Source organism: Flavobacterium pasteuri (assembly GCF_048286615.1).
In the GTDB taxonomy this organism is placed as follows: Bacteria; Bacteroidota; Bacteroidia; order Flavobacteriales; family Flavobacteriaceae; genus Flavobacterium.
Genome location: NZ_JBLVPN010000008.1, coordinates 57672 through 115342, shown reverse-complemented (window position 1 = coordinate 115342; position 57671 = coordinate 57672). Strand labels below are relative to the sequence as shown.

Annotated in this window: 57 protein-coding genes (2 of these 57 cut by a window edge); 21 read left to right on the top strand and 36 right to left on the bottom strand. The window is 33.0% G+C overall.

Annotated features, from left to right (window positions below):
• On the top strand, positions 1-507 hold the final stretch of the coding sequence (locus tag ACNQF6_RS12875; protein WP_417966306.1) for a lactonase family protein. It extends 603 nt beyond the left edge of the window; 507 of the gene's 1110 nt are visible here — the last part of the coding sequence; its start codon lies off the left edge, out of view; it ends in the stop codon at positions 505-507.
• Positions 508-928: 421 nt separating this feature from the next.
• Here the strand turns inward: ACNQF6_RS12875 and ACNQF6_RS12870 are convergent, their stop codons facing one another.
• The 9 genes from ACNQF6_RS12870 to ACNQF6_RS12830 form a co-directional block, all read right to left on the bottom strand.
• Positions 929-2281, bottom strand: coding sequence for a DEAD/DEAH box helicase (locus ACNQF6_RS12870; RefSeq protein WP_417966305.1), 1353 nt, complete (start codon positions 2279-2281; stop codon positions 929-931).
• Between the two features lie 93 nt (positions 2282-2374).
• Positions 2375-2737, bottom strand: coding sequence for a response regulator transcription factor (locus ACNQF6_RS12865; protein WP_417966304.1), 363 nt, complete (start codon positions 2735-2737; stop codon positions 2375-2377).
• Positions 2738-2748: 11 nt separating this feature from the next.
• Positions 2749-4968 (bottom strand): DUF4838 domain-containing protein, encoded by a 2220-nt coding sequence (locus ACNQF6_RS12860; protein ID WP_417966302.1) that lies wholly within the window; start codon positions 4966-4968, stop codon positions 2749-2751.
• A gap of 15 nt (positions 4969-4983) precedes the next feature.
• Entirely contained in the window at positions 4984-6252 is a 1269-nt protein-coding gene (locus tag ACNQF6_RS12855; RefSeq protein WP_417966301.1) for a YaiO family outer membrane beta-barrel protein, read from the bottom strand.
• Positions 6249-7685, bottom strand: a complete 1437-nt coding sequence (locus ACNQF6_RS12850) for a glycosyltransferase family 2 protein (RefSeq protein ID WP_417966300.1) — start codon at positions 7683-7685, stop codon at positions 6249-6251. The genes ACNQF6_RS12855 and ACNQF6_RS12850 overlap by 4 nt, the downstream gene beginning before the upstream one ends.
• Positions 7682-8896: a hypothetical protein gene (locus ACNQF6_RS12845; protein ID WP_417966299.1), complete on the bottom strand. Its 1215-nt coding sequence runs from the start codon at positions 8894-8896 to the stop codon at positions 7682-7684. Before ACNQF6_RS12845 ends, ACNQF6_RS12850 begins: the two co-directional genes overlap by 4 nt.
• Before the next feature lie 125 nt (positions 8897-9021).
• A complete protein-coding gene (locus tag ACNQF6_RS12840; RefSeq protein WP_417966298.1) occupies positions 9022-9786 on the bottom strand; it encodes a TIGR02757 family protein in 765 nt (254 codons plus the stop codon).
• The gene (locus ACNQF6_RS12835) at positions 9779-11461 is read right to left on the bottom strand and encodes an LIC_10190 family membrane protein (RefSeq protein ID WP_417966296.1); all 1683 of its coding nucleotides are present in this window, start codon (positions 11459-11461) and stop codon (positions 9779-9781) included. The genes ACNQF6_RS12840 and ACNQF6_RS12835 overlap by 8 nt, the downstream gene beginning before the upstream one ends.
• A gap of 5 nt (positions 11462-11466) precedes the next feature.
• Complete coding sequence (locus ACNQF6_RS12830; RefSeq protein ID WP_417966295.1) at positions 11467-12129, bottom strand: ABC transporter ATP-binding protein; 663 nt, start codon at positions 12127-12129, stop codon at positions 11467-11469.
• 245 nt (positions 12130-12374) lie between these two features.
• Here ACNQF6_RS12830 and msrA point away from each other — a divergent pair, with 245 nt between their 5' ends.
• Together msrA and ACNQF6_RS12820 are read left to right on the top strand one after the other, a co-directional pair.
• Complete coding sequence (msrA, locus tag ACNQF6_RS12825; protein WP_417966382.1) at positions 12375-12923, top strand: peptide-methionine (S)-S-oxide reductase MsrA; 549 nt, start codon at positions 12375-12377, stop codon at positions 12921-12923.
• A gap of 41 nt (positions 12924-12964) precedes the next feature.
• Positions 12965-13264, top strand: coding sequence for a hypothetical protein (locus tag ACNQF6_RS12820; protein WP_315207837.1), 300 nt, complete (start codon positions 12965-12967; stop codon positions 13262-13264).
• 14 nt (positions 13265-13278) lie between these two features.
• On the opposite strand, the gene ACNQF6_RS12815 is transcribed toward ACNQF6_RS12820, so the two are convergent.
• The 6 genes from ACNQF6_RS12815 to ACNQF6_RS12790 all read right to left on the bottom strand — a co-directional run bounded on the left by ACNQF6_RS12815 (position 13279) and on the right by ACNQF6_RS12790 (position 18181).
• Complete coding sequence (locus ACNQF6_RS12815; RefSeq protein WP_417966294.1) at positions 13279-13581, bottom strand: DUF6787 family protein; 303 nt, start codon at positions 13579-13581, stop codon at positions 13279-13281.
• A 32-nt stretch (positions 13582-13613) separates the two neighbouring features.
• On the bottom strand, positions 13614-14048 hold the full coding sequence (locus ACNQF6_RS12810; RefSeq protein ID WP_417966293.1) for a DUF6146 family protein: 435 nt from the start codon (positions 14046-14048) through the stop codon (positions 13614-13616).
• A 112-nt stretch (positions 14049-14160) separates the two neighbouring features.
• Complete coding sequence (locus ACNQF6_RS12805; protein WP_417966292.1) at positions 14161-14724, bottom strand: hypothetical protein; 564 nt, start codon at positions 14722-14724, stop codon at positions 14161-14163.
• Between the two features lie 97 nt (positions 14725-14821).
• On the bottom strand, positions 14822-15772 hold the full coding sequence (locus ACNQF6_RS12800; RefSeq protein WP_417966291.1) for a D-2-hydroxyacid dehydrogenase: 951 nt from the start codon (positions 15770-15772) through the stop codon (positions 14822-14824).
• Positions 15773-15958: 186 nt separating this feature from the next.
• Complete coding sequence (gene serC, locus ACNQF6_RS12795; RefSeq protein ID WP_417966290.1) at positions 15959-17029, bottom strand: 3-phosphoserine/phosphohydroxythreonine transaminase; 1071 nt, start codon at positions 17027-17029, stop codon at positions 15959-15961.
• Positions 17030-17122: 93 nt separating this feature from the next.
• The gene (locus ACNQF6_RS12790; protein ID WP_417966289.1) at positions 17123-18181 is read right to left on the bottom strand and encodes an acyl-CoA reductase; all 1059 of its coding nucleotides are present in this window, start codon (positions 18179-18181) and stop codon (positions 17123-17125) included.
• A gap of 135 nt (positions 18182-18316) precedes the next feature.
• Between ACNQF6_RS12790 and ACNQF6_RS12785 the strand changes: the two genes are divergently transcribed.
• On the top strand, positions 18317-18667 hold the full coding sequence (locus ACNQF6_RS12785; protein WP_091171992.1) for a 4Fe-4S dicluster domain-containing protein: 351 nt from the start codon (positions 18317-18319) through the stop codon (positions 18665-18667).
• A gap of 81 nt (positions 18668-18748) precedes the next feature.
• Here ACNQF6_RS12785 and ACNQF6_RS12780 read toward each other — a convergent pair whose 3' ends face one another.
• Positions 18749-19285, bottom strand: coding sequence for a hypothetical protein (locus ACNQF6_RS12780; RefSeq protein ID WP_417966288.1), 537 nt, complete (start codon positions 19283-19285; stop codon positions 18749-18751).
• Positions 19286-19556: 271 nt separating this feature from the next.
• Entirely contained in the window at positions 19557-22208 is a 2652-nt protein-coding gene (locus tag ACNQF6_RS12775) for a TonB-dependent receptor (protein WP_417966287.1), read from the bottom strand.
• Between the two features lie 306 nt (positions 22209-22514).
• Here ACNQF6_RS12775 and ychF point away from each other — a divergent pair, with 306 nt between their 5' ends.
• The 6 genes from ychF to ACNQF6_RS12745 all read left to right on the top strand — a co-directional run bounded on the left by ychF (position 22515) and on the right by ACNQF6_RS12745 (position 30475).
• Positions 22515-23609: a redox-regulated ATPase YchF gene (ychF, locus tag ACNQF6_RS12770; RefSeq protein WP_417966286.1), complete on the top strand. Its 1095-nt coding sequence runs from the start codon at positions 22515-22517 to the stop codon at positions 23607-23609.
• A 250-nt stretch (positions 23610-23859) separates the two neighbouring features.
• Positions 23860-24381: an NADPH-dependent FMN reductase gene (locus ACNQF6_RS12765; protein WP_417966285.1), complete on the top strand. Its 522-nt coding sequence runs from the start codon at positions 23860-23862 to the stop codon at positions 24379-24381.
• A 163-nt stretch (positions 24382-24544) separates the two neighbouring features.
• Positions 24545-26407 carry a DNA topoisomerase IV subunit B gene (locus tag ACNQF6_RS12760; protein ID WP_417966284.1) on the top strand — a complete coding sequence of 621 codons (1863 nt, stop codon included), beginning with the start codon at positions 24545-24547 and terminating at the stop codon, positions 26405-26407.
• Between the two features lie 11 nt (positions 26408-26418).
• A complete protein-coding gene (locus tag ACNQF6_RS12755) occupies positions 26419-26604 on the top strand; it encodes a hypothetical protein (RefSeq protein WP_417966283.1) in 186 nt (61 codons plus the stop codon).
• 50 nt (positions 26605-26654) lie between these two features.
• Positions 26655-27782: a PDDEXK nuclease domain-containing protein gene (locus tag ACNQF6_RS12750; protein WP_417966282.1), complete on the top strand. Its 1128-nt coding sequence runs from the start codon at positions 26655-26657 to the stop codon at positions 27780-27782.
• Complete coding sequence (locus ACNQF6_RS12745; protein WP_417966281.1) at positions 27782-30475, top strand: DNA gyrase/topoisomerase IV subunit A; 2694 nt, start codon at positions 27782-27784, stop codon at positions 30473-30475. The genes ACNQF6_RS12750 and ACNQF6_RS12745 overlap by 1 nt, the downstream gene beginning before the upstream one ends.
• Positions 30476-30528: 53 nt before the next feature.
• Here the strand turns inward: ACNQF6_RS12745 and ACNQF6_RS12740 are convergent, their stop codons facing one another.
• The 8 genes from ACNQF6_RS12740 to murQ all read right to left on the bottom strand — a co-directional run bounded on the left by ACNQF6_RS12740 (position 30529) and on the right by murQ (position 36400).
• Positions 30529-31188 (bottom strand): 3'-5' exonuclease, encoded by a 660-nt coding sequence (locus tag ACNQF6_RS12740; RefSeq protein ID WP_417966280.1) that lies wholly within the window; start codon positions 31186-31188, stop codon positions 30529-30531.
• Entirely contained in the window at positions 31188-33107 is a 1920-nt protein-coding gene (locus ACNQF6_RS12735; protein ID WP_417966279.1) for a DUF294 nucleotidyltransferase-like domain-containing protein, read from the bottom strand. The genes ACNQF6_RS12740 and ACNQF6_RS12735 overlap by 1 nt, the downstream gene beginning before the upstream one ends.
• 159 nt (positions 33108-33266) lie before the next feature.
• Positions 33267-34037 (bottom strand): TerC family protein, encoded by a 771-nt coding sequence (locus tag ACNQF6_RS12730; protein WP_315207872.1) that lies wholly within the window; start codon positions 34035-34037, stop codon positions 33267-33269.
• Between the two features lie 39 nt (positions 34038-34076).
• Positions 34077-34451: a DNA topoisomerase IV gene (locus tag ACNQF6_RS12725; RefSeq protein ID WP_417966278.1), complete on the bottom strand. Its 375-nt coding sequence runs from the start codon at positions 34449-34451 to the stop codon at positions 34077-34079.
• A gap of 23 nt (positions 34452-34474) precedes the next feature.
• On the bottom strand, positions 34475-35047 hold the full coding sequence (locus tag ACNQF6_RS12720; protein ID WP_417966277.1) for a pentapeptide repeat-containing protein: 573 nt from the start codon (positions 35045-35047) through the stop codon (positions 34475-34477).
• Positions 35047-35268 carry a DUF6095 family protein gene (locus ACNQF6_RS12715; protein WP_099714792.1) on the bottom strand — a complete coding sequence of 74 codons (222 nt, stop codon included), beginning with the start codon at positions 35266-35268 and terminating at the stop codon, positions 35047-35049. Before ACNQF6_RS12715 ends, ACNQF6_RS12720 begins: the two co-directional genes overlap by 1 nt.
• Before the next feature lie 10 nt (positions 35269-35278).
• Positions 35279-35581 carry a Dabb family protein gene (locus ACNQF6_RS12710; RefSeq protein ID WP_099714793.1) on the bottom strand — a complete coding sequence of 101 codons (303 nt, stop codon included), beginning with the start codon at positions 35579-35581 and terminating at the stop codon, positions 35279-35281.
• 6 nt (positions 35582-35587) lie between these two features.
• Positions 35588-36400: an N-acetylmuramic acid 6-phosphate etherase gene (murQ, locus tag ACNQF6_RS12705; protein ID WP_282712423.1), complete on the bottom strand. Its 813-nt coding sequence runs from the start codon at positions 36398-36400 to the stop codon at positions 35588-35590.
• Between the two features lie 213 nt (positions 36401-36613).
• On the opposite strand from murQ, the gene ACNQF6_RS12700 reads away from it, so the two are divergent.
• Positions 36614-37756, top strand: coding sequence for a helix-turn-helix domain-containing protein (locus tag ACNQF6_RS12700; RefSeq protein WP_417966276.1), 1143 nt, complete (start codon positions 36614-36616; stop codon positions 37754-37756).
• A gap of 156 nt (positions 37757-37912) precedes the next feature.
• The gene (locus ACNQF6_RS12695) at positions 37913-40303 is read left to right on the top strand and encodes a TonB-dependent receptor (protein ID WP_417966275.1); all 2391 of its coding nucleotides are present in this window, start codon (positions 37913-37915) and stop codon (positions 40301-40303) included.
• A 57-nt stretch (positions 40304-40360) separates the two neighbouring features.
• Here the strand turns inward: ACNQF6_RS12695 and ACNQF6_RS12690 are convergent, their stop codons facing one another.
• Both ACNQF6_RS12690 and ACNQF6_RS12685 read right to left on the bottom strand, forming a co-directional pair.
• A complete protein-coding gene (locus tag ACNQF6_RS12690) occupies positions 40361-41029 on the bottom strand; it encodes a ZIP family metal transporter (protein ID WP_315164392.1) in 669 nt (222 codons plus the stop codon).
• Complete coding sequence (locus ACNQF6_RS12685; RefSeq protein WP_417966274.1) at positions 41030-41794, bottom strand: class I SAM-dependent methyltransferase; 765 nt, start codon at positions 41792-41794, stop codon at positions 41030-41032. It abuts the gene before it with no gap.
• A gap of 69 nt (positions 41795-41863) precedes the next feature.
• Between ACNQF6_RS12685 and ACNQF6_RS12680 the strand changes: the two genes are divergently transcribed.
• Together ACNQF6_RS12680 and ACNQF6_RS12675 are read left to right on the top strand one after the other, a co-directional pair.
• Positions 41864-43039 (top strand): THUMP domain-containing class I SAM-dependent RNA methyltransferase, encoded by a 1176-nt coding sequence (locus ACNQF6_RS12680; protein ID WP_099714799.1) that lies wholly within the window; start codon positions 41864-41866, stop codon positions 43037-43039.
• A gap of 58 nt (positions 43040-43097) precedes the next feature.
• The gene (locus ACNQF6_RS12675; RefSeq protein WP_282712429.1) at positions 43098-43334 is read left to right on the top strand and encodes a hypothetical protein; all 237 of its coding nucleotides are present in this window, start codon (positions 43098-43100) and stop codon (positions 43332-43334) included.
• A gap of 81 nt (positions 43335-43415) precedes the next feature.
• Here ACNQF6_RS12675 and ACNQF6_RS12670 read toward each other — a convergent pair whose 3' ends face one another.
• From ACNQF6_RS12670 to rlmD, 3 genes are read right to left on the bottom strand one after another with little or no spacing between them, the layout of a single operon-like run.
• Entirely contained in the window at positions 43416-44279 is an 864-nt protein-coding gene (locus ACNQF6_RS12670) for a DUF6048 family protein (protein WP_417966273.1), read from the bottom strand.
• Positions 44251-44787: a DUF6452 family protein gene (locus ACNQF6_RS12665; RefSeq protein ID WP_417966272.1), complete on the bottom strand. Its 537-nt coding sequence runs from the start codon at positions 44785-44787 to the stop codon at positions 44251-44253. Before ACNQF6_RS12665 ends, ACNQF6_RS12670 begins: the two co-directional genes overlap by 29 nt.
• A 37-nt stretch (positions 44788-44824) precedes the next feature.
• The gene (gene rlmD, locus ACNQF6_RS12660; RefSeq protein WP_417966271.1) at positions 44825-46237 is read right to left on the bottom strand and encodes a 23S rRNA (uracil(1939)-C(5))-methyltransferase RlmD; all 1413 of its coding nucleotides are present in this window, start codon (positions 46235-46237) and stop codon (positions 44825-44827) included.
• A 491-nt stretch (positions 46238-46728) separates the two neighbouring features.
• Here rlmD and ACNQF6_RS12655 point away from each other — a divergent pair, with 491 nt between their 5' ends.
• Together ACNQF6_RS12655 and ACNQF6_RS12650 are read left to right on the top strand one after the other, a co-directional pair.
• Positions 46729-47772 (top strand): sensor histidine kinase, encoded by a 1044-nt coding sequence (locus ACNQF6_RS12655; RefSeq protein WP_417966270.1) that lies wholly within the window; start codon positions 46729-46731, stop codon positions 47770-47772.
• 108 nt (positions 47773-47880) lie between these two features.
• Positions 47881-48291: an OsmC family peroxiredoxin gene (locus ACNQF6_RS12650; RefSeq protein ID WP_417966269.1), complete on the top strand. Its 411-nt coding sequence runs from the start codon at positions 47881-47883 to the stop codon at positions 48289-48291.
• Between the two features lie 67 nt (positions 48292-48358).
• Here ACNQF6_RS12650 and ACNQF6_RS12645 read toward each other — a convergent pair whose 3' ends face one another.
• The 3 genes from ACNQF6_RS12645 to cysM all read right to left on the bottom strand — a co-directional run bounded on the left by ACNQF6_RS12645 (position 48359) and on the right by cysM (position 51095).
• Positions 48359-49345, bottom strand: a complete 987-nt coding sequence (locus ACNQF6_RS12645; RefSeq protein ID WP_417966268.1) for an aldo/keto reductase — start codon at positions 49343-49345, stop codon at positions 48359-48361.
• 26 nt (positions 49346-49371) lie between these two features.
• The gene (locus tag ACNQF6_RS12640) at positions 49372-50064 is read right to left on the bottom strand and encodes an SGNH/GDSL hydrolase family protein (protein ID WP_417966266.1); all 693 of its coding nucleotides are present in this window, start codon (positions 50062-50064) and stop codon (positions 49372-49374) included.
• Between the two features lie 143 nt (positions 50065-50207).
• Positions 50208-51095, bottom strand: coding sequence for a cysteine synthase CysM (gene cysM, locus ACNQF6_RS12635; protein ID WP_417966265.1), 888 nt, complete (start codon positions 51093-51095; stop codon positions 50208-50210).
• Positions 51096-51487: 392 nt separating this feature from the next.
• Here cysM and ACNQF6_RS12630 point away from each other — a divergent pair, with 392 nt between their 5' ends.
• Positions 51488-52186, top strand: coding sequence for a DUF1003 domain-containing protein (locus ACNQF6_RS12630; protein ID WP_417966264.1), 699 nt, complete (start codon positions 51488-51490; stop codon positions 52184-52186).
• 32 nt (positions 52187-52218) lie between these two features.
• Here the strand turns inward: ACNQF6_RS12630 and ACNQF6_RS12625 are convergent, their stop codons facing one another.
• Positions 52219-52497: a DUF2752 domain-containing protein gene (locus tag ACNQF6_RS12625; RefSeq protein WP_121342508.1), complete on the bottom strand. Its 279-nt coding sequence runs from the start codon at positions 52495-52497 to the stop codon at positions 52219-52221.
• A 101-nt stretch (positions 52498-52598) separates the two neighbouring features.
• Here ACNQF6_RS12625 and ACNQF6_RS12620 point away from each other — a divergent pair, with 101 nt between their 5' ends.
• Together ACNQF6_RS12620 and ACNQF6_RS12615 are read left to right on the top strand one after the other, a co-directional pair.
• On the top strand, positions 52599-52781 hold the full coding sequence (locus ACNQF6_RS12620; RefSeq protein ID WP_099714810.1) for a hypothetical protein: 183 nt from the start codon (positions 52599-52601) through the stop codon (positions 52779-52781).
• The gene (locus tag ACNQF6_RS12615) at positions 52774-53325 is read left to right on the top strand and encodes a Smr/MutS family protein (protein ID WP_099714811.1); all 552 of its coding nucleotides are present in this window, start codon (positions 52774-52776) and stop codon (positions 53323-53325) included. The genes ACNQF6_RS12620 and ACNQF6_RS12615 overlap by 8 nt, the downstream gene beginning before the upstream one ends.
• 139 nt (positions 53326-53464) lie before the next feature.
• Here the strand turns inward: ACNQF6_RS12615 and ACNQF6_RS12610 are convergent, their stop codons facing one another.
• On the bottom strand, positions 53465-54409 hold the full coding sequence (locus tag ACNQF6_RS12610; RefSeq protein WP_417966263.1) for a hypothetical protein: 945 nt from the start codon (positions 54407-54409) through the stop codon (positions 53465-53467).
• 204 nt (positions 54410-54613) lie between these two features.
• Between ACNQF6_RS12610 and ACNQF6_RS12605 the strand changes: the two genes are divergently transcribed.
• Together ACNQF6_RS12605 and ACNQF6_RS12600 are read left to right on the top strand one after the other, a co-directional pair.
• The gene (locus tag ACNQF6_RS12605) at positions 54614-55534 is read left to right on the top strand and encodes an EamA family transporter (RefSeq protein ID WP_417966262.1); all 921 of its coding nucleotides are present in this window, start codon (positions 54614-54616) and stop codon (positions 55532-55534) included.
• 18 nt (positions 55535-55552) lie between these two features.
• Complete coding sequence (locus ACNQF6_RS12600) at positions 55553-56761, top strand: cysteine desulfurase family protein (RefSeq protein WP_417966261.1); 1209 nt, start codon at positions 55553-55555, stop codon at positions 56759-56761.
• A gap of 262 nt (positions 56762-57023) precedes the next feature.
• Here ACNQF6_RS12600 and ACNQF6_RS12595 read toward each other — a convergent pair whose 3' ends face one another.
• Positions 57024-57671 carry the end of an SPFH domain-containing protein gene (locus tag ACNQF6_RS12595; RefSeq protein ID WP_417966260.1) on the bottom strand. The gene runs 1248 nt beyond the window's last position, so only the last 648 of its 1896 coding nucleotides appear in the window; the start codon falls outside the window, past its right edge — the gene reads right to left on this strand; its stop codon occupies positions 57024-57026.

Here is a 57671-nt window from a genome sequence, read left to right as displayed (position 1 = left end):
ACTGTTTTAGAATTGAAAGATAGTATTTCTGTAAAATCTGGAAGTGGGCCAAGACATTTAACCTTTAGCAAGGACGGAAAATTTGTTTATCTATTACAGGAACTTGACGGAGCGTTAACGGTATTTAGTTACTCCAACGAAATATTGAAAAAGATTGATGAAACGACTATTTTAGCCAAAGACTTCAAAGGAAATTTTAGTTCTGCGGATATTCATATTTCGCCTGACGGGAAGTTTTTATATGCGTCTAATCGTGGTGAAGCCAATAATATTACAATTTTTAAAATTTTAAAAAACGGAAAATTAATATTGAAAGGACAAAAAAGTACTTTAGGGAAAGGACCTAGGAATTTTGTGATTGATCCTACTGGAAATTTTCTTTTGGTAGCTCATCAATATACAAATGATATAGTGATTTTTAAAAGGAATAAAACTACGGGAGCACTTACAGATACTGGAAAAAAGATAGCTTTGTGTTCGCCGGTTTGTTTGGTTTTTACAAAATAGTTTGCAGTGATCAGATTTCAGATTAATACCATTGATTAGTTCATTATAGTCGAATTGTTTTTTGTCACATCGAGCGCAATGTCATTAAGTTAAGGAATAATTCCCATGATTTTGTCATTCCGACGAAGGAGGAATCTCAACAAACGTGAGCAACAAACAGAGATTCCTCCTTCGTCGGAATGACAAATAAATTCTTAACTTATTGACATTGACATCGAGCGCAGTCGAGATGTCATAACGGTTCTCGACTGCGCTCGAACTGACAATTGGACTATTTTATAATAACGAATGGTATGAGAATGTTAAACATCTCCTTAAAGATATAAACTAAAAACGTCTTGATTTCTCAGGACGTTTTTGTTTTTTTGCTAATTGCTAATTGCTAATTGCTAATTGCTAATTGCTAATTGCTAATTGATTACTATTTATTCTTGTCTTTTCTCTTTTTGTCTCTGGTTTTTAGCATATTTCTATTTACAGAACCGTGCGTTTTTTTCTTGGTTACACCAGGTCCACCTAGGTTGACTTTCTTGTTCTTTTTACTTTTTTCTTGAAAAGCCCCATCTCCGGCCAGTTTTTGTTTTTTCATCATAAACTTAATCGGTTGTCTGTCTTTTTCAGGTTCGATTAATTTTGAAGAAACTTCAACGGTGTCAGGGAAAGCTTCGATTGCTAATTCCATATTCATTAGCACTTCAATCTCAACTTTATATTCTTCTTCACGAGGCGCGATAAGACTTATTGCAGTTCCTGTAGCATCTGCACGCCCAGTTCTACCAATTCGGTGCATGTATAGTTCTGGCATTTCTGGCATTTCGAAATTGATGACATGGGTGATATTAGAAATATCTAAACCTCTTGCCATAATATCTGTGGTAATCAATCCACGCAGATTTCCTTCTTGAAAAGAAGCCATAGTACTCAAACGATAATTTTGTGATTTATTAGAGTGAATTACTCCAAACTGACCTTCAAAATCCTCTTCGATACGTTCGTGAACCATATCTGAAATCTTCTTATTATTAACAAATACCAGCACACGACTCATATCTTCGTTGTTTTGTAATAAGTATTTTAGAAGATTTATTTTGGTATTGAAATTGGGAACATTATAGGTGATTTGTTGGATGTTTTCCAATGGAGTTCCTGATGCCGAAAGCGTAACTTCTTCCGGATAGTCAAAATAATCATTCAAAATAGCATCTACTTCATCCGTCATAGTTGCTGAAAACAGTATGTTTTGACGTTTTTTTGGCATCATAGCCAAAATAGCGGTTAATTGGGTGCGGAAACCTAAATTAAGCATTTCGTCAAACTCATCAATGACAAGCTTTTGCATTTCTTCAAAACGAATCACATTATCCAGCGTTAAATCCATGATTCTTCCTGGAGTTCCCACTAGTATATCGCAACCTTGATAAACAGTTGTTTTTTGGGTATTGATGTTGACACCACCAAAAATACCTACAGTACGAACTGACATATATTTTGTCAATTTTTCTACTTCTTCCACCACTTGAACTACAAGTTCACGCGTAGGAACAAGAATTACTATTTTAGGAGTATGTCCTGGAGTAAATTTGTATAATTTTAATAAAGGCAATAAATAGGCAAATGTTTTACCTGTACCAGTTTGTGCAATTCCCATCATATCTCTTCCAGACATAATCACAGAAAAAGTTTTTTCCTGGATGGGAGTTGGAAAAGTAAATCCTAAATCATCTATTGCTTTTTGCACAGATTTAGGGAGATTGAATTGTTCGAAAGTACTCATTTGCTTAAATTTTGTGCAAAGATAGTCTTTTTATGAGGATACTGGCATTAGGTAATAGTATTGTTATTTTTAGATTAGTTTAAGCAGAACCTTTTAGACAAAACGTTTAACTCTTAAAACTAATTCGATTGGATTAAATGGTTTGGCTATGAAATCATCCACACCTAATTTAAAACCTTCTATAACTGTTAAATCTTCCTTACCTAATGCCGAAACTATAATCACTGGAATGCTTGGATAGTTTTTTTTTGAATAGGCAGTAATTTCCAGTCCTGATTTATAAGGCATCATAATATCGGTTATAATTAAATCTGGCTGAAGGATTCCTATTTGATTAATTCCATCATTCCCATCTCTGGATATGTAGGTTTCATAACCTTCTTTCTTTAAAATAAAATCTAGGATTTTAATGATTAAGTTGTCGTCTTCTATTATCAATATTTTTTTTTGGCTCATTGTAAGTTTTCTTATTTATTGTAGAGTTCAATCTCATCAATCATTATCATTGATTTTTTTTGTTTTCGCTTTCGCCAAATTGGTAAATCATCTTGATTATCAATTAACAGCTTTATTTTATCAAATTTACTAAAGTTTTTACTGTTCATCTCTATCTGTTCAGTTTTAATAACAAAATTTTCTATTAAATTCCCCATAATTTTTTCTGTAATTAGGAACCACTCTTGATTGTTAAAACCATAAATAGAAATTTTCTTTGGTTTAAAAATCCAATGTCTTTGATTGTCAAGAAAATTTATTTTTATTTGGTTAAAATTCAATTTGTTGGTGATTAATTCTATTTCTGGATTAGTTCCGTACCACCCAATCCAGTTGATATTATAATCTTTATAACCTTTAATTCCATCAATTAACCCGTAGCTTCCTTTTCCTGTAAATTCTTCTGCTGGTACAGTTAGGAAATTAATTTTCAATTTTTCTCCAAGATGATTTGTAGAGTCTTTGGCTATTTCAAGCCATTCCTCGTAATACTGTTCCGGAGATAAACCACCTTCACTTAATTCATAGATTCCTAATTCAGTGCAGTTTTTTGTGAAATTCAGAACTCTTTCTGTTATTCCTTTTCTTATTTCTTTTTGGCCTTTTTCATTAACCATAAACATACCATGTTGATCCTTGCCATAAAATTTTGATTGTTCAAAATACACATATTCTAAAGCCAACCGTAATTTTTTGACTCTTGACTCTAATATTGGTTCTTGATTAACAGCATGTGTAGCTTCATTAATTAAATGGTCATATTGATCCATTGCTTCCGGTGAAAGAAATGTATTTCTGCTTTGAACCGGACCTGAATAGATGTCTAGATAGGAATTATATTTTTGTTGATTTTCGGATAAAAGATTTAAATACTTTCTAATATGAGGTGCTGCTTTACCATAAAAACCTCTTAGAAAATCATCTGTAGTGGCTTCAATATCAATATCAGAATTCCATAATAATTTTGCCAAAAGATATTGTCTTAATTCTGTGAAATCTCCGGGAACATCGGCATATCCTTGTACAAATAACCCTTTTACATCATTTTTTTTAAAAAATTTATAATTGTTTGAAAAAGTATGAATGTTAGGAAATGGAGACAAATAGTTTGAAAATTGCACTGTATAATCCCATAGGTATAGATGCGATGTAGTTTTGTTCCAATCATGCAGTGTATTTATAAAAGATTTACTGTATTTGTCGTCCACAATAGCTTTTCCTCGATTCAATTCAATTGGGCAAAACAAGGTATATATATTTGTCAGTAATTTTAAATGTGTTGGTGGCTTAAATGTATGGAGATATGCTAACGTAACTATTTTTGTTTTTGGGAAATGTACTGCAATTTTGTTTAAAAAATGATAGAGAGAGCCTTGAGGACCTCCATATTTATTGTTTATAGATTTACATTCTTTACATTCACAATAGATTAAATCGTCATTTTGGCTTACAGAATAGAATGAAGCATTCGGGTTTTGCGCAATCACTTTTTGCATGTTTTGTATTACTAAATTCACTACAGTGTCATTTGTCATACAAAGGGATTCGCCATTTCGGTTTCCTTCATACAATGCAAAAAAATTTGGATTCTTTTTAAAATATTCTTTTGGCGGTAAAAGTTTACTAAACGAATGTCCCCAAACGCTAAAGTCCTCTAAATGCCAATCCAGTTTATGCCAATCTCTGAAATGTTCATCATAAGCATCTGGATATAATAACGCCCGATACTCAAAAGAAGGTTTGTGATATTGCTCCGTGTTTTTTGGAAATGCAACTGCATCTAATTTTGGAATGTAGGTTTCTTTAGCAGTGAATTTTCTAAATCCCCAAGCTTCTAATAAAGTATAAACGGCGTAATGTAACAATTTTGCACTTGGAGCAATCAAAAAAATATCAGTTGTATTACTTTTAATTATAAAACTATTCTTGGTATTTGATGTATTTAAGTTTGATATGCTGAGATGAATTTTTGAGTTTTTTTCAATTGAATTATTTTCTTTTTGAATCAAAAATGAATTAGAAAAAGATTTGTCTAAATACGATTTTAACACTATTGCAGCAGGTCTAGCTTCCTCTGATGCAATGCTAATCGAGCTTTCGTTAGCTGTTTGATTCTTAATAACAATATCAGATTGAGCCATCATTTTGAAGCTTAAAAGAGAAAGGATAATTAGTATTGTATTTAAATTCAATTTTTATAAAACATTTTAGAATTTATATTGGAACATTAAAGATATTTCTAATTCGTTTTGTTTTAAGTTTGGAGCATATTCCTGATTATTAAATGTTGTTTGAATTCCTGTTAGATAGTGGTTGTTAAATAATTTGTAATATCCAGCGCCAATTCTATAGGAATTAAGGCTTACTCTTTGTTCGAATTGACCTATTGTAGTTCTCTCATCTGGTGACGTTCCATACCCTGCAACAAATGAAACATAATCGTATTTTGTATCAAAATAATATCTCGTTGTAAGTGAGAATGAAGGATGGTAGTCCTTGTCATTATGTTGTAGGTAAGATCTAAAATTTATCCAATAAGAACCTATATATTTACCAACTCCCAAAACAATTATTTTAGTTTCTGTATTTTCTGATTCAATGTATCGAAACCCTAAATCAGCTTCCCAACCCTTTTTAAAATTTTGATAAAAAGAATATCCTACTCTTAATTTTGGAAAAACTACATCTTGACTGTATGCTATACTTACGTATGAATAATTATTTTTCCCTGTAAAAAAATAAGATTCTGCCTCAAATTGTTTGCCTTCAGCAATACTTTCTCCTGAAGTTAATCGATTTGCATAATTGATTCGTCCTATTAAAGAACCCCAACCACGTTCTCTAATAAATTGAATACTTCCCAAATGCCAGGGGCCATAACCTTTTCTGTTGAATGTTGTATAACTGTAATTAATACCAAGCCTGTCAGAGTTTATTTTTGATTCGATAAGAAAAAGACTTTGCTTAATTTCAGGGTCGTTTGGGTATTTTACTTGTAACGATTGTATATAGTTATATTCTTTTTTAGGATCTTTTTGTAATTGATAAAGTACTATTTTCTTTTTCTGAAAATCTCTGTTTTCAGGGTGCATTTGAATGGCTTGATTGATAGTTTCTTCGACTTCAAAATAGTTTTCTTTTTCTAATTTGATGTTGATTAAATAGTTGAAAGCATCCTCGTTCGATTTGGTTTTTTTGATGAAATAGTTGTAGTAGTAGGTTGCACTATCTTTATTTTTCAATAAATCGTGGTTACGTCCTAATAATAAATAATAATCAAGATAATTTGGCGCTATTTTTTTAGCCATCAATGCTCTTTGAATATTTTTCGCATAATTTTTTTCATTTTGCATGTCTTTTATGATTACTGTCAAAAGACTGTCGGTATCAATTTTTTGCGCACTTATTTTTTGACTTGAAAAAATAAATATTAAAATGAAAAAACTTACTATATTTAAAATTTTGTTATTCCTCATGATATTTGTTTTTGTTCCATAGTGAATCCTTTACGTACCATCACTCCCCATTTTTGTTCTTTTTGCCTTAGAAAGTGCCAATAGCCCTTCAAGGAAGCGTAAACATTGAGAGGATGGAAGACAAAAGGCTCAATAAAAATCATTACTATTAAAATTAACACCTCTTTAATACCAGTATAATGTTTATAGATTAATTGATCCAAAAATACAGAAATCAGAGTTATACTGATATAAAATAAATATACAAAAGCACTACCAATTAATAAAAATTCAAAGTTCATATTAAAGAATAGCAGATCAATTATTAATACAATTAAGCCTAAAATTTCTAAAATTGGGACAGCAAATTCGTAAAGTAAATAATAGGGAAAAATGAGCAGGCCTGTTTTACCGTATTTTGGATTTAAAAAAACATCTTTATGTAAATATAATGTTTGAACTAACCCCCTGGCCCAGCGTACTCTTTGTCTTAAGAAAATAGTCATGCTGGAAGGTACTTCAGTCCAACAAAGCGATTCTGGTATATATATTATTAAGAATTTTTCTTTTTTCTTGTGCATCAATTTTCTCATTCGAGTAATGAGTTCCATATCTTCACCAAGTGATTTGTGCCAATACCCGCCAGCTTCAATAACCGTTTCTTTATCGAACATTCCCAAGCCCCCCGAAACTAATAGTAAACCATTAATTTTACTCCAGGCCATCCTTCCAAATAGAAACGAACGGATATATTCTAGTTCCTGAAAACGAGCAAAAAAATTATCAGGGAAATGCGATTTAAAAAGCATTCCATCTTTAAATTCACATGAATTTGAAATTCGTATAGCAGCCCCAGTCGCAATTACTTTCTCAGTATTTTCGATAAAAGGTTTGGCAAGCATTGAAATCGTATCTTTTCTTAAAATACAATCTACATCGGTGCAAATGAATAAGGAATATTTAGCAGAATTGATACCTGCATTTGAACCGTCGGCTTTACTTTTTCCATTTTCTTTGTCTACAACTAAAAGTTTAGAATAAATAGGATTAGTGGACTTATAATGCCCTTTTACAGGTTGTGTGGGTATTTTATCTTGATAGAAAAAATCTACTTTAACTAAATTAAATTCTCTAATTAATATTTCTAGAGTAGCATCGGTACTTCCGTCGTTAACAATGACCACTTCAAATTTTGGGTACTCTTGGAAAAGTAATGATTTTACGTTGTATACAATTGTAGTCGCTTCGTTAAATGCTGGAGCAACTATAGAAACGCCAACAGTGTGATTCGATTTTACCAGTATTTCTTTAAGTAAGAAATACTTAGATTTATAATACTTCTTTATTGCTGTCCAAGATAATATAGCTAGTATTAAATAAAATAAAATATAACTAACGGAATAATAAGCAATGTAAGTTTCGTAGGTTTTGATAATGTTTTCTAGGATACTCAATTTAGATATGGGTTATTTACATGTAAAACTATTCTTTTTATAATTTCATTTTCTGATGCATCTGCTGTTTTATAGGTATTAAAAAAAGTGGCATCAATTTTATTAATACAATTAACAATTTCGAATTTTATTTCTAAATCTGTTTCTGCTGTAAGAATACTTAGAGCAAAATCTTTGGTTTCATTATCACCAATGGCCCCCATTGTTTTTAAAGCAGAAATTTTATTTTGTGTATCTATTTCTTTTGGATAATGGTTTATTAAAAGCACATTTGCTTCGATAATGTATAAATTTTGAATGACTAAGAAAGTTTCTCTTCGTACCTTAGTGTTAGTATTACTTAAGAGATGGCTTATTTGATCAATTGTCAACGTTTCTCTGTATCGAATCATTAATTTAATCGCAAGAATTACTACAGAACTATTTTTATTATAAAGCCATTCATTAATTTTTGTAGGTAAAGCTGACTTTTTTTGATGAATTATATCAAGAATTTTTAACTCGTCTGCATGTGATATTTGTTTTTCGTAATTGCTTAAAAAATCAAATTTTTGATCAGAAAGAGAAATTACGGCAATCAATGCATTCGATTTTAGGAATTTATTTTTAACATATATATTAGGTCTTATGTATCCTGTTTTGATTTTGTACTCTAATATTTGATAATGGTATATTCCTAACAATTTATTTTCCCAGCTCCTGCTTCTAATTAATTTTTTACTGTAATCGTGAAATCCAAAATATTTGTAAATTAATAACATCTGATGTGGATTAACGCCATTAATATTTCTTTTGATGGTAATGATTTTATTTAGTATTATACTTTTACACCATTTTTTTTTAAAAGGAACTTCTTGTTTAAACAGTTTTATATGTTCTTGAATATAAGTAGAATCATAATTAGAAAATATAATCTCAGTTAGGAAATCGTTTATTTTAGTATCCACTTCATTTTTTATAATTATTTTTTTTTCAAAATCATAGCGATTTACAATCAATATAATAACTAAAGTAATGATTAGAATCAAGAGAAATGGTATAATGATGTATTTAAACAGATCAAAAGAAAACTCAGCTTTAAGAGACGAATAATTAAAAGTGAATAATTCATTTTCAATGATTTTGTAGCTTATTTCAGCACTTAATTTTTTAAATAAAAATGCTAAAATACTGAATATTTCTTTAAATGAATTATGTAAGTAATTAATCATTATTAGATTAGGTCCCAAATGAAACTATTTGATTAAGGTAGATTAATATTAAACACTATAATATATCGAATATATTTCATTTTAGTATAAATATATAAAATATATATATTATCTAGATGTTAAATTTAAAATTTTTCGAAAATACCCAATCCAAATAAAGCAAAATCATATTTAACGGGATCAATTGGGTCAAATTCGCGAAGTTGTAAATCTAATTCAGCTAATGCTTTGCCATCATTTTGTTTTCTGGTCAGCAATCCTAATTTTCGTGCCACATTACCGGAATGTACATCTAAAGGGCAGGATAATGAAGCTGGAGAAATGCTTTTCCATATCCCTAAATCGACACCTTTACTATCTTGTCGTACCATCCACCGTAAATACATGTTTATTCGCTTGGCTGCAGAATTGTTCTGAGGGTCTGAAATGTGTTTTTGTGTTCTAAATTGGTGTGAAATTTCGAAGAATATCTTTTTGAATTCGGAGATGCTGTTTTGCATGGTTTTTAACTCTTGGTTTTTAGCATATACGGATTCTAATCCATCATGGTTTTTATAGATGTTTTTTAGACTTCTTATAAAACTTGCAAAATCCTGACCATTAAAAGTTCTATGAACAAAAGTTTCTAGTCGTTCCAAATCATTTTCCGAATGTGACATGACAAAATCATAAGGTGCATTTCCCATTAAATCCATCATTTTATGGGAATTTTTGATAATCATTTTGCGATTTCCCCAAGCAATGGTAGCACTTAGAAAACCGGCAATTTCGATATCTTCTTTTTGTGAAAATAAATGCGGAATTTGCACAGGATCACTTTCGATGAAGTCGAGAGTGTTATATTGTTCCACTTTCTCATCGAGGAAAGATTTGAGTTCTTTCTTATTCATTATGTGCAATGCGTTTGGAATAAAATCCATCGCCTAAATTAGAAGTCCGTAGCTGTGGTTTTATGTAATAATACTGCTTGAAATAATCAATTTGAACTTTGTTCACACAAGGCAAATCGCCATTGGCAGTACCATAAAAAAAGAAGTTTTCTTGAGGAGAATTATAGTTCAAGTTACCTTCATTTATTTTTTCGAAAGCTATTTCGGCATATTTAGAGTTTTTTTCTGGTAATAAAATTTGATGCCAACTATAGGGTTCTATTTGCTGGTGGTGTTTGTTTGCTGTTAGGTTTTCATAATTGATAAATTCAATTAAAATAAGAGGAAAAATAATATTTGCAAGTAATGATAATCGAATAATATTAGTTTTCATTTTAAAATATGTTAAAACAGAACTCACTGCTAAAACAGATAAAAACACAAATTCTGGTAGGAAAAACCGAAATTGTGGCGAAGTTAAAAGCAGTATTACAAAATGGATGACAAGTATTAGTAACAAAATTTTATATTTAGTTTGCTTCTTAAATTTGATTATAAATAATCCAAAAACAAATAAAATAAGTATCCCAAAATTAAAAAAACGATTAATACCCTCAAGGTTTAACCACGATTTTAAGTTGATTGATAATGAAGGATTATAGAAAGAATCGTTTTGGCTATAACCTTCTCTTTTGGTGTAATCAGAAATGAATTTTAATACTTCTTCCGGAATTTTCCAATCAGTATGTAAAGGTAAAAAATGAAATGGATATAACGGGTAACCTGTGATTATAGCGTTTTTTAGTAATAAAATAATAGCTATTAATGTTCCGAAAATGAATAAAAACGAAATTCTTTTTTTGTTAAAATGATGTAAATAAATAAAAAGTAATCCAAAAGGAGCAATGGTAATTTTTATAAACAGAAGATATAAATATAAAAGTGTTACAATTTTGAAATTATCTAGAGAATCTTCTTTGTCTAAAAAATAATAGAAAAGAATTTGGGACACCAGAATTATTGATAAATCAGGGGAGGGTGCATTGATAAATTGAAAAAAAAGAATATTGAATATCAGAATAAATCCGATCCAATGAATTTCTCCGTTCCTTGATTGTTTTTTTTCGAATTCAGTTATAAAATAAACGGAGGATAATAATAGTAAAAATCCATTTATATCATTGATCCTATCGGTAAAGAAACTAAAATTAAAACCCGCTTGCAAAACGTGAAACGGTGATGTTTGTCCTAAATAGATATGAAGATTAGCTAATCCTTTTACGAACCCATATTCGTTAATCCATTTTATGGTTTGTAGATAATAGCTTTCATTATCAATGAGAAAAGGTGATTGTGCACATTTAAATAATGCAAAGATAAATAGTGTTGAAAGGATAAGTTTTGAAATTGTTGAGATCCAAAGTATGTCCGTTTTTATTTCTTTCAAACTATTTTTTATATCTCGTGATTTCCAGAAAGAAAATCCAATGACAATAAGAAAATTAATAAGAAAAACAATCCAGCCAATTTTAAAGAAAAAGCTGCATATACTTAATCCAAAACATTGCATAAACATGCCTAAAAATATAGTGATATAATTATCAGTAGTGTTTATTTTGAATATTGATTTTGCTATGATTCCTGTAGGAATGCAAAATAATAACAGTACAACCCAACTTAATGCTATTATAATCATTAATACTAATTTGAAATTAAGCCGTCAACCATTACTAATTTTCTGTCGGCCATATTGGCTAAATCTTCATTATGTGTTACAATCACGAAAGTTTGTCCCAACTCATCACGCAATTTAAAGAATAATTGATGTAGGTTTTCAGCCGAAGCAGTATCGAGATTTCCCGAAGGTTCATCTGCAAAAATGATTGCAGGCTTGTTGATTAAGGCTCTTGCAACAGCCACACGTTGCTGTTCCCCTCCAGAAAGTTCATTGGGTTTATGATTCATTCTATGAGAAAGTCCAAGATAAGTCAGCAGTTTTTTTGCTTCAATCTCAGTTTCCAGTTTTGATTTATTAGCAATGAAAGCGGGAATGCAAACATTCTCTAATGCTGTAAATTCAGGTAATAATTGATGAAATTGAAAAATAAAACCTAAATTTAGATTTCTGAATTTAGATAAGGTTTTGTCATTCATAGTCAGAATGTCTTCATTATTGATGCGCAATTCAATTCCGTTTTCAACTGTTGGCTTGTCTAAAGTTCCAAGGATTTGCAAAAGAGTTGTTTTTCCTGCTCCAGAAGCCCCAACGATAGAGACAATTTCTCCTTTTTGAATATGTAAATCGACTCCTTTTAACACATGCAGTTGATCGTAATATTTATGTAAATTTTTGGCTTGTATCATTTTGAAACTGTTTTGACAAAGAAACAAAGATTTTAATGATTATTAAATGCATCCCAATATATTTTGCTTTGACAAAAGATAAACTTTAGTTAATATCTTATAATTGGTTGGTTTTAATGAATAAATTTGATTTTAAATCTAGAATGATGAAAAAAATAATTGGTATTTTTCTGGCACTATTGCCTTTTTCATTTTGTGCAAAAGAAAAGAGTAGTGCTGTGCCAAAAAGTAAAGAAACAAAAAATATGGAAATACAAAACGGATTAGAAGTTGCAACCTTAGCAGGAGGTTGTTTTTGGTGTACAGAAGCAGTTTTCTTAGAACTGGATGGAGTAAAAAAAGTTGTTTCAGGATACATTGGTGGTGCTACTGTAAACCCAACATACAAAGATATTTGCAATGGAGATACGGGTCATGCGGAAGCTATTGAAATTACTTTTGATCCAAGCCAAATAAGTTTTGGAGAACTATTGGAAATATTTTTTGCTACACACGACCCAACAACGTTAAATCGTCAAGGAAATGATGTTGGTACACAATATAGAAGTGAAATTTTTTACCATAATCCTATTCAAAAACAGCTTTCGGAAGATTATATAGCTTTGATGACCAGCGAGAATACATTTGGGAAACCAATTGTAACTAAGATTTCTGCAGCGTCTAAATTTTATGAAGCCGAAGATTATCATCAAAATTATTACAATCAAAACAAAACACAAGGCTATTGCAGTTATGTTATTACTCCAAAAATTGAGAAGCTGAAAAAAGTGTATCAAGACAAGTTGAAAAAATAATTGGCATTAGATTTGTACATTTCCTGATAAATTGAAATAGTATGACAGAGCAAGTGCCCGTTAGTGTAGAAAATAATAAAACAAGGAATCTTATATTAGGAATTCTGTTTGATGCGATAGGATTAGTATCGTTTACAGTTCCATTAGTTGGCGAATTTTCAGATGTGATTTGGGCGCCATTAGCTGGGTTTTTAATGACTTGGATGTATAAAGGAACCATAGGACGAGTAGGAGGTGTGGTTACTTTTCTGGAAGAAATTTTACCTTTTTCGGATTTTATACCAACGTTTACATTGACATGGATTTATAAGTATTGGATTAAAAACAAAAACGCCTCGTAATTGAGGCGTTTTTGTTATTTTGTAAAAAGAAATCCTAATCCCATGCGTTTTAGCATCTTTTTTTCGAATGCCCAAAAGAATTTGAACTGCCCAAAAACAAAACCGATTAGTACTAAAAGTACTTGGTATATAGGGAAAATTAAAAGTAATCGAACAGGTGTAAACCAATAGCCTAGGTCTTCTTTTGTAATTCCCAACCAAAAACAAAATGGTTTTGACAACCATGCCGAAGCCGAGCCTGTAATTGCAAAAACGATAAATATGATTATGAGTTGGAAATTAGTTGCAATTCCCCAACGTTGCTTTAGTTTATTCATTTTTATTTATAATGATTACAAATATAGTAACATTATCTGATGGGGACTAAACCAAAAAGTTTTTGTTTATAGGTATTTTGAAAATAAATCATATAGTTGTAAATCAAATAATTTACTTCGTAGCCATAATCAATATTTGGATCATAATTGATGGACATTTCATATAAATTTGGATTGTATAGCACAGGCTGTAAAACGCGGTTATTCCACTCGCTGACATACAATTGATTTTTATTCTCTAAAAAGCTTTGAGAATGATATCCTCTAGGGGATGCTCTGGAGTTAAGCCATGTGCTAAAACCGGGATCAATAATGATAACTTCATATTCGAGCTCGTCGTTGGCAATTCGAATGGTATCGCCTTGATTTATAACAGGTTTTTTAGTACTTGGGAAATTAGACTTTGAAGTGTTACAACTAAAAATAGAAACTAGAATAATTGCTAATAAATAAACACTATTTTTCATAAAAAAAATTGAATAATAAATTTACAAAATTAAATGACTTGTTAGTAGTGTTTTAACATAAAAAATCACCTACGAGTAGTAGATGATTTTTGTAAATATTTTTTGGTTTTAATTATTTTCCAAAAATTTTTCCTAGAATACCACCTATTCCTCCACTGTTTCCAGAAACGGCTGACATGGCATCACTTATATCTACTTTTCCATCGGCATTTTGGTCTAAGCCAAATTGACCTCCATATTTAGATATAGCATCCATTATACCGGAATTTTGGGCACTATTACCAGAAATAGCTGCTATCACATCTGAAATTTGAAAGCTGCTATCACTAGGGTCTTTCGCTTTATTGACTAATGACCCTAAAATTTGAGGAATTAAACTTCCTGCAACACCAGAAGCAGTTTCACTATTGATGCCAAATTTTTCTCCTAAGCTCCCTGTAAGTTGTTCGGTGAGTTGTTGTACTACAGGATTTGAGCTGTTTTGTGCATTGTTTCCTTGAAACAAACCTGCAAGTTGATCTACTCCGCCTTCTGCAACAATTTTTTGTAATCCTGAGAAAATAGAACTACTAGCCTCGGTCATAATGGCTTCATTATGTTCGTTAGGAATTGCGTTATTTTTTACTACGGATTCGACTCCAAATTGTTGTGCTAATTGTGTTAATTGTTCAAACATGGAAAGTATTTTTAGATTAGAAATCAAATTTAATAAAAAAAGGGATTTATTAAACATAAGTTAATAAATCCCTTTTTATTTATTTAGTCAAAAAATACTAGCCTAATATGCTAATAATTTGTGAAGCTAATTCAGTACCAATTCTGTCTTGAGCTTCTCCTGTAGCGGCTCCAATATGTGGAGTCAACGATATTTTATGATTCATCAAAATAGTCATTTCAGGAGTTGGTTCGTTTTCAAAAACATCTAATCCTGCAAATAATACTTTTCCGCTGTCTAATGCTTTTACTAATGCCACTTCGTCAATAACACCACCACGAGCACAGTTTACAATACCTACACCGTTTTTCATGATTGCCAATTCTTTCTCTCCAATGATGTATCCATCTTGTGCAGGAACGTGTAATGTGATGAAATCCGCTTCTTTGAATAAAGATTCCAATGATTGAGAAACAATAGTTGTTGTGATAGATTGTCCGTCAAAAAACTCAACTTTAACGTCAACTTGTGGGATAAACATATCAGCAGCAATCACTTTCATCCCTAAACCTAATGCCATTTTAGCGGTAGCCTGACCAATACGGCCAATTCCTACAACACCAAGAGTTTTTCCTCTTAATTCAACTCCGTTAGCATATGCTTTTTTCAAACCTTCAAAGTTTGTATCTCCTTCAAGCGGCATATTTCTGTTAGAATCGTGTAAAAAACGAACACCAGAAAATAAATGTGCAAAAACTAATTCTGCCACTGATTCTGATGACGAAGCTGGAGTGTTTATTACGTGAATTCCTTTGCTTTTAGCATAATCCACATCAATATTATCCATTCCTACACCACCACGACCTATAATTTTTAACCCTGGGCAAGCGTCGATGATATCTTTACGAACTTTAGTCGCACTTCGTACCAAAACTACACTTACATTATTTTCGTTAACAAAATTAGCTACTTGTTCTTGAGCTACTTTTGTAGTTATAACTTCAAATCCACCTTTCTCTAAAGCTAGAATTCCACTTTTAGAAATTCCATCGTTGGCTAATACTTTCATTTTTTATGTCATTGCGAGGAATGAAGTAATCTCATCCTCATATTTAATTTATTATTTTATTTTTCTGGAGCTATTTCCCGCTATCCGTTACAATCTTTTTTTCGGTAAAAACCTTAAAAAAGGATTTTCACTGCTATCGGGGCTAGGTATTCAGAATTCAATTGGTGTTTTTTGTGAAACTGAAAACTAAATTTTTGCTTCCAATTCTTTCATTACATCAACTAATACTTGAACACTTTCTAACGGAAGTGCGTTGTACATAGAAGCTCTGTAACCACCTACTGAACGATGTCCAGGTAATCCAGATATTCCTGCTGCTTTCCACATTGCATCAAACGTTGCAGCATGTGCTTCATCATTTAATAAGAAAGTAGCATTCATGTTAGAACGATCTTGTACAGCTGCAGCTCCTTTAAATAATGGGTTTCTGTCTATTTCTGCATAAAGTAATGCCGCTTTGGCATTGTTTATTTTTTCTATAGCAGCAATTCCACCAAGGTTTTTCAACCATTGTAATGTCAATAATGAAGCATAAACTGGAAAAACAGGAGGAGTATTGTACATACTTTCTGCTTTGATATGTTTAGTGTAATCCAACATACTTGGGATAATTCGGTTGTTTTTAGCAAGAATTTCTTCTTTTACAACAACCAAAGTAGTTCCTGCCGGACCCATATTTTTTTGAGCTCCTGCATAAATCAAATCAAACTTAGAAAAATCCAATTCTCTTGAAAATATATCAGAACTCATATCACATACAACTGGCATATCAAGTGACGGGAATTCCTTCATTTGTGTACCAAAAATGGTGTTGTTACTCGTACAATGGAAATAATCAGCATCTGAAGGTACAGTGTATCCTTTTGGAATATGATTGTAATTTTGTTCTTTTGATGAAGCGACAACAACTGTTTCTCCAAAAAGTTTTGCTTCTTTTATTGCGCCCGAAGCCCATGTTCCGGTATCAAGATATGCCGCTTTTCCGCCTTCTTTCATTAAGTTATAAGGTACCATCAAAAATTCTAAACTAGCTCCGCCAGCAAGAAATAATGCTTGATATCCTTTGCCTTCAAGGCCTAAAAGTTCAATAACAATTGCTCTAGCTTCATCCATTACGGCAACGAAGTCTTTGCTTCTATGCGAAATTTCTAAAAGCGATAATCCTGAATCGTTAAAATTTAATATTGCTTGTGCTGATTTTTCAAAAACTTCTTGTGGTAAAATACAAGGTCCTGCGCTGTAGTTGTGTTTTTTCATGGTGTAGTTTAAGTCCAAAAAATTAAAGTGCAAATTTCGGCAATAGGAATTTAAAAGGCGTTAAATAATTCGAAATAATTAAACATATTTCAACTATGTTGTTAACAAAAACGAAATAGTATCGGTGTTATCTGCGTAATTCCACAATTTAGGTTTTTGGGTTTGTCCAAAATCAATACTGCCTTCTATAAGATTTTTACTTACAATGCATTGAATTTGTTCGTTTTCTGATTGTAATCTTGTTTTCAATTCATTGATGTCATCATAAAACTCATAAAACACACTAGAAATAGGCGATGCATGGCTTTTGTCTTCTTTTATTGTCAAAAATCCATTGTCTAATAATTTAAAATTACTCATCAAGAAAACGGCCTTGTTATAATCGTAATTATTAGCATATTTTTCATAATGTATCACGTCTTGGTATTCGAATATGGCTTCAAAAAACGTGTCAAATACATATCCTTTTGGGACAAAAAGTTTAGAAACATTGCGACAACCCAATCCAAAATAGCGGAATATATCTTCCCCTAAAGATGCTAGTTGTTCTTTGGTTTCTTTTCCATTCAAGACAGCAATTGAGTTTCTGCTTTTTCGAATGATAGAAGGTTTGTCTTTAAAATAGTATTCAAAATAACGTGCCGTATTATTACTTCCTGTAGCTATTACTGCATCAAAATTTTCTAATTTCCCATCTACAAAAGTAATGTTATTGGCTAATTCAGGGGCAACTGCCAGGATGTACTTTGCTAAAAAAGGCAATAAATGTTGGTCATTTGAGGATGTTTTTACCAATACTTTATTCCCTGTAATTAAAACTGAAAGGAAATCATGAAAACCCACTAACGGAATATTTCCAGCAAGAATTAAGGCGATATTTTTAGGTTCTTTTATTGGAAAGTCATAAGCCGAAAGCCATTGATTTAAGTTTTCTGTAGTTAATGCCTCTGCCCAAGATTGAATAGCAAAATACACTTGCTCCGGTGTATACCATCCATTATGGGATTGAGATAATTTTATTAATGCTATGAAATCTTCAAAAAACACATCGTTGTGCAAAACACTCGGATTTCGGTAAGTATTATCTTCAGAAAATTGACTTAGGAATTTTCCTAATTCAACAAAAACACTTTTTTTTGTTTCTAATGTCATAATGTTTGCTTATGAATAGTTTTGATTGTAATTTTGCACAAAAATAAGCATAAATATGTCGAAAGTCAAAAGCCCTAATGTCAAAAGAATTTTGGCGTTTGACATTTGATACTAAGACTTTAAAACTATAGAAAAATGGCAATTATTATAACAGACGAATGTATCAACTGTGGTGCTTGTGAGCCAGAGTGCCCAAATACAGCAATATACGAAGGAGCAGATGACTGGAGATATAAAGACGGAACAAAACTTAAAGGGAAAGTAATTTTGCCGGATGGTACCGAAATAGATTCTGATGAAGCTCAAACTCCTATTTCTGACGAAGTGTATTACATTGTACCCGGAAAATGTACAGAATGTAAAGGTTTTCACGATGAGCCACAATGTGCTGCAGTATGTCCTGTAGACTGTTGTATTCCGGATGATAATCATGTAGAAAGTGAAGAAACGTTATTAAATAGGCAAGCGTTTTTACATAACGAATAAAGATAAATTTTTTGTATTTGTAAAAAAAAAATCCTGTTTGCTACGGCAAACAGGATTTTTTTTGAGGTACTAATAAACAGATTATTTTTTGATAATTACAAAAGTTTCTACCGTAATTTTGTCTGTTTTGTCATCATAGGATTCTAAAACTAAATTCCCATTAGCATCAAAGTAACCATAAGAAGTTTTGTTTTTTGAACTATAAATATAGTTGTTGTTTGATGTTTTTCTTAAAACAGCTGCTTTTTCAGCATTAGGTTGGTATATAGTATATCCACTTTCAGCTAATTTAACTTCATATTTTTCTCCGTTCAAATCATAATATGCGGATCTGTCTACATCAACAATATTTGTAATTCCATTTGCGGTAATGCTAGTAATAGCCGTTACTTCAACCGGAGTTTCTTTTCTTTCTTTGTTTAAGGCATTAGATTCTGCGTCTTTTAATTCGATTTTTTGAGTCTCCTTAACTTCTTGAGTCTTTACTGATTTTTTTTGGCCGTCGGAGTTTTTTACTGTAGTAACTGTCGTTTTTACTTCTGATTTAACATTTTTATTTTGAGCTTGAATATTTACTGTAAATAGAAAAGCAACCATTCCAAGAATTAGAGTCTTCATAATATTTAATTTTAGTATTAATATAAAGCTAATTTACAATCCTCTGGTTGAGTTCTTGTTACGTAATTATAATAAAAAATTATATAATTTACATAAAGGGTTTAGTGCTGTAGGTTTTACTTACTTCTTGCAGTAATTACTCCAGCATAAAATTTTCTGATGAAGTTGTTTTCCAGTTGCGGCTGTGATAATTACTAAATACGCAGTGAATGAGTGAAATAAAAAAAAGGGCTATCTTTCGACAGCCCTTTTGATTTATGCAATAAATGAATTAGAATTTATAGTTTAGAGATAAATTAAACATAGTTCCTAATTGGCTAAAGTGATATCCATCATACGTCATTTGAGAATAACGTTGGTTGAAAGTGATCAAGTTAGATTGATTTTTTACTTGAGCAGGGTCGTTTAAAATAGCTGTCCCAGCTGCATTTTCTGCTTTGAATTGCCATTCAGGAAGAACATTCAATAAGTTGTTTACATTCAATGCCAAAGTTAATTTTTCAGTTGCAGAGAAAGTAATTCCTAAGTCAGTAACAACTTTTGGAGTAAACTCAGTTCTTAAGTTAGCATTCAAACCATCTTGTTTGAAAGTTGTTTTTCCGAAATAAGTATTGTTCAAAGAGAAACCAAATTTACCAATTTCATAATTAGCTCCTAAAATCCATTTAGTATCAGGTCTTGATGTAAACATCAATGCGTCTAATGTTGCTCCGAATGAATTGTTTCTTACATCAGAGATTCTTTCATTTTGTAAGGTAACATTACCAGATAAATTAAATCCTAATTTTCCTTCTCCTAATAAAATGTTGTTGTAATTAGCTACTACATCTAAACCTGATGTACGAGAATCAAATGAGTTTGAAAAGAAAGCTACATTACCAAATTGAGTATCTTGTCTGTCTCCTAATACAATTCTGTCTTCTACTTTGATATTGTAGTAATCTACAGTAAAGTTGAAGTTTTTAGAAGGTTTAGCTCCAATACCAACAGTCACGTTAGTTGATTTTTCAGCATCTAGTTGTGGAACACCTAAAATACGAGCTTGTGGAGATACGTTATTGATAATTCCACTTACTTGAATTCCTTGACCTGCTACAAAAGAATATTGTGCTTTTTGAGTGTAAATTTGGTGCAATGTAGGTGCTCTGAATCCAGTAGAAACAGATCCTCTTAGCGTAATTTTATCATCTGCAAATTTATATCTTGAGCTTAATTTCCAAACGGTAGCTCCACCAAAATCACTATATTCTTCATGACGAAGTGTTCCGTTGATTAAGAAATCTTCAGTTACATCGTAAGCAACATCAAAATAAGCTCCTAAATTATAACGATTCCATTTTCCTGAGTTTTCAGGTCTGTTTCCTGCAAACGAGTCTGCACCAATACCGTCCCAAGAAGCTTTATCTCCTTCGATTACTTCAAAATTTTCTGTTCTGAACTCAGTACCGAAACCAATACTCACTTTGTCTGATACTATTTTAGAAATATCTAAATTTCCTACAATGTGATTAAAAGCAGTTCCTCCAGGTTGAAAAGTAATAGGGCTATTTTCTTGATAAACGTTGTTACCATTAGCGTCTTTAATGTCTGATCTGTTTTGAGAGTTTGTTACTGAATACGTTTGGGAGTTACCACCAACTGTTACACTAGCGTCAGTATTCCAGCCGTTTTTAACTGCTTTATATCCTAAAGTAGCATTGTAATCATTTAAATCTCCAACAAAAGTAGGAACATAACCTATGTAAGACGCAGCTGTACCATCTCCAAAGAAATCAGCAAGGTATGGGTTAGCAGGATTTAATGTTCTCCAATATGGTGTTCTGTAATTAGCAAATGAGTTTACTTTTTTGTAAACGTATGCTGCGTTATAATACAGTGATGTTTCATCTGATAATTCAAATCCACCATTAACTAAAAATTTAGCAGCTGCAGTTTCTGGAGATCCATTGATATTTCCAGCATCTGGTTTTTTAGCAAGGAAAGCTTGAACATCAGAAAGTGAAGCACCAAAATCTCCTGCTTCACCGGCAGCGTCTACAGTCCCAGGTCTGTTTGCAAGATTAACTTTTGAAAAATCAACAGTATAGTTGATATATCCTTTATCACCTACTTTAGATCCATTATTTAAACTTACTCCAATCATTTCTCCATCACCTTCTGAAGTTACACCGCTTCTAGCAGTTACAGATCCACCGTTTGTACTTTTCTTTAAAATGATATTCATAACTCCAGCAATCGCATCAGAACCGTATTGAGCAGAGGCACCATCACGAAGTATTTCTACTCTTTCGATAGCATCTGTAGGTATTGCAGAGATATCAGCACCAGTTTCTCCACGTCCTGGAGATGTTTGTACATATAACAATGAACTTAAGTTTTTACGCTTTCCATTGATTAAGATTAACGTTCTGCTAGGTCCCATGTTTCTTATTTCATATGGATCTAGCAATGAAGTAGCATCATTTACAGGAGTTTGAACCGTGTTGAAAGACGGAATTTTGTACTGTAATGCTTTGTCAAATGATGCTTGACCAGTTGAAGCCAAATCTTTTGATGATATTACATCAATAGGAAGTGGAGTAGTAGTGTTACTTCTTGGTGCCGTTCTTGACCCAGTTACAACTACCTCGTCCAAGTTCTGTCCGCCTTCTTCGGATAAAACAACATTTATAACAGCATCTGTAGCTGTTTTTTCTAATTTAGAAAACCCTACATAACTAAAAACTAAAGTAGCGCCCTCTTTTACTTTAATCTTATACATACCGTCCATGTCAGTAGAAACTCCGTTTTGAGTTCCCTTTTCAATAATATTTACTCCAGGCAAAGCATTGCCAGTGTTGTCTTTTACAACCCCCGAGACTTCTTTTTGTGCAAAAAGAAACGAGACGTTTAATAGAAATAATAATAATGCAAATTTTTTCATAATTAAGTTGTGTTTGGTTTTTGTTTGTTTTAAAATCGGCTGCAATATAATTTTTTTTTAACAAAAGATTGGCACATCGTTTAATTTTTTATAAAAAATATATCAGACCTGTTTAAACTGCAATTTTTACTTACTTAAACATTTATAAAATCTTATATTTGCAAACTTTTAAACTAAATACTAATTTTTTAACTGGCAGCAGTTATTTGTAAAGAAAAAGATCATAGAATCTCAATCGTTAAGTTTTTTTTAAACAAATAGGATTGCGATACAATATTCCATTAAAAAAATAAATATTATCTACATATGAAAGCAGGGATTGTAGGATTACCAAATGTTGGAAAATCAACATTATTCAATTGTTTATCTAATGCAAAAGCTCAAAGTGCAAATTTTCCTTTTTGTACTATCGAGCCTAATATAGGTGTTGTTAATGTTCCGGATTCCAGAATTGAAAAGCTGGAAGAATTAGTAAAGCCAGAGCGAGTGCAAATGGCGACTGTTGATATCGTGGATATCGCAGGATTAGTAAAGGGAGCGAGTAAAGGAGAAGGTTTAGGAAATCAATTCCTTGGAAACATTAGAGAGTGTAATGCTATTATTCACGTTTTGCGTTGTTTTGATAACGACAATATTGTACACGTTGATGGGAATGTAAATCCAATTCGGGATAAAGAAACAATCGATATTGAGTTGCAGTTGAAAGATTTGGAAAATGTTGAAAAACGTTTAGAAAAAGTAAAACGTGCCGCTAAAACTGGAAATAAAGAAGCAATTGTCGAAGAAGCATTGTTAAACAGAATTAGAGAGACTTTACTTCAAGCAAAATCAGCGAGAACTATTACTCCACAAAACAATGACGAAGAAGTTTTGATGGAAGGTTTTCAATTGATTACTGCAAAACCAGTATTGTACGTTTGTAATGTTGATGAAAATTCGGCAGTTAACGGAAATAAATATGTAGACCAAGTTCGTGAATTGGTAAAAGATGAAGATGCTGAGGTTATCGTACTTTCTGTAGGTGCTGAAGCTGATATCACCGAATTGGAAAGCTACGAAGAGCGTCAAGTTTTTCTTGAGGATATGGGATTGACGGAGCCAGGAGCTTCGGTTTTAATTCGTGCTGCTTATAAATTATTGAAGCAACAAACTTATTTTACCGCAGGTGTCAAAGAAGTTCGTGCCTGGACCATTAATATTGGAGCAACTGCACCGCAAGCTGCAGGAGTGATTCACACTGATTTCGAAAAAGGATTTATCCGTGCCGAAGTTATTGCTTACGAAGATTTCGTTCAGTACGGTTCAGAAGCAAAATGTAAAGAAGCCGGGAAATTTAAAGTAGAAGGGAAAGAATACATTGTAAAAGATGGTGATGTAATGCACTTTAGATTTAACGTATAAATATATAGTCATAAAGGCGAAAGTCATAAAGTCGAAAGTTAGTAATAGCTTTCGACTTTTTTTGTCCCTATTCCAGCTTTACACTTTAAGATTGATCTGAAAAATGCTTTCCATTGTAATCTGGGGTAAAATAGATTTGGGTTAATACCAGATTTCATAGTTTCATATTCGTTTTCTAAACGGGGTAATCTGTGGCTAATTATTTTGCAACAGAGCCAATTTTTATTACTTTTAGTAAAAATAAAGTATCATGAAAATAATCGCTTTTGGCGGAAGCCCCAGTAAAAACTCTATCAATAAAAAATTAGCGACGTACGCAGCAAATCTTTTTGAAAATGCCGAAGTGGAGGTATTGGATTTAAACGATTTTCAAATGCCCATATTTACTGTTGATATAGAAAAAGAAATTGGTCAGCATGAGTTAGCAAAAGTATTTTTGGCTAAAATTGCCACTGCAGACACTTTAGTGGTTTCTCTTGCTGAAAATAACGGAAATTATTCAGCGGCTTTCAAAAATGTTTTTGATTGGTGTTCCAGAATTACAGGGAAAGTTTTTCAGGAAAAACCGATGCTGTTGATGGCAACTTCTCCGGGAGCCAGAGGTGGCGCAAGTGTTTTGGAAATCGCTAAAAAAGCTTTTCCATTTTATGGCGGAAACGTTAAGGCTGCTTTTTCACTTCCTAGTTTTGATGCTAATTTTGATATTGTAAACGGTAAAATTTCTAATCCTGAATTAGACAATCAATTAAAAGAGATTATCAAGAATTTTTAAATTTGAACATCAAAAATCAATATCAATTTGAAATCTGCAATCTAAAATCATTAATCCTAAATCCTCAATCGGTTGTCAATATCATTCTTAATAACTTTGATGACTACCTATTTTAAATTTTATCGAATTACACTACATTAGCACAAAATCCACAAATTTTACAATGTCCGAACAAAATCAATATACCGAAGATAATATTCGGTCGCTCGACTGGAAAGAACACATTCGCATGCGTCCCGGAATGTACATCGGAAAACTGGGAGATGGTTCTTCAGCAGATGATGGTATTTATATTTTGGTCAAAGAAGTTCTCGATAACTGTATCGATGAATTTGCCATGGGCGCCGGAAAAACTATTGAAGTGACAATTAAGGACAAAACAGTTACTGTTCGGGATTATGGACGTGGTATTCCGTTAGGGAAAGTGGTTGACGTAGTGTCAAAAATGAATACTGGAGGGAAGTATGATTCAAAAGCTTTTCAGAAATCAGTTGGTCTTAATGGTGTCGGAACTAAAGCAGTCAATGCGCTTTCTAATTATTTCAGAGTAGAGTCTGTTCGTGATGAAAAACAAAAGGCAGCCGAATTCTCCGCAGGAAATTTGGTTCTCGAAGAAGAAATTTTAGACACTACCAAACGAAAAGGTACCAAAGTTATTTTTACTCCTGACGAAACCATTTTCAAGAATTACAAATTCCGTATGGAATATGTAGTGAAAATGATTCAGAATTATTGTTATCTAAACAATGGTTTAACCATCATTTTTAATGGCGAAAAATACTATTCTGAAAACGGACTTAAAGATTTATTAGAAGCTACAATTAATGTTGAAGATTTAGAATATCCAATTATACATTTGAAAGAAGGCGATATTGAGATTGCCTTAACACACAGCAAAACCCAATATTCTGAGGAGTATCACTCTTTTGTCAACGGACAAAATACCACTCAAGGTGGAACGCATTTAGCAGCATACCGAGAAGCGATTGTAAAAACCATTCGGGAGTTTTATAATAAAAGTTTCGAAGCATCTGATGTCCGAAAATCCATTGTTACGGCCATTAGTATCAAAGTAATGGAGCCTGTTTTTGAGTCGCAAACCAAAACCAAATTAGGTTCGACAGATATGGGTTCAGAACCTGGAATGCCATCGGTACGTACATTTGTAAATGATTTTGTGAAAACGAAATTAGACAATTATTTGCACAAGAATCCTCCAACAGCAGAGGCGCTGTTGCGAAAAATTCTTCAAGCCGAAAGAGAACGCAAAGAGCTTTCTGGTATTCGAAAATTAGCAACAGATCGCGCTAAAAAAGCGAATTTACACAACAAGAAATTAAGAGATTGCCGAGCGCATCTTCCGGATACTAAAAACCCTAGAAATTTAGAAAGTACGCTTTTTATCACTGAGGGAGATTCGGCTTCTGGGTCTATTACTAAATCGCGTGATGTAAATACGCAAGCGGTTTTTAGTTTGCGTGGTAAGCCTCTGAATTCGTATGGAATGAGCAAGAAAATTGTTTATGAAAATGAAGAATTTAATTTATTGCAAGCGGCGTTGGATATTGAAGACGGATTGGAAAAATTACGTTACAATAACATTGTAATCGCTACCGATGCCGATGTCGATGGAATGCACATTCGATTATTATTGATTACGTTTTTTCTTCAGTTTTTTCCTGAGTTAATAAAAGAAGGACATTTGTATATTTTGCAAACACCACTTTTCAGGGTTCGAAACAAGAAAGAAACCATTTATTGCTATTCGGATGAAGAGCGTAAAGACGCAATAGAAAAATTAAAGCCAAAACCAGAAATCACGCGATTCAAGGGATTAGGGGAAATATCTCCAGATGAGTTTAAGAATTTTATTGGAGAAACCATTCGTTTAGATCCGATTATGATGGACAAAAACACTTCGATTGAGCAATTATTGTCTTTCTATATGGGTAAAAATACGCCAGACAGACAGGAATTTATCATCAAGAATTTGAAAGTGGAATTAGATGTAATTGAGAAAGTTTAAATAGTTATAAGATGCCTACAAAAAGAACACTAATTTTTATCGCTTTACTATTTGTAATTAGTTTTTCGACTACCTTTTTTATCATAAGAAGTAACGACCATAAAAAATGTGATATAGTTATAAAAAAAGAGATGGATAAAAATGGAATTGAGGTTACAAAAGAAGAGCATGTTTGTAAAGAAAAATATTCTTTTTAGGATTTTTAGAACAAAATTAGAATTGATTACTATTCAATAGAATATATGTAATGAAAGACGAAGAAAATACAGTTTCAAATAATTCTCAAAATAAATTTTTATTTTCTCAAGTAGTCACGCTATTACAAAATTCCCGTCAGCAGGTTTTACGTAGTGTAAATTCAACAATGGTGTATACCTATTTTGAAATAGGAAGAATGATTGTCGAAGAAGAGCAAAGCGGAAAAGAACGAGCTCAATACGGAAAACAATTATTGAAAGGACTTTCGGAACAGTTGACAATTGAGTTTGGAAAAGGGTTTTCGATTGATAATTTAGAAAACATGAGGAAGTTTTATTTAGCTTACTCAATTTCCGAGTCACTGACTCGGATTTTACAAATTCAAAAATCCGAGTCAGTGACTCGGGAATTGAATACTAAGATATATCAGTTACCGACTGGGATTTCTGAAAATCAAAAAGCGCAGTCCCTGATTTCGTTTTTCAAACTAACTTGGACACATTATGTTTTCTTAATGCGAATTGACGATGACAAAGAAAGACGTTTCTACGAAATAGAATCTGAGAAATACAATTGGAGCGTTCGGGAATTAAGACGACAATATGATTCAGCTCTTTATACACGATTGGCTTTAAGTCGAGATGTTGAAGGAGTCTTGAAACTGTCGGAACAAGGACAGATTATAGAGAAACCAAAAGACCTAATTAAAGACCCTTATATTTTAGAATTTTTGGGTTTACCAGAATTGCATCAGTATTCGGAATCGGAATTAGAGGAAGAAATTATTAATAAACTTGAACATTTTTTACTAGAATTAGGTCACGGATTTACTTTCGTAGCAAGACAAAACAGAATTACTTTCGACGATAAACATTTTCGAATCGATTTGGTTTTTTACAATCGAATATTAAAATGTTTTGTTCTCATTGATTTAAAAATAGGAGAATTGAAACACCAAGATTTAGGACAAATGCAAATGTATGTCAATTATTACGACAGAGAAATGCGTTTGGAAGACGAAAATAAAACAATAGGAATTGTTCTTTGCCAAAACAAGAGTGATTTGGTTGTAGAATATACTTTACCAGAAAATAATGAGCAAATTTTTGCCAGTAAATACAAAACAATTCTGCCAAGCAGAGAGGATTTAATGCAATTAATTTCGGAATCAATATAATGAAAGACGAAGAAGACGATAACATAGTACCAGAAGGTCAAGAAGACGAGAATCCTAGCGCTGAGCAGGGTTTTGACGATATAATTTCTTCAGGAAGCCAGCATTTTTACGATAATCAAGAAGACGGAAACGATACTATTACCAAAGTTACGGGAATGTATAAAGACTGGTTCCTGGATTATGCTTCGTATGTGATTCTGGAGCGTGCCGTTCCGGCTATTGAAGATGGTTTTAAACCGGTGCAACGTCGTATCATGCACTCTCTAAAAGAATTAGATGACGGTCGTTATAATAAAGTTGCCAATGTTGTAGGACACACCATGCAGTATCATCCACACGGAGATCAGAGTATTGGTGATGCGATGGTGCAAATTGGACAAAAAGAATTATTGATTGACTGTCAGGGAAACTGGGGGAATATCCTAACGGGTGATGGCGCTGCAGCTTCTCGTTACATTGAAGCGCGTTTGTCTAAATTTGCTTTGGAGGTTATTTACAGTCCAAAAATTACCGATTGGGGCGTTTCGTATGATGGACGAAGAGCAGAACCGAACAATCTTCCGGTGAAGTTTCCATTGCTTTTGGCACAAGGAGCCGAAGGTATTGCTGTTGGTCTTTCGACGAAAGTGTTGCCTCATAATTTCAATGAATTAATCGATTCTTCTATAAAAATATTAAAGGGGAAACCTTTTACACTGTATCCGGATTTTATGACGCAAGGTATTGCCGATGTGTCTAATTATAATGATGGATTGCGTGGCGGACGTATTCGTGTTCGTGCCAAAATTGGTCAACTGGACAAAAATACCCTGGTGATTACCCAAATTCCGTTTTCTACAAATACGACGACTTTGATTGATAGTATTTTGAAAGCAAATGATAAAGGGAAAATCAAAATCAAGAAAATTGAAGACAATACCGCTGCTGAGGTCGAAATATTAATTCATCTTTTTCCAGGTGTTTCTCCAGATAAAACCATTGATGCATTGTTTGCTTTCACAGCTTGTGAAACTTCGGTGGCACCATTGGGTTGTGTAATTGAAGATAACAAACCGTTGTTTATCGGGGTTTCGGATATGTTGAAAATTTCAACCAATAGAACGGTACAATTACTGAAAAGTGAATTGGAAATTCAATTGAGTGAACTGGAAGAACAATGGCATTTTCTTTCTTTGGAACGTATTTTTATAGAAAATAAAATCTATCGTGACATTGAAGAAATGACGACCAGAGAAACGGTAATTAAGGCCGTTGATGATGGTTTGAAACCACACACAAAACATTTAAAACGCGCTGTTACCGAAGACGATATTCTGCGTTTATTGGATATTCGAATCATGCGTATTTCCAAATTTGACAGCAATAAAGCGCAAGACAAAATCGAAGCATTGGAAGACGATATCGAACAAGTAAAACACAATTTAGAACATCTGATTGATTTTGCTATTGCCTATTTTACCAAATTAAAAGAGAAGTATGGAAAAGGGCGGGAACGCCAAACAGAACTTCGTATTTTTGATGATATTGAAGCGACCAAAGTAGTTTTAAGAAACACTAAATTATACGTCAATAAAGAAGAAGGATTTGTAGGTACGAGCTTGAAAAAAGACGAGTACGTTACGGATTGTTCTGATATTGATGATGTTATCGTGTTTTTGCGTGATGGAAAAATGATGATTACCAAAGTTGATGCGAAAACATTCGTGGGTAAAGATATTATTCACATTGCTATTTTTGACAAAAGTGATAAGCGTACCATTTATAACATGATTTACCGAGATGGAAAATCTGGGCCTTCCTATATAAAAAGATTCAATGTTTCAGGAGTAACCCGAGACAAAGCATACGATTTAACCAATGAAACTGCTGGTTCTCAAGTAGTATATTTTTCTTGCAATCCAAATGGTGAAGCTGAGGTAATTACCATATTATTGCGTCAGGTGGGAAGTGTCAAAAAACTGAAATTCGATATTGATTTTGCCAGTTTAGCGATAAAAGGCCGCGCTTCCAAAGGGAATTTGGTGACCAAATATCCAATCAAAAAAATAGAACTGAAGGAAAAAGGAATTTCAACTTTATTGCCTAGGAAAGTTTGGTTTGATGATACTGTTCAACGATTAAACGTAGATGCAAGAGGGGAGTTGTTAGGGGAGTTCAGGCCTAATGATAAAATTTTGGTCATATCACAATCTGGAAAAATAAAAGTAATTACACCAGAATTATCGACTCATTTTGATGAAGATATGGTGGTTTTGGAGAAATGGATTCCTAAGAAACCAATTTCGGCGATTTATTATGATGGAGAAAAAGAACGTTATTACATCAAACGTTTCTTGTTGGAAACAGAGAATAAAGAAGAAAGTTTTATCACGGAACATCCGAATTCACAATTAGAGATTGTTTCAACGGATTATCGTCCTGTGGCTGAATTAATTTTTACAAAAGTAAAAGGAGTTCAAAAAGAAGCAATGACGGTAGACATAGAATCATTTATTTCGGTAAAAGGATTTAAAGCCTTGGGGAATCAATTGACAACTGATAAGTTGAAACAAGTAAACCTGCTGGAACCTTTGCCGTATGAAATTCCTGTTGAGGTTATTCCTGAGGATTTAGAAGTAAAAGGAGAAACGGATGCTGATGATTCTGATATTCAATTGGAAGATGATGGACAGATTACTATGTCCTTAGAATAAATAGAAGCTCCTGAAAAGGGGCTTTTTTTATGCGTTTTTGCCAATTTTTACGATTATTTAAACAATTGTTTTAAGGTGATTTCTTTTTTCTCTTTCAATTTATTTAGAATTTTCAAAAAGGCAATAGCAGTAATATAGGCATCTCCCATTGCAGTATGTCTATCTTTTTTGGAAATATCAAATTTATCGGCAAGCTCGTCTAAACTATAATTTTCTTTGCGTTCCAATAAATTAGAAACCAATAACGTTTTTTTATACAAAATAGCCGTGTCTAAAGTTTTGTTTTTTAATTCTGGCAACCCATTTCTTTCGAGTGCCTTGTTTATCATAGTAATGTCAAATATAGTATGATGTGCAATGATAATAGAATCTCCCAAAAAATCTAAAAACTGTTGTAGCGCTGCTAATTCTGTAGGGCGATCTATGACAAATTCTTTTAGAATTCCATGAATTTTTGCAGTTGCCTGATCGTAATGTTCTTGTTGAATAAAAACTTCAAAACTTCCATTGATAGGAATCGTATTGTTTTGCAGAACAATAGCCCCAATGCAAAGTATCCTGTCAGTTGTATAATCAAATCCGGTGGTTTCTGTGTCCAATACAACAAAACGTACCGCATCAATATCGTTTGATAGTTCCTCATCAGATGATTTTTCGGATTTCCCCAATAAATCAAATAAAATAGTTTTACTTTTTTTTATAAAATTTGTCATCATAATATATTTGAAGGATTAAATCGGATGGTAATGACTTCTTGGAGTTCCTTAATGGTTTTGAATGTTCGCTTTAGCTTAATTTTTTCTAATTTAGATAACGCTTCGAGAGCAATAAACTGCCCGGAATCATTATGTAAAAGTCCTTGTTTTGTTCTGAATTTTAATAATGCTTTATAGGAATACGAAGAAGCTAAATACATTTCTTTATTGTTGGGTTCTAATTCTGCCAATTTTTCAAAACGTTCAGGAGTATTGCTGATTGATTTTACGGAATGAGATAGAATTAAAACCCTTGCAGCATCTGTTAGTGGCATTAAAGCGCGTCTTTTTATATCGAAAAAATCTTTGTGAGCTCCATCTTGTTCAACTAAAAATTGTCTAAAGAACCCTGTTGGAGAAGGGCTTTGTAGCGCACCACTTACCAAGTGAATGTAAAAAACAGGATTAGCTTTTATGTTTTCAAAAATAAATTCAGAAAGCTTGTTTACCAGTTCGCTGTCTCCATAAGACAGGCTGTAATCAAAAAATATAAAGGACAATAATACTTCATTTTTTCCTGGATTGGTGATCCAATGATAAACTTGACTTTCCCATTCACTTAGACTTAAGCACCATTTTGGGTTAGACGCCATCATTTCTGCTGGACAATAATCATAGCCAATATCAAAAAGCCCTTTATTGACATGTGTAGCCAATTCTAAAAAATACTTCTTAGTGGTTTCTTTTAATTCTTCGGGAACATCCTCATAGACTAAAGCATTGTCTTGGTCAGTATGTAGTAATTGTTCGCTTCTTCCTTGGCTTCCTAATGCGAGCCATCCAAATTTTACCGGTGGAGGCGTTTTCATTTTCTTCAAGGCTATTTCAATGACTTGCTTGATACAGGCATCATTTAATTCTGTAATTATTTTAGAAGTCAGTGTCATCGGAATATTTTGGTCTAAATATCCTTGTAACAATTGCATTATATTGGCGCGTATTGGTTTTATCTGTTTGGCTTTTTTAGCTCTTTTTACCGCTTTAATCAATACTGCTGGATTATTACCAAGTTCTACCATAACATCATGTTTGGATAGAATTCCAACAGCTTTGGAATTTGGCGTACCATCTTTCGTAAGGCATAAATGGCTGATATTGCTTTTCATCATGGCCATTTGAGCTTGCGTAACGGTCATTTTCTTAGGATACGTAATAACAGGAGTTGTCATTATTGAGGCCGCAGTTGTTGTGATGGGAAATTCTCCAGTCACAATTTTGTTCCTTAAATCTTTATCTGTAATGATTCCAATGGGGAGCGAATCTTCGATTACAAGAATGGCCCCCACATTTTTTTTGGTCATGGTCTCCGCAATATCTTTTACAATAGTGTTTGAATAACAGGTGATTAGTTTTTTAGAATATTTTACAGGCTGTAAGTCTAATAGTTTTCTACCCGTGTCCAGACCTTCCAGATCCATTGTTTCTCCATATAGTTTTCCGCTGTGACTTTTAGAATACGGATTGTGCGTATTAGAGGCAAAACTTTCGATTAAAAAATTTCCCACAGCTCTGTTTTCTAACGCATAAGGTTTGAAAATAGCAATTGGAATGGCATAAATAATACTTTCTTCATGAGTTCTGGCTTCCATTTTATAGTTTTCATTGGCTATAAGTGGTCTCAGCCCAAAAATATCCCCTTCATCACACATATCCAGAATATCATTTTCCAGGCTAGTTCTAAGTGCGACTGCTCCTTTGTGTACAACATAAAAAGAGGAATGTGTTTCTTCGTTTTCGGCAAAGATGACACTGTCCTTTTCTTTATAAATAATGGAGATTTGTTCAGAGATAACTTCGATGTCTTTTTGATGTAAAAAGGAAAAAGGAGGGAAGTTTTTTAAAAAGTCAGCAACTCTATGGGAGATTGTATTTTTCATGGTGCTTATTTGTGTCTAAGGTAATTTATAAAAAATAAAATAAAAAGAAAAAAGACCAAATTGGAGTCTTTTTAGTGTTTCCCCATTTAAGGAGGAATATATTTTCAGAATAAAAAAAAAGCTCCCGAAAAGGAGCTTCTTTATCAAAAAATAGTTTGATTATTTATTTTTCTTCATTTTCATATTCAGCACTTCGACTAATAATGAGAAAGATATGGCAAAATATAAGTACCCTTTTGGTACTGGAGTAACGTGATTTCCAAAGATTAAAGCATTCGATAAATGCGCACTTTCAGTAAGTAGCATCATTCCAATTAGTATTAAAAATGATAAGCCAAGTATTTGAATAGAAGGATGTTTATTGACAAAATTCCCAACAGGAACCGCAAATTGCATCATAATTAATACAGAAATAACCACTGCAGTAATCATAATATACAAAGCACCTTCAACGCCATTTGTCATACCTACCGCGGTAAGAATACTATCAAAAGAGAAAACTAAATCAATCATGATGATTTGTAACAGTACATTTTGAAATGATTTTGTAGCCGCTTTTCCTAATTCTTTTTCTTCATGACCTTTCTCGTCTACTTTTTCACGAATCTCATTGGTACTCTTATAAATCAAGAATAATCCTCCACCTAGTAAAATAAGACTTTGACCAGTAATTCCGGCTGAAAACCAACTTAAATCTATATGAAACCAAGGTTCTTTCATTTGAATCAATAAGTTGATACCAAACAAAAGCGCAATTCTCATGAACATGGCAAGGAACATTCCTATTTTTGTGGCTCTCTTCCGTTGTTCAGCAGGTAATTTTCCTGTAGCAATTGATATGAAAATAATGTTGTCGATTCCTAATACAATTTCCAAAAAGGTCAATGTTAAAAGAGCAATCCAAGCATCCGGATTTAAAAATACTTCCATGTTTAGTTCGTTATTATTTATTAATTTGAGTTTGTAAGCTTAATCGGAAATCTTAGTAACGGTTCCTCTTTGTTTTTCATCAACACCAACCATTCCAAATTCAAAGGTATAGGAATTTTTTGTGGTTGTCAAAATTTTCATACCAATAGCCTTTTCCTCAGCCATATTTTTTGGATGCAATTTCAGTAAAACATATTCACAATCGTTTACCCATCGTATCGAAGCAGTATCAGTCTTTCCTTCAAAAGTTTCTATTTCAATACTGTCATTACGTTCAAAAATGGCAATTTTTTTTACGCCGTCAACTTCATATTCAAACTTGAATTTTCCAGTTTTAAAATCCTTGCAATTGCGCTCCGCATCATAGCATGACATTAGTAATAGTAGTGGGAGGAGGAATAGTATTTTTTTCATTTCTTAGTATGTTTACTTTTTAACTATTGTATTTTGATGTCATATTTGTCCAAAAGTCCAATGATTCCTTGTGTAGAAAACTTGGCTTTTTTCATAGGATTGAATTCGGGATCAATTTTAAAATTAGATGCTTTTGAAAAATCGGCTCCGGCTAATTGTGTATTGTTAAAAATAGCACCATCCAAATTACTGTTATCAAAAACAGAACTGGTAAGATTGGTGCCAACAAAACTTACTTCTCTTAACGAGCAAGAATTAAATTTTGTCTTTGGCATTTTTTTATTGGCAAAAGAAGAATAATCCAAAACACATTCTTGAAAATTGACGTTAAACAAGAAATCATCGCATTCCTCAAATTGGATACCCAGCAATTTACAGTTTTTGAATTGCACGCCTTTCAAACTTGTCCCTGATAATTTGGTCATAGCAAGATTACAATCAATGAACTCGCAATCCATAAAAGTGCTGTAGGAGAAGTCACTATTTGATAAATCACAGTTTTTAAAAACGCAATCTTCAAATTCTCGGTTGTTTACTTTTTTATCGACGTAAACGATTTTTTCAAATATTTTTTGAACGTGAATTAGGTTTTCCATTAGTCGTTAAATAAGCTTTTCATAATTATTTTTAATCCCAAATACATCAAAAGCATAGCTGCTAAACAAGCAATTATTCCTATTGCTAAAACTAAATAATGCCACACATTCTGTTGATTCATAAAAGCATTATAAATCACTGCCGGTCCCAAGAATAATAATGGTAAAGCTCCCGCTAAATATTTAATTCCTTTAGATAATAGTTCTTTGTTCGTTGCCATAATTTAATAATTAAAATTCATAATCCACACAATATCTCAAATCTCTAATTTTACCTATCCATTCGGCAACAATATTATGTGTTGGATGATTTTGGTATTTCTCTAATGTTTCAAACGAATTAAAATAGGAGTGCAGCACGGCATCAAAGTTTGAATATTCACTTTCAATATTAATTCCTACTCGTATTTCAACTATTTCAGGAATATCCTTTTTTAAATCTTCAAGTCTCTCTTTTAGAATAATTGCATTTTCGGCTTTGCTTTTGCCTTCTGCAAAATCTTTTAATTTCCACATTACTATATGGTGAATCATCGTTGTTTATTTTTTAAAATTATCAACGGCTTTCCTTACACTACCGTGTTTTTTCAATAATTCGGCACCTTCTTCATAGGAAACGGGAATTTCTCCCATAATCATTTTCACACCGCGATCGACCAGTTTGCTGTTGCTCAATTGCATATCAACCATTTTGTTGCCTTTCACTTTACCCAGTTGAATCATAGTTGCGGTAGTAATCATATTCAGTACCAGTTTCTGGGCTGTTCCGGCTTTCATTCTAGAACTTCCGGTTACAAATTCTGGACCTACAACTACATCAATAGGGAATTTTGCTGTTTGCGAAAGCGGACTTCCTGCATTACAAGAAATACTTCCTGTGGTTATATTGTTCTCGTTGCACCTTTGTAATCCTCCAATAACATAAGGTGTTGTTCCCGAAGCAGCTATTCCTACCACGACATCATTTTCATTTACATCAAAAGCTTTCAAGTCAATCCAGGCTTGTGTTGCGTTGTCTTCGGCATTTTCTACGGCTCTGCGGATTGCGGTGTCGCCTCCGGCAATTATCCCAATTACCAAATCGAAAGGTACACCAAATGTTGGTGGACATTCCGAAGCATCAAGAATTCCCAAACGTCCCGAAGTTCCTGCACCAATATAGAACAATCTCCCGCCGAGTTTCATTTTGGCAACGATTTCAGTGACTAAATTTTCTATTTGGGGCAACGCTTTTTCTACGGCAAGTGGAACAGTTTTGTCTTCCTGATTGATATTAGATAACAATTCTTGCACTGACATTTTTTCTAAATGTTCATATTTTGAAGATTGTTCGGTGGTTTTTGTGAAGGTCATTTTTCGTATAATTGGACAACTCCAAAATTAACCTTTTTTATCACAATCTCGAAATTTTCTATTTTTAGTTTCAGGTTTTTTAGTGTCAAGTTTCTTTAAATTTGATATAAATTGATTTACTTTTTTTAGTTTTTAATTTCTCATATGGAGAAAGTTTATTGAATCTTTGTTAGATGAACTAAAATATTATATTTGTTAAATATTAAAAAATAAATGGATAGAATAATCTTATTGCAAGGGATTGCACGGATTTCAGTTTTTGTGTCTTTATTGATGGCATTTTTTTTACTGACTGTTAAAACTGAAAATAAATTGGCCAACCGTTTATTTGCCTGGTTTTTTATTATTTCGGCTATTGATCTTAGTGGTTTTTTTGTTACTGATTATATTCAGGATTATCTTGATTTGATGATTTTTAGATGGACAATCTGTTTGTTGGCAATGCCCTTATTTTATCTTTATGTATTGTCAGTTTGTTATTCTGATTTTAGATTGAAATGGAAACATTTAGTGCATTTACTTCCTATTTTACTAGTTAATTTAGTTTTTATTCCAAGACTTTATTTAGCCAGTAATGCAGATATGAAACTCTTATCCGGAGATCTTGAGCATATGCCTGAAATATACTTAATCCAGATTTTAATTGAATTTCAATATGTGTTTTATATTGTTAGCGCATTTTTAATTTTGAAGAAATACAGAGAAATTTATCTGGAAAACTATACCAATCCTAGTACTTCGACATACAAGTATCTTTTTCAGATGACTACTGTCTTCCTAATCGCGCACGGTTTGGTTGCATTAAAAAACCTTTTACGGTATAGCGATTACAGACAAATGTTTCTTTGGTTAAATGTAGTTGTAGGAAGTGTAGCTTTATTTATTACCTGTTGGTTAGTGATGAAAGCATTGAATCATCCGGAACTTTTTAGGGGAATTAATTCTAGATTACAATTGACAAAAGATATTCTGCCTGAAGTCGAAGAAAAGACAGCATCTAAAAATGTTCAAGATGATGCGGTTTCCAGTCAAATTTCGATATTAAAACAATATATGGCTCAGAAAGAGCCTTTTCTTGATCCATCGCTTACCATTCAGGAGCTTGCCAATCAAATTGATATTCCGGTTCGGGATTTATCGGTTTTGATTAATCATCATATGGATCAGCACTTTTTTGATTTTGTCAATGAATATCGTATTCAAAAAGCGATGGGTATTTTAAAAGATCAGTCTAGAAGTCAGCTTACCGTTCTGGAAATTTTATACGAGGTTGGTTTTAACTCCAAATCTTCTTTTAATACCTCTTTTAAAAAACACACTAATTTGACGCCTACCGCTTATAGAAACGCCTTATAATAAGTGGTTTGTAAAAAGTCGTACTTCATGTCTGATAAAGTCGAACTGATTTTCTGAATAGAAATTGGTTCGACTTTTTTTTGTCGGTCGAATTCTGAAAATTTCTAAGGCAACTTTGCTTCAAATTAATCGAAACAAGTTTTAAAATTAGAAATCATGAAAAAAGTAAATCTCCTTGTCTTTTTATTATTGCCTTTATTTTGTTTAGCACAAGCATCATTTAAATTAAAAGGAAAAATAGCAAGCGAAACAATTCCATTAGAATGGGCAGATATTTCCATATCGAATTCAGAAGGAAAAATTATAGATGGTTCAACCTCTAAACAAGACGGTAGTTTTGAAATCAATCTTAAAAAAGGATCTTATAAAATTGGAATATCCCTTTTAGAATTTACAGATTATGAAAAAGAGTTTACAATAGAAAATGATACTGATTTAGGAACAATCATTTTAAAAGAAAGCGGAACCAATTTAAAAGAGGTTATCATTCAATCTAAAAAGAAAACAATCGAACAGAAAACGGATCGTTTGGTTTATAATCTTGAAAACAATGTTACAACAGTTGGCGGAGACGCTTTAAGTGCCATTAATTCGGCTCCTGGAGTTGTCGTTCAGAATAATACAATCAATATATTAGGAAAAGGAACTTCCCGTGTTATGATAGATGGACGAATGATTGAATTAGTAGGTGAGGAACTGAATAATTTTCTGAAATCAATTTCGGCTAGTGATATTAAAAATATTGAAATTATCAGCAATCCGCCCGCAAAATATGATGCTGAAGGAACAGGTGGATTGATTAATATTATTATGAAAAAAGGAGTTCGTGATTCCTGGAAAAACACGACTACAGTTTCTTATGATCAAAATAAATATAGCATTTATACTTTAAGAGATAACTTTTTTTACAATAAAAACAAGTTTAGATTTTCTACTAGCATCAATGCAAAAACAGGTTATTTGAATGCTACAGATGATTTAAAAATGTATTTTCCTGATGGACTTTCCCATATGAAAAGTGCAACAAAGGTAAAAACTGAAAATCTTTCGGGTAAATTGGCTTTAGATTATGATCTTTCAGAACGTACTACTATTGGATTTCAATATTTAAACGATAGAAATAACCCTGATTTTAAATCGGATATTAGAATTGAGAATTACAGTACTCAAAACGAATTAGATAATGTTATACTGAACAATAGCTTCACTGATAAAGGATCAAGAAATCAAACGTATAATGCACATTTGATTACCAAACTAGATTCCTTAAAAAGGAAGTTATCTTTTGATGTGGACTATTTTAATTACAGTTCAAAATTCGATAGAAACTTTGTCGCTAATAATTTCACGCCAGATATGACATTTGTTGATATAAATCAGTCGGGAAGAAACATTTCGAATCAGGATATTGACAATTGGAGTTTTAAGGCAGATATGGAACATCCGCTTCAAGCGTTGAATTTGTCTTATGGTGCAAAAATGAGTTTTACAAATAGTGTGAGTGATGTACTTTATTTCAATACAATTACAGGAACTCCGGAATTAGATTCGAACCAATCCAACCGATTTAAATACACTGAAAACAATCAGGCAGTTTATGTAAATGCGGATAAAAAACTCAATGAAAAATGGAATTTCCAAATGGGATTAAGATTGGAGAACACTCAAACAAATGGATTTTCTGAAACAATGAATCAGGAAACAAAAAATAATTATTTGAAATTATTCCCAACGTTTTATGCTTCTTACAAGAAAAACGAAAACAATACTTTTAGTTTGAATTATGGAAAAAGAATCAACAGACCACGTTTTGACTTATTGAATCCGTTCAGAATTTACATCAGCAGCAATAGTTATTCCGAAGGGAATCCGTTTTTAAGACCTTCATTTAGTGATAATTTTGAGTTGGCGCATTCTTATAAAGAGATTTTTAGAACGAGTGTTTTTGTAAATGCAATTACAAACGGTTATGGAGTTTTGTTTACCTCAAACCCGGAAACCAATACGCAGATTGTAACCCGTGAGAATTATTTTAAAAATTTAAATTATGGAATAGGGGAAAGTTACTCGGCAAGTTTTACAGATTGGTGGTCTAGTGAAAATTCATTGTACCTTTTGGGAGCAAAAACAGAATTTATTAAAGATATCAATGCTACACCATCAAACAGTTTACAAATTGATTTTTCTACAAATAATACTTTTTTATTAGGTAAAACGACAAAATTGCAAATCGATTTTACGTATACAACGCCTTTTAAATCCGGTTTATATAAAGTAGGATATGCCTCGAGTTTTGATATTAGTTTCAAACAGGATTTGTTTAATAAAACCATGCAGATTGCATTTTTGGCAAATGATATTTTTAATACCTCTTATTTAAAAGACTTTACTTCAGTTATAAACGGTGTAAAACAGGTATATGAGCAGAAAGAAAGTAATCGATTTGTACGTTTATCTGTGGTTTATAATTTTGGAAACAAAAAGATCAATGTACAACAGCGTGATTTTGGAAATAAGGAGGAGAATAAAAGAACTGGAGGTAATTAGAAAATTAAAAGCTGGGAAACAGAAATCTCTTAATTTCTGTTTCTTAGCTTTATAAATTTATATAAAATATGCCAACGCAATTCCTATCACAATCATCGAAACTTTGGCGATATTGAACTTGTGTCCTTCGCTGCTTTCGAAAATAATGGTAGACGAAATATGAAATAATATTCCTATTACAATGGCTGTAATTTCAGTATAATACACGTTTAATATTGGCAAATAATCAGATAAAATAGTTCCTAGCGGCGTCATGATTGCAAAGGTGACCATGAAGAAAAAAATGGCTTTTTTATTCAGACTTGCATTGATGAAAAAAGTAGTCAAAATAATAGCAATAGGTAAATGATGGATGGCAATTCCTATGGCTAAATCATGATGATGGCTAACTGGAAATCCTTCTAAAAATGCATGTATACAAAGGCTGATGAATAATAACCACGGGATTTGTGTCATTATTTCATGTCCGTGAACGTGACCGTGTTCAGCTCCTTTTGAGAAAAATTCCAATATAATCTGGAACAAGATTCCCAGCATGATAAAGAGTCCAATGTTTGGATTTGCACTTTCATAAATTTCAGGTAATAAATGCATTACCGTTAATGAAAGTAAAAAAGAACCACTGAAAGCCAATAGCAATTTTAGGTTGGTTTTGTTCTTTGGACGTATAATCAATGCGACGATATAGCCTAAGATTACGGAAAGTAAAGGTAAAAGGTAATTCATTTATTTAAAAATCATGATTAGGCGTTCACTATCTGTTTTATGGAATTTTTTTAATTTGTAATCGCCAAAAATATCCAATAAATAAATTCCGGCTTCTTCCATTAATTCCTCAAAATCTTTTAGGGTAAGGGCTTTTACTTTTTCGGTAAAATGAAATTTTTGACCTTTATCTTCAAAATCAATTTCTTTGTAAATATGACCGTCTTTCAAATAGCGTTTGATATGAAACTCGATGCCTTCGACCGTTTTTGTTTCTTCAGGAACTAGTGTTTCGAGTACTTGAGCAACATTCATGAAGTCAATCACGGCAAAACCATATTCCGAAAGGCTTTCTTTGATGGCTTTTAACGTGGTTAGATTGTCTTCGTCATTTTCGAAATAACCAAAGCTGGTAAATAAATTGAAAATAGCATCGAATTTTTCTTCAAAAGGTTCACGCATATCGTGTACTTTGAAATGAAGGGTTTCATTCGTGTTTTTAGTGGCTTCAGCAATACTGTTTTCAGATAAATCAGCTCCAAGAACATTAAATCCTAATTGGTTCAAATAAATAGAATGACGGCCTTTGCCACATGCTAAATCCAATACTTTTGCCTTTTCTGGAAGATTAAGATAATGGGTAAGATTATCCATAAAAACTTGCGCTTCTCTATAATTTCTGTCTTTGTAAAGGATGTGATAATACGGAGTGTCAAACCAAGAAGTATACCAGTTTTCAGTTGATTTCAGTTGATTTTCAGTTGGTGGATTTTGTGCTGCAGACATTTATTCTTTTTCAATTAATTCGATTGATGCAAATTTAGTGTATTTTTGCAACGAATACTTGATTTTACAATGGAAAATAATTATAAAATGGTTGCCAAAACCTTTTTTGGTTTTGAAGAAATATTAGCGAAAGAATTACAAAACCTTGGCGCACAAAACGTGGAGCAAGGAGTAAGAATGGTTAGTTTTAAAGGAGATAAAGGGTTTATGTACAAAGCAAATTTGTCTTTGCGTACGGCTTTGAAAATCCTGAAACCTATTTATTTTTTCAAGGCAAATAATGAGCAGGCTTTATACAAAGGCATTTCGGGAGTGAATTGGTCTAAATTACTGAATGCCAATCAGACTTTTGTGATTGATACAACGGTGCATTCGGAATATTTTAATCACTCGGAATTTGTTTCTCAAAAATGTAAAGATGCGATTGTCGATCAGTTCAGAGAAAGAACAGGGCAACGACCAAGTATTGATAAAGTACACCCTGATTTAAGAATAAACATTCATATCGATAAAGACCAGGTTTCAGTAGCGCTTGATACTTCAGGAAATGCATTGAATCAACGTGGGTACAGAACTGCTACTAATATTGCTCCTATAAACGAGGTTTTGGCAGCAGGAATTCTATTGCTTTCCGGTTGGGACGGTCAAACGGATTTCTTGGATCCAATGTGTGGTTCGGGAACATTCTTAGCCGAAGCAGCAATGATTGCTTGCAATATTCCGGCAAACATCAACCGTAAAGAATTTGCTTTCGAAAAATGGAACGATTGGGACAATGATTTGTTTGATGCTATTTCAGACAGTTTATTGAAACGTATTAGAGAGTTTCATTACACGATAAAAGGCTATGATAAAGCACCAAGTGCGGTTCAAAAAGCCAAAGACAATATCAAAAATGCCAATCTGGATGAATATATTTCGATTGAAGAACAAAACTTTTTTGACACTGAAAAGACTTCAGAAGGAAAATTGCACATCGTTTTCAACCCGCCGTATGATGAGCGTTTGGATATTCACATGGAAGAATTCTATAAAAACATTGGTGATACATTAAAGAAAAATTACCCAGGAACGAATGCTTGGATGATTACAGCAAATCTGGAAGCTTTGAAATATGTAGGTCTTAAACCTTCTAGGAAAATCAAACTTTTTAACGCTGGTTTAGAAGCTCGTTTAGTAAAATACGAAATGTACGAAGGAAGTAAGAGAACAAAGTTTCAGGTAACAACTGATAGTGCTGAATAAGCAATATTCAATTTTTTATTTTTCGACCTTTGACTTTATAACTTTAAGACTTAAAAAAATGACCAAATTACAAATACGAGCATTTCTATACCAATTGGGATGTTTTGCAATATTATTTATTTCCGCTCGATATGTAGTGGCACATTTTACTAATTTAACCGGATTTTGGATTCCGTTAACTGCATTTGTGATTGGAACACTTTTGTCGCCAAAATTCCATGCGATAAAAACCAAAGACGGAGAGAAATTATTCATGAAATGGATTTTCATGAAAGGAATTAAGGAAATAGGGTAGCTTAAATTTACGAATTAAAAAAAATATCGCAAAGAGAACTGATTGTTTTCTTTGCGATATTTTTTTATTCCTAATTCGTAATTATTTTTTATCAGCTTTTTTAGGAACTGCAACAGGTTTTACTTTTTTCTTATAAATAGGGACAAAATAGGTAACGGTATAGTTAAATCCTACTCCAAAATCACCATCGTAAGTCCTGTTAAATCCAGGAATATATAAGTTAGAGAAGTTCTCAGGTTCTTTATTGGTTACTAATCGGTTCAATCGAAGACTGAAACCCACAAATACATTATTGAATACTTTTGCTTTCACTGCGGCCACCACTTCAATCCAACTGGCTGTTAAACCATCAAATTTTTCACCGGAAGGAATTACAGGAACTTCGCCAAAATAAGGATTCGCATTGTAAATTCTATAACTGTTTAATTGCTGATTAAAAGTACTGAAACCATAGCGCATGCCTACGGAAATAATATTTTCCATATCCAGCCAGTTTTCATAAACATTATAATCAAAACCTGCTTTTAGATACGAACCTTTGGTAGTGAAATTAAGGCGGTCATCATCCGTGGTTTTGTTTTCGTTTCCAATTTCGGCAGCCAAAAAATATTTTTTTGTCAATCGATAATCTCCCACAAACTCAATTCCTTTATAATTTTCGTCATATAAAGCGCGTGTCAATTTGAATAAATCCAGTCCAACACGAATCCCATATCGGTCTGTTTTTACAGGAATCGAATCGTTCTTTATGATTTCAGGATTAATTTTGACCAATGGTAATGGCGCTTCAGGAATCATTTGGTCCGTTTTGGTGTTTTTTGGATCACTTTTGACAGGAGTAGTTTGCTTCGCCCGTTCGCCTTTTGGGCTCGGGTCCTGAGCTTGTACCAAAGTCAACGATAATAGGAGACAAAAACTAAAAAAAGATCTTAATGTGTGTTTCATTTTCGTTTTCTAAGTTACTTTTTTCAACCGAGATGTATTTTATCCATTTTGTATCTGCAACTGCAGCATTGGTATGTGTGTATGGATTTATTGGGTCTAATGAAAAGATAGTTTTATAGCCACAAGCTCTCGATACAAATAATTCTTGGGTTGTATAATCAAATTTTATATTGTCTACGTTTACCAAAGCTGGATTTGGATTGCCAGAATTTAGAGTAAAACTATAACTGGTACTGGTTTCAACTGTTTTTAGCGGAATCGAAATCGTGCTCCCGTTCGTAAGGTATTTAGCATCTCCGGTAGCAGTATTAAAAACAATTCCCTCAGTCATTCCTTCGCCAACTACTTTTAGATTTGTTACATTTTTTAAAACAGAAGGGTTCAAAAAATCATAAAAGCTAATCACCAAACGAGGTGTAGTGGGAGTATTTGCATCGCAAATGTCATCTTTCTCACAACTGGAGAAGGAAAGTGCTACTGTAAGTACAATTAATATTATTTTTTTCATATCCTTTATATTGTTCCCCCTTTGGGGGTTAGGGGGCTTATCTTTTTTCCAAAAGTACAACATTCTCCACGTGATGCGTTTGTGGAAACATATCCACAGGACGTACACGGGTCACTTTGTATTTTTCATCCATTAAAGCCAAATCGCGCGCTTGTGTAGCCGAATTACAACTTACATAAACTACTTTTTCAGGAGCAATTTTCATAATTTGTTCAATTACATCTTTGTGCATTCCGTCTCTTGGTGGATCAGTGATGATTACATCAGGATGACCATGTTGTGCAATGAAACTATCGTTGAAAACAACTTTCATATCCCCTACAAAGAACTCACAATTGGTAATTTCATTTCGTTCAGCATTCAGTTTTGCATCTTTAATAGCTTCAGGAACACTTTCAACACCAATTACTTTTTTCGCTTTTTTCGAAACAAACTGAGCAATAGTTCCCGTTCCAGTATATAAATCATACACAATTTCATTTCCGGTAAGACCGGCAAAATCACGCGTTATTTTATACAATTCATACGCTTGGTCGGAGTTGGTTTGGTAAAAAGATTTTGCATTAATGCTAAATTTCAAACCTTCCATTTCTTCTAGAATGTAATCTCTTCCTTTATATAATTTAATATCTGTATCGTATAAAGTATCATTCGCTTTATTATTGATAACATATTGCAGCGAAGTAATTTGCGGGAATTTCTCGTAAAGATGGTCGAGAAGTAATTCTCTGTTGGCTTTGTCGTTTTCAAAAAACTGAATCAAAACCATGATTTCACCGGTCGAAGCAGTACGCAACATCAAAGTTCTCAATAAACCTTCGTGCGCTCTTGGATTAAAGAAAGTCAAACCATGTTCGTTAGCAAAAGCGCGAACCTCGTTTCTAATCGCATTCGATGGGTCTTCCTGTAAATGACATTTATTAATGTCCAGAATTTTGTCCCACATTTTCGGAATGTGAAAACCAAGTGCGTTTCTGTTTCCTAAATCTTCGGTGCTGTCAATTTCTTTTTCGGTTAACCAACGGCTGTTCGAAAACGAAAATTCCATTTTGTTTCTGTAAAAAAACTGTTTTTCTGAACCAAGAATCGGTTCAAATTCCGGAAGTTCTATTTTTCCAATGCGTTGCAAATGGTTTTTTACCTCATTTTGCTTGTAATACAACTGTTGCCTGTATTTCATATTTTGCCATTTACAACCACCACAAACACCAAAATGCTCGCAAATAGGCTCTACACGATGCTCTGAATATTCATGAAAATGAACCGCTTTTCCTTCATAATAAGCCTTGCGCTTCTTGAAAGTCTGCACATCAACCACATCGCCCGGAACCACATTCGGGATAAAAACTACTTTTCCGTCGGGAGCCTTTGCTACCGATACGCCTTTTGCACCAGCATCAAGGACTTTTATTTGATGAAAGACAACTTTGTCTGTATTTTTCTTTGCCATAGCGCAAAAATAAGCGTTTGAATGGTTTTATAAATTCAAATTAGGAAATATTTTTAATTTCAAGTGTTTTTTATTGGAGCTATTGAGGCTTACCGCCATAAACCCCCATTTCCGCAAGTAGTAACACTATGCATGTAAAGGAGCATTTTTTCTACTCTCTTTAAGGGGAACGAGGAATCGCTCTGTACTGACAAGTGTTTCAAAGCTTACGCAAATGAGGGGTTTCTCTGCAATTTGGGAGAGTTTAGTTTTGTTGTTAAGTGAAGATTTTAGGCAAGTAATTTCACTTTATTTCGATAAAAATACACATCAGAATAGTATTAAAAAAATCGAATTTAAGAACCAAGTACTCTTTTTAAACGTACGTTGGTTGAAGTGAAATGGTTAATTTAATATTTTATTTAGAAAATCCTAAGCATTGGTAAGAAATTAATCACTTATTTTGTTCTTTATTATTTTCTGTTGTTTAAAAAAAACGAAAACAAATTGTCATGCAGTTATATAAAAAATTATCTAACATAGGTTTTCTTAAAAATAGTTATGCGTTCAAATTTTTGTTTGTCGCATTTATAGGAATTCATATTCCGTTGATAGGTTTATTGTTTTTTGTGCTTTATGGCAGTAAAACAATTTCTGCAGATGCTATTTTAATTTTTGCCCTTACCATGACCTTAGTGGCTACAGGTACAACTTTGCTATTCTTAAAGCAACTAATTAAACCAATTGAAGTGGCTTCTAAAGCTCTAAATCTATACAGAAACAAGAGAATTGTTCCTTCATTACCAACTAATTTCTCTGATGAAGCAGGTTTATTGATGAGCAATATTCAGGATTCAATCGCTGAAAATGAAAATTTTATTACAGAAAAACAAGATTTAGTGTATTTGCTTTCCCATGATTTAAGAAACTTTGTAGGGAATTCTAAGTCGGTGGCATTACTTATTTTAGAGGAAGAGCCTTCTGAAGCAATAACAGAATTAGCTGAATTAATCCTTCAATCTACAGAACAACAGTATAATTATATTGAAAACTTCATCAAGCTTCTGAAAGAGCAAGATCAAATTATAGAAAAAAAATCCGAAAATGATATGGTGCAGTTTTCTTCTATTTTTTCTGTTGTATCAAAACAATTGGATCAGCTGCTAAGTAATAAAAACCTTAAACTGGATTTATCAATTGAAGTCGAAGAAGCACTCTTAAAAATTGATAAAGTGTTGCTGATACGAGTTTTAGTGAACTTAATTGATAATGCTGTAAAATTCTCGTTTCCGGATAGTGAAATCAAAGTTCGTGTTTATATGCAAGAAGGCAAATTGTTTTTTACAATAACAGATGCAGGTATAGGTTTTGACCAAAAGCAAAGCCACGAACTATTCAAAAAATTCACTAAAATGAGTAAATTAGGTACGTCAAATGAGCCATCAACAGGAATTGGATTGTATTTATGTAAAAAAATAATAGAAAGACACGATGGACAAATTTTAGCAGAAAGCAATGGAGCTAATAAAGGTGCTACTTTTTCGGTTATTTTTTAATGTATTTTATAGATACAACGAACTTTAAATTTTCGTTAAAAAATCCTTTTTACGAAAGCGTTTTTTTACAAATGAACTAAATTTGAGAAAACATAAAAATTGATAATTATGAAAAGAAATGCAACCGCAGTTTGGAATGGTTCACTTAAAGACGGAGCTGGGAAACTTACCACACAAAGTACCACATTAAAAGATACTCAATATTCTTTCAAATCCCGTTTTGAAGAAGGAGTGGGGACTAACCCGGAAGAATTAATTGCAGCAGCGCACTCGGGCTGTTTTACGATGCAACTTTCTGCTTATATCACTGAAGCTGGTTTTGAAATTGAAAGTATCGAGACTAAATGTGATATCGACTTGGTGGAAGGAACAATTATAACTTCCCACTTAATGGTAAATGCAAAAATAAGTGCAATAACAGATGAAGTTTTTCAACAATTAGTGACTAAAGCAGAGAAAAATTGTCCTATTTCTAAATTATTGAATGCTGCAATTTCGACCACTGCGACTTTAGTATAAAATAAGATTCACATAAAAAAAGGCTCGATTTAATTTAAATCGGGCCTTTTTTATGTGATAAAATGGATTACCAAAGTTGGTGTACTTCGGATTTTATATAGCGGTCATAAATGTCATTCATCGCTGCAGTTTTTTCGTAAGTTAATTTAGGTAAATTATAAACCGATAAATTGGATAAAACATGGTTTTCATTAGAAGCGCCAGGAATTATACAGCTTACTTCATCAAAACCTAAAATCCATTGTAAAGCAATGGGAGCTAAGTTTGTTGCTTCTGGAAATAATGATTTCAATTCTTCTACGGCTTTTAAGCCCAGTTCGTAATTAATACCGGAGAATGTTTCGCCTTTGTCAAAAGCAGCTCCATCTCTATTAAAATTGCGATGATCTTGAGTGTCAAAAGTAGTTTTAGCATTGAATTTCCCAGTCAGAAGTCCGCTCGCTAAAGGAACTCTTGCAATTATACCAACATCATGTTTCATTGCTTCTTTGAAAAACAGTTCGGATGGACGCTGGCGAAAAAGATTAAAAATAATCTGAACCGAAGTTACATTTGGAAATTCAATCGCTTTTAGCCCTTCTTCGACTTTTTCGACGCTAACGCCAAGATTTAAAATTTTCCCTTGCTCTTTCAAACGGTCAAACATTTCAAATATTTCCGGACGATAAAATACTTCAGTCGGAGGACAATGCAATTGTATTAAATCCAGTGTTTCAAGTCCAGTTCTTCTCAAACTATCTTCCACAAATTGTTGTAGCACTTTGGACTGATAACCTTCATTTACGTGCGGATTAATGTGACGACCGCATTTTGTAGCCACATAAATTCGTTCAGAACGGGAACGAACCACTCGACCTACAGCAGTTTCACTTAATCCGTTTTCATAAACATCGGCTGTATCAATAAAATTTACGCCGTTGTCAATCGCGGTATTGATTAACTCATCTGCGGTTTTATCATTGAAAGGAGAACCCCATTTTCCGCCTACCTGCCATGTGCCAAGAGATATTTCTGAAATTTCAAAATCTGTTTTACCCAATCTGCGATAGTTCATTTTTCGTTTCTTTTTAAAGTAATAATTTATTTTTGCAATAAGACTTTGGTGATTGCTTTTTCCGCAAGTGGTGCCATTACTTGATATCCTGTTTTATTTGGGTGTACTTCATCATTAGAGTACGAAGCAGGCAAACCTTTTCGTTCATCTGCCATAGCCGAAAAGTAATCAAGATATAGAATGCCATTGGCGTCAGCGTAATTTTTTATCATTTTATTGAGTACCATTACTTTTTCAGCTGGATTTTGATTTGGCTTCCAAGAGAAATCATAAGCGGGCAATACAGAACAAAGAATGACTTTAATCTGGTTTGCTTTTGCCAATTCGGCCATCGAAAAAATATTATTTGCAATCATATCCAATGTTGCAGGACCGGTATTGCCGGCAATATCATTTATTCCAGCCAAAATAAGCACAGCGGCGGGTTTTAAAGCGATAACATCAGCTCTGAAACGTATCAGCATCTGAGGCGTAGTTTGACCGCTAATACCGCGATTAACGTATGGTTTTCCGGCAAAATATTCGGGGTCGGTTATACTCCAAAATTCAGTTATGGAATCTCCCATAAATACAATTCTTTTTTGTCCGGGTGTTACCGGTTTCAGATTTGCATTTTCATTTTGGTATTTATTTAAATTTGGCCAGTCTTGAGCCTGTACTTTTCCTCCCATAATGATTGATAAAAATAGAATGCAGTAAATTAATGGTGTGTTTTTCATTTGTAACCAGATTATAAAGTTTGAATCATTTAATAGTGTATTGATTAAAATAGAAATTGTTCTTGCTTAAAATCGAAACAACCTTCCTTTTTATATCCGAAAGATACAGAAAAGGAAGGTTATTTTTATAACGTGTAATTAATTTAATCAAACAAATCTGAAGATAAATAGCGATCGCCACGGTCACAGATAATGGCTACAATAACTCCTGATTCTAATTCTTCGGCCATTTTTATTGCAGCTGCAACTGAACCGCCACTGCTCATTCCTGCAAAAACTCCTTCTTCCAGAGCCAAACGTTTGGTCATGGCTCGTGCTTCGTCTTCAGAGACTTCAATGATTGTGTCTACTTTCTTGGCGTCAAAAATTTTAGGCAAATATTCTTCAGGCCATTTTCTGATTCCCGGAATTTGAGATCCATCGCTGGGTTGGGCACCTACAATTTGAATCGCAGGATTCTTTTCTTTTAAGTAAGTTGAAGTGCCTATAATCGTCCCTGTTGTCCCCATAGCAGAAACAAAATGGGTTACGGTTCCTTCTGTATCATTCCATATTTCAGGGCCTGTAGTTTTATAATGTGCTTTCCAGTTGTCATCATTTGCAAACTGATTGAGCATGATGTAACCGCCTTCGGCTACTTTTTTATCAGCATAATCTCTGGAGCCTATTATTCCGGTAGCTGCTGGTGTCAAAATTACGGTTGCGCCATAAGCACGCATGGTTTGGGTGCGCTCTTTGGTAGAATCTTCCGGAAGTACCAATTCGATTTCGATATTGAATAATTGGGCAATCATGGCCAAAGCTATTCCGGTGTTGCCACTAGTCGCTTCAATAAGTTTATCTCCTTTTTTGATTTCTCCTCTTTCTAATGCGGAAGCAATCATATTGTAGGCTGCGCGATCTTTTACACTGCCACCAGGATTGTTTCCTTCAAGTTTCAGTAAAAGTTTTACGTTTTTATTTTTTATCAAATTAGTAGTTTCTACTAAAGGCGTGTTTCCTATAAGGTCTAATATTTTTTGTGATTTCATGCTGTTAGATGTCTTAAATTGTAATAATCAGATTTTAAGTTGATTACAATTAGTATTCGTTTTTGAACAATGTTTTTTAAAGGGAGATTTTAAAAACAGCAACAACAATAGCAGAAAGAAATATTTTTGTAGTTCAGTGACATTTTTATGGGTTTTAAAACGAAACGCAAAGATATTGAACTATTTCGAATTATTTCTTTCTTAAACATAAAGCTATCTTGTTTATTGAAACACTTTTGTTAAATAAATGCATAGTAAATGCAGTGGGAAATACTGTTTTAGCTTTTTAAGATAAAAAAGATGTTGTGTATCTGTTTTATTTTCAATGTATAGGAGTTGAATTATTAGTTTTGATGAAAGTGTTTTTTAAATTAGCCAATAAATAACAATCCATGATATCCAAGACTACTTTTATAAGCGATATTTCCCAAAAAGAATTTCCATTAGCGGATAAAATTGCTGCCAAAACCATACGAAACCCAATATTAGCTCTTATACAAACGGATTATCCTGATTTTGATGAGGAAAAATCCCTCTCAATTGGGGAGTTGAATATGTATCGGGAGAGATACATTTCTAATTATTTATTGGTCGAAATAGGGGAGTTGTCAAATCTGGAAACCAGAGTTATCGGTTCCTTGAACGAGGATAAATCATTAGTGAGTATTGTTGAGGATGAAATAGGTGTTCGTACAGTGGGGCAAAAAGTAGCGGATAAAGTTGCTGCCTTTGGTGGAAGCTGGAAATTTATAATCCTTTTTGGAGTATTTATTCTTTTTTGGATTCTGATTAATATTTATGTTTTCTTGAACAAAGGATTTGATCCGTACCCATTTATTTTGTTGAATTTAATTTTGTCATGTCTTGCCGCACTTCAAGCTCCAGTAATTATGATGAGTCAAAATCGTCAAGAAGAAAAAGACAGGGAAAGAGCCAAAAAAGATTATATGATAAATTTGAAATCAGAACTTGAAATTAGAATGCTTCATGAGAAACTGGATCATTTAATTATGCACCAACAAGAAGAATTAATAAAAATTCAAAAAGTCCAAATCGAAATGATGAATGATATTTTGACTCGAATCAAATAATTTTTGTTCTAAAAAATCAAAAAAAGAACTTTTTAGTAGTGCTTAAAATAATAACCCACAATCATAAAAATGCCATTTAATATTGCTGAGCCAATGATGATTTTTTTGTAATTCCTGTTTTTGTCGATAAAATTAAAACCTAGAATTCCTAGAAATAACAGGGTGGTAAAAATGGCTGGATACATCTTAAAAGCACCTTCAAAATCTCCTTTCAAAAGCAACAAAAAACTCCTCTGAAAACCACAGCCCAAACACTCTATTCCAAAGAGGGTTTTGCTTAAACAAGGGAGCATATATTTTTCTAAATCCAATGGTTTTTCTTTTTACAATTTTACGAAAAAATAAGAAACGGTTGCGATAATAATTGATGCAATTTTAAATTCATTACTTTTGAAAACTGATATTTAAAAAGATGAGAAAGTTTATTATTCCAATAATGGTTGTGGCGATAACTGTTGCTTTATACGAGCAGGTAAGTGCCGAAAAAAATGTGTATATAATGGTAATTGCAATTGTGGTTTTCATGATGGGAATGATGCAATTGAGTGCCAAGACGCCAAGTAAAAATCAAGATAAAGAAGACGAAAATGTTTAACAAAGGAGATAAGGTTTCAGTGCTCGATGAAGCCATCAATGGAGTAGTGTTGTCAGTCAACGAGAAGCAAGTTACGATTGAAACAGAGGATGGATTCATGATGACATTTTTTGTCAATGAGTTGATTAAAATAAATGATTCCAGTAACTTACTTGACTCTATCAGAAGAATTAATGTAAGTGAGGTTTCAAAAGAAAAAGAGATACCAAAACCACGAAGTTTTGTGAAAGAAAAGAAATCAAAGCACGAAATTCCCGCTCCGGAGTTTGATTTACACATCGAAAAACTGGTGCCAAATAAACGTGGAATGTCGAATTATGATATTCTGACTTTGCAGACTGACACGGCAAAACGACACATAGAATTTGCCATCCGGAATCGCATTCCCAAAATTGTTTTTATCCACGGTGTGGGTGAAGGAGTTCTAAAAGCAGAGCTGGATTTTTTATTGGGTCGCTATGATAACATTGCTTTTCAAGAAGGGAATTATCAAAAATATGGTCAAGGTGCAACAGAAGTTTTTATCAAGCAAAGTGCCATGTAAGTTTTGTTTTAGTTATTAAAAGCTCAAAAAAAGGTCCGATTTTCAAGCAAATTTTCTAATGAAAACAGCTTAAAAATCGGACCTTTTTTTGGACTAAAAACGGTTGTTTTTTGCCTCTATTTTTGCTTCTTATTTGGGATTAATTTGTAGTCAATAATTCACCATAAATGTAATTATCACCCAAAATAAAATCACTGCTTCCCTTCTTCATTTTTGCTTTTTTAAGGACAACGGTGTGTTTGAAACCAGCTCCTAAAGTAGTAGTAGTTACCTCTACAATTCCGCTTTCGTTTGCCACTCCAGCTACTCCGATCCATTCTTCACTTACTGCAGGAGTTGCCGGAAAAGTGGTGTTGCAAAAATAAGTACCCGTAAGTAAACCAGAGAATAATCGATACGTAAGTTTGTTTTTGGTATCACTTATTAATCCGGTTCTTGGAGCGTTTAGCGGTGTCGCTTGATTAACAATTAAAGCGGGATCAATGTCTAAAATAAGAGCTTCACTACTATTGTAATCATACAATTGTTTTGAAGAACTGCATTGTTCAAGCGTTTTATTGAATGCAAAAGGTAAAGGAGTAGCACTAATTATATAGTCACCAAAAGGGAATGTTTCGTAAACTTGTGTTCCGTTACTTTTTACAAATGTGATGTTTTTAAAGGTAATATTATGATTGTAACCCGTAATTTTAGTACTGTTATCAGTAGTATTTGTGGTCTTTATAGCGGTAGTGTTTATAATTATTTTTCCGCCTGAAGTAGTCCATTGATCCATAACTATAGGTGTTGCCGGCGGTATAGTTTCGCAAATGGTTGAGGAAGTTACGGCGCCGTTGTAAAAGCGGTATAGTACACGATTTGAAGTATTAATGTCTAATTCCTGCGATATAGTTTCAGTAGGGAAAGTAAATCCCAGAACTTCAAGAATAAGGGCCTCACTATCCTTTAGTTTGTAGATAATATCATTTGTAGTACAATTTTGTGCGGCAACATCTTCAAAACTAATGTCTTCTTGAATCAAATCTCCATCATCACAACCGTTTAACAGTAACGCAAAAACCAGTAGGCTTACAACTCTTTTCATTTTTATAAAATTTGTAACAAAAATAGAATTTTTAATTTGTTCCAATTGCATTCCCCTTTAAAAATAGATTATTTAACAGGATATTGGGTTTTTAAATTTCAATTAGAGAGAGAGATAGAAAAGCATGTGCTTTATTGTATTGCTACTATTGGATGAATTCAAAGCGAATAGAAATCATTATCTTTGCGCAAATTTTACACTATAATGAGACCTAATAAATATTATTTAGCTGCTTTCTCTGCCTTTTTTATCTGGGGTTTTTTTAGTTTAGCATTAAAACCATTACACAATTATCCTTCTTTAGACATTTTATTTTACCGTGTTTTTTTTAGTGTGGCGCTGATGGTAATTATCAATGTCGTTTTTCGACGCAATATCATACTGCAAAATTGGAATCATTTCAAATCGATGACAGCAAAACAAAAGCAAAGTGTTATCTCGTTGACACTTGGCGGTGGCGTATTTCTATCCTCAAACTGGTTTGTTTTTATTTATGTGATGAATCACGTTAGTGTAAAAGCGGCTTCATTAGCGTATATGATTTGCCCAATTTTAACGACTATATTGGCTTTTTTTATATTAAAAGAGAAACTGAGTAAATGGCAATGGGTTGCCGTTTTGATAAGTGCCTTTAGTTGTATTTTATTGTCATTGAATCATTTTGAAGACATTTTTTATAGCCTTATTACGGCAGCGACATATGCAATGTATTTAGTGAGTCAACGAAAAAATAGTGAATTGGATAAATTCCTTGTTTTGACAATTCAATTAGTTTTTACTGCAATAATTCTGCTTCCTTTTTATCCCAATTATAGCGGAGATTTGCCCACAGAACCCTTATTTTATGGATGTTTACTGGTAATCGTAGTCTTTTTTACGATTATTCCGTTGTTTTTAAACTTGTACGCATTAAAAGGAATTAATTCGTCTGCAGTTGGGATTATGATTTATATTAATCCGATTATTGGGTTTCTATTAGCGGTATTTTATTATGATGAAAACGTTAGTTCACTTCAGTTATTTTCCTATTTTCTGATTATGATTTCGATAGTTGTTTTTAATGAAAAGCTTATTTTTTCTAGAAAATCGAAAAGTATTCCAGCAGAAATAGAGGGTTTAAAATAATTTATAATTTTCAAAAAAATGAAAAAAGTATATCTCGATAACGCTTCTACAACCGCTATTCGTACCGAAGTAATCCAGGAAATGACTAAAGTGATGACGGAAGATTATGGAAATCCATCATCAACGCATAGTTTGGGTCGTGCCGCCAAAAGTATATTGGAACTTTCCAGAAAATCAATTGCTAAGAATCTAAATGCGACTGCTCAGGAAATTATTTTCACCTCTTGTGGCACCGAAGCTAACAATTGGATACTTCGTTCTGCAGTTAGAGATTTACAGGTAAAACGAATTATTACTAGTAAAATAGAGCACCATGCAGTTTTATACACAGCTTTAGTCTTAGAAAAAGAATATGATATTCAAATTGATTATGTGAATGTGAAACCAAATGGAGATATAGACATTACTCATTTAGTAGAGTTACTTTCGCAGGAAACCCACATCAAAAAAGAATTTTCTTCCGATGAAATAAAAAAGTGGGTTCCTGACAACCAAAACTTAAATGCTTTTTCGGAAGAAAAGAAAACATTGGTCAGCCTGATGCACGTGAATAATGAAACGGGAAACATTCTGGATTTAGAAAGAATAGGTCGCATTTGTAAAGAGCATAATGTATTATTTCATTCGGATACGGTTCAATCTACAGGGAAAGTAGCGATTGATTTGCAAACTATTCCTGTTGATTTTATTGTGGCAAGTGCGCATAAATTTCATGGACCAAAAGGGGTTGGTTTTGCTTTTATTCGAAAAAATTCTGGGTTACAACCCTTGTTTTTTGGTGGAGAACAAGAAAAAGGATTGCGTGCTGGAACTGAAGCGTTGCACCAAATTGCTGGCATGGCAAAAGCATTAGAAGTTTCCTATACCAACTTAGAAGCTGAGCAAAATCATATTGCTGAGTTAAAAACCTATTTGATTGCCCAACTCAAAATTGAATTTCCGGAATTTAAAATTAATGGAAATCCGGATGGGTTTTATACTGTTTTGAATGTTCTTTTGCCTTTTGCACCAGCAAAAACGGCTATGATCTTATTTCATTTAGATATTAAAGGAATTGCTGTTTCCCGCGGAAGCGCCTGTCAGTCAGGAAGCATAAAGCCTTCTCATGTTTTAGCCGAAATGCTTTCTGTAGAGGATTTGAAAAAACCAAGTTTGCGCATATCGTTCAGTCATTTCAACACAAAAGAGGATATTAATTTACTTATTGATGCGTTGAAAACAATATAAAAATTGAGCTCGAAAAAATGGTGTCATTTATTTTCACTTATTTTTTTGTTCTTTCAATTTTACTTTTTCTTGTTTTTTAAAATAACCCCGAAATAGAAAATTGTGTTTCAAGGCTTCCATATTTTCATTGAGACGCAAACTAGCTCCGTTAATATTTGTCATCGTTGAGTCTATTTTATGTACTAATTCCGGATTATTGGATAAGTAGTAAATTTTGAATGACGTTTGTTGAACATTTTATAAAAAACTATTGTATTACTGTTTATTCCTTCTCACTTTTTGTATCCATCATTTCCATTAGTTTCATTCCAAGAAGACCGCTGATTGGTCCATCAGATCCATTATTTCCAGAGATTAAAACATCAGGAATTACTTTGATTTTTCCTTTGCCAATCTCCTCCGTTATTTTGTATTTCGTGAAATTATCACCACCCATTGCAGAAACTTGTAATTGATAGGCTTCGGCAGTTGATTTACCTATAGCCATAATTTTTTCAGCTTCAGCAAGACCCGTTTTAGAAATTCTTTCAGCTTCGGCACTTGCAGTTAGTTTTGTCGCTTCTGCTTGTGCTCCAGCTCTTGCTTTAGTAGCTTCCGCTTCGGCATTGGCACGCATTTTAGTAGCTTCTGCCTCTGCATTTACATTTAATTTTAAACTAGTTGCATCTCCTTCTGCTTTTTTAACTGTTGCATCAGCAGTACGTTGTGCAATTTCAACACTTTGAGATGCTTTTACGATTTCTTTTTGCATATCCGCAATAGCAGTTTCTTTTTCCATTCCCTGACGTTGTTCCTGAGCCATTCTTTGCGTCTGATAAGTTTTTTGCTCTTCTTCGGCAATCTTCCTGTCAGTTAGAGTTTTCATTAAGGATTCTGGAGGTACAATATCTCCTATTAGTGTATCAACGGC

Coding starts and splice junctions, on each gene's coding strand:
- ACNQF6_RS12790 (WP_417966289.1), bottom strand. CDS start 18,181: ATGACATTAGAAACAAAAAAAAGTGTTTTTGTTGAATTAGGAAAATTC.
- ACNQF6_RS12820 (WP_315207837.1), top strand. CDS start 12,965: ATGACAGAGCAAGTGCCCGTTAGTGTAGAAAATAATAAAACAAGGAAT.
- ACNQF6_RS12710 (WP_099714793.1), bottom strand. CDS start 35,581: ATGATTCACCATATAGTAATGTGGAAATTAAAAGATTTTGCAGAAGGC.
- ACNQF6_RS12645 (WP_417966268.1), bottom strand. CDS start 49,345: ATGAACTATCGCAGATTGGGTAAAACAGATTTTGAAATTTCAGAAATA.
- ACNQF6_RS12855 (WP_417966301.1), bottom strand. CDS start 6,252: ATGAGGAATAACAAAATTTTAAATATAGTAAGTTTTTTCATTTTAATA.
- ACNQF6_RS12655 (WP_417966270.1), top strand. CDS start 46,729: ATGCAGTTATATAAAAAATTATCTAACATAGGTTTTCTTAAAAATAGT.
- ACNQF6_RS12670 (WP_417966273.1), bottom strand. CDS start 44,279: ATGAAACACACATTAAGATCTTTTTTTAGTTTTTGTCTCCTATTATCG.
- ACNQF6_RS12600 (WP_417966261.1), top strand. CDS start 55,553: ATGAAAAAAGTATATCTCGATAACGCTTCTACAACCGCTATTCGTACC.
- ACNQF6_RS12695 (WP_417966275.1), top strand. CDS start 37,913: ATGAAAAAAGTAAATCTCCTTGTCTTTTTATTATTGCCTTTATTTTGT.
- ACNQF6_RS12870 (WP_417966305.1), bottom strand. CDS start 2,281: ATGAGTACTTTCGAACAATTCAATCTCCCTAAATCTGTGCAAAAAGCA.
- ACNQF6_RS12735 (WP_417966279.1), bottom strand. CDS start 33,107: ATGAAAAATACAATCTCCCATAGAGTTGCTGACTTTTTAAAAAACTTC.
- ACNQF6_RS12685 (WP_417966274.1), bottom strand. CDS start 41,794: ATGTCTGCAGCACAAAATCCACCAACTGAAAATCAACTGAAATCAACT.
- murQ (WP_282712423.1), bottom strand. CDS start 36,400: ATGACCTTCACAAAAACCACCGAACAATCTTCAAAATATGAACATTTA.
- ACNQF6_RS12765 (WP_417966285.1), top strand. CDS start 23,860: ATGAAAATAATCGCTTTTGGCGGAAGCCCCAGTAAAAACTCTATCAAT.
- msrA (WP_417966382.1), top strand. CDS start 12,375: ATGGAAATACAAAACGGATTAGAAGTTGCAACCTTAGCAGGAGGTTGT.
- serC (WP_417966290.1), bottom strand. CDS start 17,029: ATGAAAAAACACAACTACAGCGCAGGACCTTGTATTTTACCACAAGAA.
- ACNQF6_RS12805 (WP_417966292.1), bottom strand. CDS start 14,724: ATGTTTGAACAATTAACACAATTAGCACAACAATTTGGAGTCGAATCC.
- ACNQF6_RS12780 (WP_417966288.1), bottom strand. CDS start 19,285: ATGAAGACTCTAATTCTTGGAATGGTTGCTTTTCTATTTACAGTAAAT.
- ACNQF6_RS12755 (WP_417966283.1), top strand. CDS start 26,419: ATGCCTACAAAAAGAACACTAATTTTTATCGCTTTACTATTTGTAATT.
- ACNQF6_RS12700 (WP_417966276.1), top strand. CDS start 36,614: ATGGATAGAATAATCTTATTGCAAGGGATTGCACGGATTTCAGTTTTT.
- ACNQF6_RS12620 (WP_099714810.1), top strand. CDS start 52,599: ATGAGAAAGTTTATTATTCCAATAATGGTTGTGGCGATAACTGTTGCT.
- ACNQF6_RS12810 (WP_417966293.1), bottom strand. CDS start 14,048: ATGAAAAATAGTGTTTATTTATTAGCAATTATTCTAGTTTCTATTTTT.
- ACNQF6_RS12775 (WP_417966287.1), bottom strand. CDS start 22,208: ATGAAAAAATTTGCATTATTATTATTTCTATTAAACGTCTCGTTTCTT.
- ACNQF6_RS12615 (WP_099714811.1), top strand. CDS start 52,774: ATGTTTAACAAAGGAGATAAGGTTTCAGTGCTCGATGAAGCCATCAAT.
- ACNQF6_RS12665 (WP_417966272.1), bottom strand. CDS start 44,787: ATGAAAAAAATAATATTAATTGTACTTACAGTAGCACTTTCCTTCTCC.
- ACNQF6_RS12760 (WP_417966284.1), top strand. CDS start 24,545: ATGTCCGAACAAAATCAATATACCGAAGATAATATTCGGTCGCTCGAC.
- ACNQF6_RS12715 (WP_099714792.1), bottom strand. CDS start 35,268: ATGGCAACGAACAAAGAACTATTATCTAAAGGAATTAAATATTTAGCG.
- ACNQF6_RS12605 (WP_417966262.1), top strand. CDS start 54,614: ATGAGACCTAATAAATATTATTTAGCTGCTTTCTCTGCCTTTTTTATC.
- ACNQF6_RS12630 (WP_417966264.1), top strand. CDS start 51,488: ATGATATCCAAGACTACTTTTATAAGCGATATTTCCCAAAAAGAATTT.
- ACNQF6_RS12650 (WP_417966269.1), top strand. CDS start 47,881: ATGAAAAGAAATGCAACCGCAGTTTGGAATGGTTCACTTAAAGACGGA.
- ACNQF6_RS12815 (WP_417966294.1), bottom strand. CDS start 13,581: ATGAATAAACTAAAGCAACGTTGGGGAATTGCAACTAATTTCCAACTC.
- ACNQF6_RS12830 (WP_417966295.1), bottom strand. CDS start 12,129: ATGATACAAGCCAAAAATTTACATAAATATTACGATCAACTGCATGTG.
- ACNQF6_RS12840 (WP_417966298.1), bottom strand. CDS start 9,786: ATGAATAAGAAAGAACTCAAATCTTTCCTCGATGAGAAAGTGGAACAA.
- ACNQF6_RS12730 (WP_315207872.1), bottom strand. CDS start 34,037: ATGGAAGTATTTTTAAATCCGGATGCTTGGATTGCTCTTTTAACATTG.
- ACNQF6_RS12785 (WP_091171992.1), top strand. CDS start 18,317: ATGGCAATTATTATAACAGACGAATGTATCAACTGTGGTGCTTGTGAG.
- ACNQF6_RS12750 (WP_417966282.1), top strand. CDS start 26,655: ATGAAAGACGAAGAAAATACAGTTTCAAATAATTCTCAAAATAAATTT.
- ACNQF6_RS12675 (WP_282712429.1), top strand. CDS start 43,098: ATGACCAAATTACAAATACGAGCATTTCTATACCAATTGGGATGTTTT.
- ACNQF6_RS12725 (WP_417966278.1), bottom strand. CDS start 34,451: ATGAAAAAAATACTATTCCTCCTCCCACTACTATTACTAATGTCATGC.
- rlmD (WP_417966271.1), bottom strand. CDS start 46,237: ATGGCAAAGAAAAATACAGACAAAGTTGTCTTTCATCAAATAAAAGTC.
- ACNQF6_RS12800 (WP_417966291.1), bottom strand. CDS start 15,772: ATGAAAGTATTAGCCAACGATGGAATTTCTAAAAGTGGAATTCTAGCT.
- ACNQF6_RS12740 (WP_417966280.1), bottom strand. CDS start 31,188: ATGACAAATTTTATAAAAAAAAGTAAAACTATTTTATTTGATTTATTG.
- ACNQF6_RS12720 (WP_417966277.1), bottom strand. CDS start 35,047: ATGGAAAACCTAATTCACGTTCAAAAAATATTTGAAAAAATCGTTTAC.
- cysM (WP_417966265.1), bottom strand. CDS start 51,095: ATGAAATCACAAAAAATATTAGACCTTATAGGAAACACGCCTTTAGTA.
- ACNQF6_RS12640 (WP_417966266.1), bottom strand. CDS start 50,064: ATGAAAAACACACCATTAATTTACTGCATTCTATTTTTATCAATCATT.
- ychF (WP_417966286.1), top strand. CDS start 22,515: ATGAAAGCAGGGATTGTAGGATTACCAAATGTTGGAAAATCAACATTA.
- ACNQF6_RS12865 (WP_417966304.1), bottom strand. CDS start 2,737: ATGAGCCAAAAAAAAATATTGATAATAGAAGACGACAACTTAATCATT.
- ACNQF6_RS12610 (WP_417966263.1), bottom strand. CDS start 54,409: ATGAAAAGAGTTGTAAGCCTACTGGTTTTTGCGTTACTGTTAAACGGT.
- ACNQF6_RS12690 (WP_315164392.1), bottom strand. CDS start 41,029: ATGAATTACCTTTTACCTTTACTTTCCGTAATCTTAGGCTATATCGTC.
- ACNQF6_RS12845 (WP_417966299.1), bottom strand. CDS start 8,896: ATGATTAATTACTTACATAATTCATTTAAAGAAATATTCAGTATTTTA.
- ACNQF6_RS12745 (WP_417966281.1), top strand. CDS start 27,782: ATGAAAGACGAAGAAGACGATAACATAGTACCAGAAGGTCAAGAAGAC.
- ACNQF6_RS12835 (WP_417966296.1), bottom strand. CDS start 11,461: ATGATTATAATAGCATTAAGTTGGGTTGTACTGTTATTATTTTGCATT.
- ACNQF6_RS12680 (WP_099714799.1), top strand. CDS start 41,864: ATGGAAAATAATTATAAAATGGTTGCCAAAACCTTTTTTGGTTTTGAA.